This is a genomic window from Nostoc sp. (genome assembly GCF_036917635.1).
GTDB lineage: Bacteria > Cyanobacteriota > Cyanobacteriia > Cyanobacteriales > Nostocaceae > Nostoc.
The window spans coordinates 1-57671 of the sequence record NZ_JBALCW010000088.1; the positions used below are offsets into that span (position 1 = coordinate 1).

General features: G+C 41.8%; 47 protein-coding genes, 1 tRNA gene and 1 pseudogene. 23 read left to right on the forward strand and 26 right to left on the reverse strand.

The annotated features are described in order from the left end of the window. Positions 1 to 30 precede the first annotated feature (30 nt). A complete protein-coding gene (locus V7K32_RS19735; protein WP_334995496.1) occupies positions 31 to 267 on the reverse strand; it encodes a hypothetical protein in 237 nt (78 codons plus the stop codon). 15 nt (positions 268 to 282) lie between these two features. On the opposite strand from V7K32_RS19735, the gene V7K32_RS19740 reads away from it, so the two are divergent. The 4 genes from V7K32_RS19740 to V7K32_RS19755 all read left to right on the forward strand — a co-directional run bounded on the left by V7K32_RS19740 (position 283) and on the right by V7K32_RS19755 (position 3736). Further along, a complete protein-coding gene (locus V7K32_RS19740) occupies positions 283 to 516 on the forward strand; it encodes a hypothetical protein (RefSeq protein ID WP_442938773.1) in 234 nt (77 codons plus the stop codon). Then, complete coding sequence (locus V7K32_RS19745; protein ID WP_334995498.1) at positions 507 to 881, forward strand: type II toxin-antitoxin system VapC family toxin; 375 nt, start codon at positions 507 to 509, stop codon at positions 879 to 881. Before V7K32_RS19740 ends, V7K32_RS19745 begins: the two co-directional genes overlap by 10 nt. 203 nt (positions 882 to 1084) lie before the next feature. Continuing rightward, positions 1085 to 2233, forward strand: a complete 1149-nt coding sequence (locus V7K32_RS19750) for a hybrid sensor histidine kinase/response regulator (RefSeq protein ID WP_334995499.1) — start codon at positions 1085 to 1087, stop codon at positions 2231 to 2233. Positions 2234 to 2353: 120 nt separating this feature from the next. Next, the gene (locus V7K32_RS19755; RefSeq protein WP_334995500.1) at positions 2354 to 3736 is read left to right on the forward strand and encodes an aldehyde dehydrogenase; all 1383 of its coding nucleotides are present in this window, start codon (positions 2354 to 2356) and stop codon (positions 3734 to 3736) included. A gap of 145 nt (positions 3737 to 3881) precedes the next feature. Here V7K32_RS19755 and V7K32_RS19760 read toward each other — a convergent pair whose 3' ends face one another. The 3 genes from V7K32_RS19760 to V7K32_RS19770 form a co-directional block, all read right to left on the reverse strand. Continuing rightward, positions 3882 to 4487: a sulfite oxidase-like oxidoreductase gene (locus V7K32_RS19760; protein ID WP_334995501.1), complete on the reverse strand. Its 606-nt coding sequence runs from the start codon at positions 4485 to 4487 to the stop codon at positions 3882 to 3884. Positions 4488 to 4726: 239 nt separating this feature from the next. Continuing rightward, positions 4727 to 4900 carry a 50S ribosomal protein L32 gene (gene rpmF, locus V7K32_RS19765; RefSeq protein ID WP_094328804.1) on the reverse strand — a complete coding sequence of 58 codons (174 nt, stop codon included), beginning with the start codon at positions 4898 to 4900 and terminating at the stop codon, positions 4727 to 4729. A gap of 113 nt (positions 4901 to 5013) precedes the next feature. Then, complete coding sequence (locus V7K32_RS19770) at positions 5014 to 5481, reverse strand: hypothetical protein (RefSeq protein ID WP_334995502.1); 468 nt, start codon at positions 5479 to 5481, stop codon at positions 5014 to 5016. A 201-nt stretch (positions 5482 to 5682) separates the two neighbouring features. Here V7K32_RS19770 and V7K32_RS19775 point away from each other — a divergent pair, with 201 nt between their 5' ends. Further along, positions 5683 to 7581 carry a caspase family protein gene (locus V7K32_RS19775; protein ID WP_334995503.1) on the forward strand — a complete coding sequence of 633 codons (1899 nt, stop codon included), beginning with the start codon at positions 5683 to 5685 and terminating at the stop codon, positions 7579 to 7581. A 117-nt stretch (positions 7582 to 7698) separates the two neighbouring features. Here the strand turns inward: V7K32_RS19775 and V7K32_RS19780 are convergent, their stop codons facing one another. Next, positions 7699 to 8076, reverse strand: a complete 378-nt coding sequence (locus V7K32_RS19780) for a Mo-dependent nitrogenase C-terminal domain-containing protein (protein WP_334995504.1) — start codon at positions 8074 to 8076, stop codon at positions 7699 to 7701. A 531-nt stretch (positions 8077 to 8607) separates the two neighbouring features. Between V7K32_RS19780 and V7K32_RS19785 the strand changes: the two genes are divergently transcribed. Continuing rightward, positions 8608 to 9801 carry an anion transporter gene (locus V7K32_RS19785; RefSeq protein ID WP_334995505.1) on the forward strand — a complete coding sequence of 398 codons (1194 nt, stop codon included), beginning with the start codon at positions 8608 to 8610 and terminating at the stop codon, positions 9799 to 9801. 192 nt (positions 9802 to 9993) lie between these two features. On the opposite strand, the gene yhdJ is transcribed toward V7K32_RS19785, so the two are convergent. Beyond that, positions 9994 to 10881 carry an adenine-specific DNA-methyltransferase gene (gene yhdJ, locus V7K32_RS19790; protein WP_334995506.1) on the reverse strand — a complete coding sequence of 296 codons (888 nt, stop codon included), beginning with the start codon at positions 10879 to 10881 and terminating at the stop codon, positions 9994 to 9996. Between the two features lie 101 nt (positions 10882 to 10982). Between yhdJ and V7K32_RS19795 the strand changes: the two genes are divergently transcribed. After that, the gene (locus V7K32_RS19795) at positions 10983 to 11141 is read left to right on the forward strand and encodes a hypothetical protein (RefSeq protein WP_334995507.1); all 159 of its coding nucleotides are present in this window, start codon (positions 10983 to 10985) and stop codon (positions 11139 to 11141) included. A gap of 147 nt (positions 11142 to 11288) precedes the next feature. On the opposite strand, the gene V7K32_RS19800 is transcribed toward V7K32_RS19795, so the two are convergent. The 3 genes from V7K32_RS19800 to V7K32_RS19810 form a co-directional block, all read right to left on the reverse strand. Next, the gene (locus V7K32_RS19800) at positions 11289 to 13061 is read right to left on the reverse strand and encodes a ribonuclease J (protein ID WP_334995508.1); all 1773 of its coding nucleotides are present in this window, start codon (positions 13059 to 13061) and stop codon (positions 11289 to 11291) included. A gap of 279 nt (positions 13062 to 13340) precedes the next feature. Continuing rightward, a complete protein-coding gene (gene dapA / locus V7K32_RS19805; protein ID WP_334995509.1) occupies positions 13341 to 14225 on the reverse strand; it encodes a 4-hydroxy-tetrahydrodipicolinate synthase in 885 nt (294 codons plus the stop codon). A 133-nt stretch (positions 14226 to 14358) separates the two neighbouring features. After that, the gene (locus V7K32_RS19810) at positions 14359 to 15402 is read right to left on the reverse strand and encodes an aspartate-semialdehyde dehydrogenase (RefSeq protein ID WP_334995510.1); all 1044 of its coding nucleotides are present in this window, start codon (positions 15400 to 15402) and stop codon (positions 14359 to 14361) included. Between the two features lie 941 nt (positions 15403 to 16343). Between V7K32_RS19810 and tig the strand changes: the two genes are divergently transcribed. From tig to V7K32_RS19830, 4 genes are all read left to right on the forward strand, one after another. Beyond that, positions 16344 to 17795 carry a trigger factor gene (gene tig, locus V7K32_RS19815; protein WP_334995511.1) on the forward strand — a complete coding sequence of 484 codons (1452 nt, stop codon included), beginning with the start codon at positions 16344 to 16346 and terminating at the stop codon, positions 17793 to 17795. 363 nt (positions 17796 to 18158) lie between these two features. Further along, positions 18159 to 18857, forward strand: coding sequence for an ATP-dependent Clp endopeptidase proteolytic subunit ClpP (clpP, locus tag V7K32_RS19820; protein ID WP_334995512.1), 699 nt, complete (start codon positions 18159 to 18161; stop codon positions 18855 to 18857). Between the two features lie 9 nt (positions 18858 to 18866). After that, on the forward strand, positions 18867 to 20207 hold the full coding sequence (gene clpX, locus V7K32_RS19825) for an ATP-dependent protease ATP-binding subunit ClpX (protein WP_334995513.1): 1341 nt from the start codon (positions 18867 to 18869) through the stop codon (positions 20205 to 20207). A 104-nt stretch (positions 20208 to 20311) separates the two neighbouring features. Further along, positions 20312 to 21229, forward strand: coding sequence for an alpha/beta fold hydrolase (locus V7K32_RS19830; RefSeq protein WP_334995514.1), 918 nt, complete (start codon positions 20312 to 20314; stop codon positions 21227 to 21229). Positions 21230 to 21328: 99 nt separating this feature from the next. Here V7K32_RS19830 and V7K32_RS19835 read toward each other — a convergent pair whose 3' ends face one another. Beyond that, the gene (locus V7K32_RS19835) at positions 21329 to 21916 is read right to left on the reverse strand and encodes a Uma2 family endonuclease (RefSeq protein ID WP_334995515.1); all 588 of its coding nucleotides are present in this window, start codon (positions 21914 to 21916) and stop codon (positions 21329 to 21331) included. 81 nt (positions 21917 to 21997) lie between these two features. Further along, entirely contained in the window at positions 21998 to 22981 is a 984-nt protein-coding gene (locus V7K32_RS19840) for a GntR family transcriptional regulator (protein ID WP_334995516.1), read from the reverse strand. A 282-nt stretch (positions 22982 to 23263) separates the two neighbouring features. Here V7K32_RS19840 and V7K32_RS19845 point away from each other — a divergent pair, with 282 nt between their 5' ends. Continuing rightward, positions 23264 to 24004: a dienelactone hydrolase family protein gene (locus V7K32_RS19845; protein ID WP_334995517.1), complete on the forward strand. Its 741-nt coding sequence runs from the start codon at positions 23264 to 23266 to the stop codon at positions 24002 to 24004. Between the two features lie 131 nt (positions 24005 to 24135). Further along, positions 24136 to 25038 (forward strand): S1 RNA-binding domain-containing protein, encoded by a 903-nt coding sequence (locus tag V7K32_RS19850; RefSeq protein ID WP_334995518.1) that lies wholly within the window; start codon positions 24136 to 24138, stop codon positions 25036 to 25038. A 510-nt stretch (positions 25039 to 25548) separates the two neighbouring features. On the opposite strand, the gene V7K32_RS19855 is transcribed toward V7K32_RS19850, so the two are convergent. From V7K32_RS19855 to V7K32_RS19875, 5 genes are all read right to left on the reverse strand, one after another. Then, positions 25549 to 27819, reverse strand: coding sequence for a transglycosylase domain-containing protein (locus V7K32_RS19855; protein WP_334995519.1), 2271 nt, complete (start codon positions 27817 to 27819; stop codon positions 25549 to 25551). A 420-nt stretch (positions 27820 to 28239) separates the two neighbouring features. Beyond that, positions 28240 to 28893, reverse strand: coding sequence for a hypothetical protein (locus V7K32_RS19860; protein ID WP_334995520.1), 654 nt, complete (start codon positions 28891 to 28893; stop codon positions 28240 to 28242). A gap of 220 nt (positions 28894 to 29113) precedes the next feature. After that, positions 29114 to 29590 (reverse strand): signal peptidase II, encoded by a 477-nt coding sequence (lspA, locus tag V7K32_RS19865; protein ID WP_334995521.1) that lies wholly within the window; start codon positions 29588 to 29590, stop codon positions 29114 to 29116. A 93-nt stretch (positions 29591 to 29683) separates the two neighbouring features. Continuing rightward, positions 29684 to 30271 carry a biotin transporter BioY gene (locus tag V7K32_RS19870; RefSeq protein WP_334995522.1) on the reverse strand — a complete coding sequence of 196 codons (588 nt, stop codon included), beginning with the start codon at positions 30269 to 30271 and terminating at the stop codon, positions 29684 to 29686. 365 nt (positions 30272 to 30636) lie between these two features. Continuing rightward, entirely contained in the window at positions 30637 to 31860 is a 1224-nt protein-coding gene (locus V7K32_RS19875) for an RNA-guided endonuclease InsQ/TnpB family protein (RefSeq protein ID WP_334995523.1), read from the reverse strand. Between the two features lie 844 nt (positions 31861 to 32704). Here V7K32_RS19875 and pstS point away from each other — a divergent pair. The 4 genes from pstS (at position 32705) to pstB (ending at position 36784) form a co-directional block, all read left to right on the forward strand. Continuing rightward, on the forward strand, positions 32705 to 33883 hold the full coding sequence (gene pstS / locus V7K32_RS19880; RefSeq protein ID WP_334995524.1) for a phosphate ABC transporter substrate-binding protein PstS: 1179 nt from the start codon (positions 32705 to 32707) through the stop codon (positions 33881 to 33883). Between the two features lie 185 nt (positions 33884 to 34068). Then, positions 34069 to 35019 (forward strand): phosphate ABC transporter permease subunit PstC, encoded by a 951-nt coding sequence (gene pstC, locus V7K32_RS19885; RefSeq protein WP_334995525.1) that lies wholly within the window; start codon positions 34069 to 34071, stop codon positions 35017 to 35019. Positions 35020 to 35038: 19 nt separating this feature from the next. Beyond that, entirely contained in the window at positions 35039 to 35920 is an 882-nt protein-coding gene (pstA, locus tag V7K32_RS19890; protein WP_334995526.1) for a phosphate ABC transporter permease PstA, read from the forward strand. 57 nt (positions 35921 to 35977) lie between these two features. Further along, positions 35978 to 36784, forward strand: coding sequence for a phosphate ABC transporter ATP-binding protein PstB (gene pstB / locus V7K32_RS19895; RefSeq protein WP_334995527.1), 807 nt, complete (start codon positions 35978 to 35980; stop codon positions 36782 to 36784). Positions 36785 to 37388: 604 nt separating this feature from the next. Here pstB and V7K32_RS19900 read toward each other — a convergent pair. The 4 genes from V7K32_RS19900 to V7K32_RS19915 all read right to left on the reverse strand — a co-directional run bounded on the left by V7K32_RS19900 (position 37389) and on the right by V7K32_RS19915 (position 42642). Then, positions 37389 to 37459: transfer RNA gene (locus V7K32_RS19900), tRNA-Gly, on the reverse strand. A gap of 50 nt (positions 37460 to 37509) precedes the next feature. Continuing rightward, entirely contained in the window at positions 37510 to 38667 is a 1158-nt protein-coding gene (locus V7K32_RS19905) for a hypothetical protein (protein ID WP_334995528.1), read from the reverse strand. Positions 38668 to 38736: 69 nt separating this feature from the next. Then, positions 38737 to 42267 (reverse strand): response regulator, encoded by a 3531-nt coding sequence (locus V7K32_RS19910; protein ID WP_334995529.1) that lies wholly within the window; start codon positions 42265 to 42267, stop codon positions 38737 to 38739. 135 nt (positions 42268 to 42402) lie between these two features. Then, positions 42403 to 42642 carry a hypothetical protein gene (locus V7K32_RS19915; protein ID WP_334995530.1) on the reverse strand — a complete coding sequence of 80 codons (240 nt, stop codon included), beginning with the start codon at positions 42640 to 42642 and terminating at the stop codon, positions 42403 to 42405. Positions 42643 to 43441: 799 nt separating this feature from the next. Between V7K32_RS19915 and V7K32_RS19920 the strand changes: the two genes are divergently transcribed. Both V7K32_RS19920 and V7K32_RS19925 read left to right on the forward strand, forming a co-directional pair. Beyond that, a complete protein-coding gene (locus V7K32_RS19920) occupies positions 43442 to 44074 on the forward strand; it encodes a GNAT family N-acetyltransferase (RefSeq protein WP_334995531.1) in 633 nt (210 codons plus the stop codon). An 844-nt stretch (positions 44075 to 44918) separates the two neighbouring features. Then, positions 44919 to 45473 carry a hypothetical protein gene (locus V7K32_RS19925; protein WP_334995532.1) on the forward strand — a complete coding sequence of 185 codons (555 nt, stop codon included), beginning with the start codon at positions 44919 to 44921 and terminating at the stop codon, positions 45471 to 45473. An 8-nt stretch (positions 45474 to 45481) separates the two neighbouring features. On the opposite strand, the gene V7K32_RS19930 is transcribed toward V7K32_RS19925, so the two are convergent. The 5 genes from V7K32_RS19930 to V7K32_RS19950 all read right to left on the reverse strand — a co-directional run bounded on the left by V7K32_RS19930 (position 45482) and on the right by V7K32_RS19950 (position 50739). Continuing rightward, positions 45482 to 46627: a histidinol-phosphate transaminase gene (locus V7K32_RS19930; protein WP_334995533.1), complete on the reverse strand. Its 1146-nt coding sequence runs from the start codon at positions 46625 to 46627 to the stop codon at positions 45482 to 45484. Between the two features lie 169 nt (positions 46628 to 46796). Beyond that, the gene (locus V7K32_RS19935) at positions 46797 to 47453 is read right to left on the reverse strand and encodes a YqiA/YcfP family alpha/beta fold hydrolase (RefSeq protein WP_334995534.1); all 657 of its coding nucleotides are present in this window, start codon (positions 47451 to 47453) and stop codon (positions 46797 to 46799) included. Positions 47454 to 47547: 94 nt separating this feature from the next. Next, complete coding sequence (gor, locus tag V7K32_RS19940) at positions 47548 to 48924, reverse strand: glutathione-disulfide reductase (protein ID WP_334995535.1); 1377 nt, start codon at positions 48922 to 48924, stop codon at positions 47548 to 47550. Between the two features lie 41 nt (positions 48925 to 48965). Further along, positions 48966 to 49106 (reverse strand): hypothetical protein, encoded by a 141-nt coding sequence (locus tag V7K32_RS19945; protein WP_334995536.1) that lies wholly within the window; start codon positions 49104 to 49106, stop codon positions 48966 to 48968. Between the two features lie 250 nt (positions 49107 to 49356). Beyond that, on the reverse strand, positions 49357 to 50739 hold the full coding sequence (locus V7K32_RS19950; protein WP_334995537.1) for a FecR family protein: 1383 nt from the start codon (positions 50737 to 50739) through the stop codon (positions 49357 to 49359). Positions 50740 to 51580: 841 nt separating this feature from the next. Here V7K32_RS19950 and V7K32_RS19955 point away from each other — a divergent pair. Continuing rightward, a complete protein-coding gene (locus V7K32_RS19955; RefSeq protein WP_334995538.1) occupies positions 51581 to 52801 on the forward strand; it encodes a hypothetical protein in 1221 nt (406 codons plus the stop codon). Positions 52802 to 52953: 152 nt separating this feature from the next. Here V7K32_RS19955 and V7K32_RS19960 read toward each other — a convergent pair whose 3' ends face one another. Continuing rightward, positions 52954 to 53772 (reverse strand): sulfurtransferase, encoded by an 819-nt coding sequence (locus V7K32_RS19960; RefSeq protein ID WP_334995539.1) that lies wholly within the window; start codon positions 53770 to 53772, stop codon positions 52954 to 52956. 26 nt (positions 53773 to 53798) lie between these two features. Here V7K32_RS19960 and V7K32_RS19965 point away from each other — a divergent pair. From V7K32_RS19965 to glmU, 3 genes and pseudogenes are all read left to right on the forward strand, one after another. Then, positions 53799 to 54139, forward strand: a pseudogene (locus tag V7K32_RS19965) (hypothetical protein); the annotation flags it as partial. A 758-nt stretch (positions 54140 to 54897) separates the two neighbouring features. After that, positions 54898 to 56133: a two-component system response regulator gene (locus V7K32_RS19970; RefSeq protein WP_334995540.1), complete on the forward strand. Its 1236-nt coding sequence runs from the start codon at positions 54898 to 54900 to the stop codon at positions 56131 to 56133. A gap of 159 nt (positions 56134 to 56292) precedes the next feature. Then, entirely contained in the window at positions 56293 to 57645 is a 1353-nt protein-coding gene (gene glmU, locus V7K32_RS19975; RefSeq protein WP_334995541.1) for a bifunctional UDP-N-acetylglucosamine diphosphorylase/glucosamine-1-phosphate N-acetyltransferase GlmU, read from the forward strand. Positions 57646 to 57671: the final 26 nt, after the last annotated feature.

The window sequence follows — 57671 nt, forward strand, 5'->3', positions numbered from 1 at the left end:
TCTCATAATACCTTTGCTTGAAAAATCGTCTTAACCCTTACCGATAAAGCAATTAATTCCTTTTACTGCCTCAAAATCAGCGAACGCACAGTTATGAATTTCTGGACACGGAACTACAACAGCTAGAACCGGATGCATAAACTGGGCGGCGTTTGGTTGATAAAGTTGCAAAAGTTTGGCTACTGGATGGAGAAGAAGCTTGGGTATTGGTTCATCTGGAAGTTGAAGGGCAATATGACAGCCAATTCGCCGAACGGATGTACACATATAATTACCGCTTGTTTGACCGCCATAAAAAGCGAGTTTAGCTTTAAGAAAAAAATTGTGACTGATGAAGCCATGCGTCCGGTAGCAGTGTTGATTGATTATCAGGACTGGCAGCAAATTGAGAAGATATTAGAAGCTCATCAATTACAACAAAAACAAGACTTTAATTTAAACCAGTACGCAGGTGTAATTCAACTAACTCAAGACCCTTTGGAATATCAGCAGCAAATTAGGGATGAATGGTGTTGACACAACCTTTATTTTTGTTAGAGACAAATATAGTCTTGTATTTTTTGGGTGGTCGTTTGGTAAACCCACTACCATCAGAACAATATTTTATTTCAGTGATTACTGAAATTGAATTGCTCTCTTATCCGAGTATAAGTCTAGAAGAAGAAACACAAATTATTTATTTTTTAAATAAAATTACGGTTGTTGGTATTGATAATAATATTAATAATTTAACAATTGCACTTCGCAAACAATATAGACTTAAGCTTGCTGACGCAATAATTGTAGCAACTGCAAAATCTTTAAATACAATGTTATTTACAAATGATGTAAGATTGGCTAATTTAACAAAAATTAACACTCAGTCAATGCAAATTGTGTAATTGGAGCGATCGCTTGTTTTGAGGCTAGATAAAAAAGTCCGTGCCTTGGATGTAACCTTCTGGGGTAGCGATCGCCACAGTACAAGCTCTAACTAATTCCCAACACTTCTAGTCAGCCAGCGAGTAATAAATTAGATTTTTCAAACAACCTTTTAGAGAAAGTATATCTAACGTTAATATCTAAGAAAACTATATGCATCTATATGACTTCACAATCTTCTGGCTCTGACAAAATTCTGGTTGTTGATGACTCTCCTGATAACGTGTTTTTGATCAAAACTATTTTGGAGGAACAAGGTTACACCATTAGCACCGCAGAAAATGGGATTTCGGCCTTGCAAGAATTGAAAGCTTCTCCTTGTGACTTGGTTCTGCTGGATTTAATGATGCCAGATATGGATGGGTACGAAGTCACCAAGCACATTCGAGGTGATATGAAATTGCCACAATATATCCCCATATTGCTGATAACTGCCCACGATACGCCCAATGTTGCCCACGGATTAGACTTGGGTGCTGATGATTTTATCCGCAAACCTGTAACAGTAGATGAATTGCTGGCAAGAGTGCGATCGCTCCTGCGTTTGAAGCATAGTATGGATGAACGTGATGAAATTGCCCGCCAGCGAGAAGATTTTGTCTCCCGCCTCACCCACGATTTACGCACTCCCTTGGTAGCCGCGGATCGCATGTTAATGCTATTTCAGCAAGGTGCATTGGGAACATTATCAGCGCAAATGCAGGAAGTAATCGCCATCATGGCACGTAGCAACATCAACCTGCTTTCTATGGTCAATACCTTATTAGAAGTTTATCGCTTTGAAGCAGGTCGCAAAACTTTGGCACTTCAACCAGTTAATCTGGGCCAATTGCTAGAGGACGTTACTGGAGAATTAGCACCTCTAGCTCAAGAGAAAACACTGTCCCTAAATTTAGATTTTACTGAGGAGTCAAGCACAAACACAGTCATGGGCGATCGCTTAGAATTACATCGTCTATTCACTAATCTGATCGGGAATGCGATCAAATTTACCGACTCTGGATCTATTACTATTAGTTTTACTTTTCAAAGCCAGTTCAACAAAAGTAGTCAATCTGATTTCTCGGAAATATCCAATTCCGTTGACTATATTAGAATTGAAATAGCCGATACAGGCTCAGGTATTGCTCCTGAAGAACAAGCGACCATTTTTGAACGATTTCGCCAAGGTAGTCACAAAAGTTCTGGTAGTGGCTTAGGACTCTACCTTACTCGCCGAATTGTCGAGGCACATAAAGGCATTATTCTGCTTAATTCTGAGTTGGGCAAAGGTAGTGTGTTTATTGTCCTTCTACCCACCAAAATACCATAAAAATAGCAATTATAAATTATGAATTATGGAGTTTTTTACTCTGATAGTTCATAATTTATAAGCTTACTACTATCTACCAATAATTTAAATTAAATCAATAGTTTTTGCTCGGACAAAATAATGATTACCACTGAATTATCTAACATTGGCGATATTATCCAGAGTCAGCGAGAGTTTTTTCAAACAGGTAAAACTAAAGATGTCAGTTTTCGTATTAAACAACTTAAAAATCTCAAGCAAGCAATTATTGAGTATAAACAGTCAATAATCGAGGCATTACAAGCAGATTTACATAAATCCGAAGTGGAGAGTTACATTACAGAAATCAGCGTAATTAAGGAAATTAATTATGCTATAAAACATCTCAATACCTGGGCTAAACCAAAAAAATCAGGCGTTTCCTTTGAGTTTTTTTCCTACTCAGCTAAAATTTATCCAGAACCGTTAGGGGTTGTCTTAATTATCGGGCCTTGGAACTATCCATTTAACTTAATTATCTCACCTTTAATAGGTGCGATCGCAGCCGGTAATTGTACAATTATCAAACCTTCAGAAATTGCCTCTCATACGTCTGATGTAATTGCTAAGATTATTAACAAAAATTTTGAGCCTGCTTATATTGCAGTAATTGAAGGAGGAGTGGAAGCAAGTCAAAAACTACTAGCAGAAAAGTTTGACCATATCTTTTTTACTGGTGGCACAGCCATAGGCAAAATCGTTATGGCAGCAGCAGCAAAATATCTTACACCAGTTACTTTAGAATTGGGTGGTAAAAGCCCTTGTATTGTAGATACTGACATTAATCTTGAACACACTGTCAGACGAATTACTTGGGGGAAATTTATTAATGCTGGACAAACTTGTATCGCTCCTGACTATCTTTTAGTTAACAGAAAAATAAAAAAAGATTTAATAAATTGTCTGGCAAAATGCTTAAAAGAATTTTATGGTGAGAATCCTGTAAATAGTCCTGATTATGCTAGAATTATCAGTCAAAAACACTTTGAGCGGTTAGTTAACTTTCTCAAAGATGGTGAAGTTATCATCGGTGGAGAAAATCAACCTTCAGAGCGTTATATCGCCCCCACACTGATTGATAATGTCTCTTTAGAAGATTCTGTAATGCAGGAAGAAATTTTTGGCCCGATTCTACCCATTATTGAATATACTGATATTGCACAAGCGATCGCCTTGATTAACTCTAGACCGAAACCCTTAGCGTTATACTTATTTTCTCAAAACAAAAACCTACAAAATCGAGTTTTGCAGGAAACTTCCTCTGGCGGAGTTTGTATCAACGATACGATGATGCAGTTTGGTGTCTCTTCTTTACCATTTGGTGGGGTTGGAGATAGCGGTATTGGCAATTATCACGGCAAAGCTAGTTTTGACACGTTTTCCCATAACAAAAGTGTATTGCAAAACTCTTTCTGGCTGGATTTAAAATGGCGATATGCTCCATATCAGAGCAAATTGTCGCTAATCAAGAAACTTCTGGGTTAAAAGTAAAATTTAGGAGGTATGAGTTATAAATTATGAGTTATGAATTTTTAACTCTAAACTCCTAACTTTAAACTACTAACTCCAAACTCCCAACTCCAAACTCCAAACTCCCAACTCCAAACTCCTAACTCCAAACTCCTAACTATTAAAACCCAAAACTATTGCTATAACGTTCCTCAGCCCAAGGTTCACCACGGCGATGGTAGCCATTGCGCTCCCAAAAACCAAGTTCTTCAGCAGCTAAAAATTCTAAACCATTAATCCACTTAGCACTTTTCCAAGCGTAGAGGTGCGGAACAACTAGCCGCATCGGGCCACCGTGTTCAGATGGAAGGTCTTCACCAAAGACTTTAAAAGCAAAGAAGTTTTCTTCGCGCATAAAATCTTCTAGAGAAATATTGGTAGTGTAGCCGCCATAGCAGTGTTCCATAATATGGGCTACTTTAGGGTCTAGCTCAATCAGACCCATGAAATCTGTTACTTTAATGCCAGTCCATTTGACATCCAGTTTAGACCAGCGCGTTACACAGTGAAAGTCTGCTGTGAATTCGTGTTGAGGTAGCGCTATAAAGTCTGACCAACTAAAGGTAGCAGGTTTTGCCAAACCCCAAACTCGAAACTCCCATTCTTCAATGATGACTTGGGGAGTTGCACCGTAAGTTAATACGGGGAAACCTTTAGCTAAGTGTTGACCAGGAGGGACGCGATCGCTCTCTTCCTTCCCTGATTTGTGAAAATATTTTCCTAGCATAGTTAGAGAAAAATAAGTTTTCTCAAGATGTGTACAAGCTTTTTTGCTGAGTTGCCAACAGCACCAGATGTTTTACTATTTATCTGATTATTCGATCGTTACTCGTGAATTATACGTAATAGGTAATGGCTATTCGCAATTACTCACTACGCAATTTTTTCGATCTAAATGAGCTTGTGAGTTTCAGTCGGGGTTTAAATCCCCGTCTGAAAATGTCTTTCATTTTGAATTTTGAATTGTTAAGATTCTTCTTCCTCTTCTTCAGCAGCTGGATAGACAAATGTAGAACGTCCAGTCAAAATTGATTTGCCCAAAGACAGGGCTTTCTGAGCTTCGACGACGGCTTTGTGCCTCCAGGTAGCTCGACGTTTATCTCGTTTTGATTTTGAAGTTTTCTTCTTAGGAACAGCCATGTCAGCAGATATCGCAATTCTTGACAACCTTACTATTCTAGGCCATCCACTGACGCCAAGGACAACAGTAAAGCCAATTAATGAATTGCCCCTACTGAAAATAAGGGTTTCGGCTATTTTTTGGGTAAGTCCTGGCTATTTTCCAAGAAAAGTAGCGATCGCGCAGTTTTAAAGTAAGTCGCCCAATTTTGAGCATCGGGACGCGATCGCCATTGGGGACGACTGACATCTAATGCCAGAACTGGTGCGATCGTTCCCTGATTTTGTACGGACACAATTATTGAAACATCTGTCACCAAGATATCTTGGTCAAAACTCCGTTGAGCAGATGCTCTCACGGCTGCTTCCGCCCTTCTGAGAACGGTTTCATAGTTTTCATCTGGCAAGCGGTCAATAGCTAGATCGACTCTAGCGGTGTAAGCTCGCACAGCCTGAGGTACGATCGCTTCCATCAATAACCACGCAGGAACAGTAGATATGAGCAAAACTACTAAAGGAATTATCCGGATTCTTCTGGCAATTTGGCTAATAACTGAAAAGGGAGTGATCGATGATGGTAGGTGAGCAGAAATCTTGCTCATAACCTTCTATCTCCTTAGTGATAATCTTTTATTGAATTTAGGTAAAAGGTATTTTCCGGTCTATAAACGTAATAAAATTTACATTCTAACTTAAGATTCGATCAGAATTCACCTAGACTATAAAACATCGGTTAGCTTTGTTTTTTGGGCAAAGCCAACCGCAATTTTAAGACCAGCAAACAATAACTGACAAATAGCGGGATGGCAAATTACTGGGCGATCGCGATTGGCATCAATCAATATCAGTTATTTCAACCTTTAAGTTGTGCTCAAGAAGATGCTGAGGCACTAGAGGATTTTTTGGTGACAGAGGCAGGTTTTCTCCCCAAACACTGTCTTTTAATGACGGATACCTCGCCGCCGATTGGGGATAGATCAACTTATCCGACTAAAGAGAATATTTTGCTGCTGCTTGAGGATTTGGCAGCGACAAGTTGGCAACCAGAAGATTATCTGTGGTTATTTTTTAGCGGTTATGGGGTCAACTACAAGGGCAAAGATTACTTAATGCCAGCAGAAGGTAACCCCGAAGTGCAAGAGACTGGCATAGAATTGCGATCGCTAATGCAAAGTCTGCAACTTGCTGAACTAAATGTATTGTTACTACTCGATATCAACCGCGCTTTTGGCACTCAAGCGGATGCTCCCGTTGGTGAAGAAACAATAGAATTAGCCCAAGAACTACAACTGGCAACAATTCTTTCTTGTCAACCAGAGCAATTTTCCCATGAAAGTAGCGAATTAGGTCATGGATTCTTTACAGCAGCTTTGTTAGAAGCTTTGCGTTCTGGTAACGGTAGCAATTTGGCAGATTTAGAAAGCTACTTAAGCCTGATCGTGCCAAAATTATGTCACCACCACTGGCGTCCTGTCCAAAACCCTGCCACTATTATCCCATCAAGGGCGCAGGTAATTTTGCCAAAATTGGCAATGGAAAGTGACTTGCAATCAGAACCGATGATTTATCCTGAAGAATCCTTTGCTGTTGCCCGTGCGGCTCCTCCCCTCGACGATTACCCTAAAACTTCAGCAGAACGGGGCAGATGGGGAGAAGCTAATGTGAACTCCTCCCAACAGGTGAAGGCTCCCAAGGTCGAAAAATCTCAAGGTCAACAAGTCAAGGAGTCAGCTACCGGCTTAGTTTCCCAGCCAATGGCGGAAACTTCTTTAGGAGTGAATCCCAAGGGAAGATTTATCCCCAATTCCTCTAAAGGTTACGTCTCTCGATTGCCATCCAATCAGCCAAGCATTCCTTTTTGGAAACAGTTTATTTTATGGGGCGGAGGCAGCCTGCTAGTAGCAGGTTTAATCGCCGTAGTTTTTCTCCGTAATCAAGAAACTTTTAAAATTAAGCAAATATCAAGCACATCACCCAATGCTGCGGCGAACGATCGCCAGGTTATCGAGAATTTACCAAGCGATGTCTACGACGGGCTACGCCGAAGCACTCCACCAGTTAGACTTAAAAACCAATCTAACGCCCAAATAACTTCTAGTTCCGAGTCAAAAAATCGCAATCAAGCAGTATTAGACCTGGCGAAAATGTCGCTCAGACAAACTCAGGCTAGCGATTTGGGCATGGCGATCGCAACAGCTCGAAAAATTCCACCTCGTGAACCACTCTACGAACAAGCTCAGGAGAATATTAAGATTTGGAGCCAAATGATTTTAGATTTAGCAGAAGGACGTGCTAAACAAAGACAGTATGCTAGCGCTATTGCCGCCGCACAATTAATCACCAAAGATGAAGCTCCTTATGCCAAAGCACAAGCAGCAATTAACCTGTGGCGGTTAGAGGGCAAGCAGTATGTAAGTAACAAAACTCTTTTAGATGCAGCTAATGCCTTAATTAAGTCTGGACAGGCATCTACCTACAATCGGGCGATCGAAGTTGCTAAAAAAGTACCAGCGGGTCAACCAGGCTTCGATAATGCCCAAAAATCAATTAATAAATGGAGTGAGAAAATTTTAGACCTGGCCAAGGGTCGCGCCACCGAAGGAGAACTTAATGCTGCAATTGCGACTGCTGCTTTAGTACCAGAGGAGACAGGCGCTTACGAAGATGCTCAGGATGCCATTCAAAAATGGCAAAAAAAATAGCCAATAATATATTTAGGAGTTAGGAGTTTGGAGTTAGGAGTTAGGAGTTAGGAGTTAGGAGTTAGGAGTTTGGAGTTTTAATTCTTCACTCATCACTCCTGACTCCTCACATTTGCCTCAGCAGTACTGCGATACATCTTCGCCGCATTCATCGGCTAGATAGCACATTGCTCGGAAACGTAAACCAACCACTTCTTCATATAAGGGGTTGAGCTTGCACATGGGCGGAATGTGAAACAAGGTTTTCCCAAATAATTTGACATCTCGCTCAAAGGGACACTGAGATGGAATCAGTTTGCACAAGCGGTGAGCTAGTTGGCGATCGCGGATTTGAATGTTTTCTAAACGCTGTCGTAGCGGCTGGAGAATATCCCAGTCAGACTTGGAAATAGAAGGGTTTAGCTGGGTTACTTGATGGTCACTAGTCTCTGCTTGATTGATTGATACCCAGGTTGCCAGAAAAATCTTTTTTGTGGTATTGTCGAATACCTTCATGGTTAATCCTCTGTGTTATTGAGGCTATTCATCTTTTTGATGAATATATACAATGTGGCAACGAAATTTCCCGGAAAAATCGCGTTCTGACTGCGATATAATTTAATACCTGATTAGCCACTTAAGTCAGAACCTAGTTGATTACTACGTCAAGTTAATCTCAATTTTCTGGGGATCGGTAGTGTAATATTACGATCTTGTTCATAACTTGATGCAGTTTAAATTTTAATAAAGACATCCATCATTAGATAGGTTTTAGTGTAGCATTTACACAACTTAATATCAGATATTTTTGAGAGCATTTTTGCTCAGTAAAAATATCAGTAATACCCTAGCAGGCGTCTTTAACCCCCGTATTCCCACTTCCCCAGCTAAGAGCATCCTTTTTATTAGCTAGCTAAATATCGTAGAAGTAGAGAGAAGTCTCTAGATGCTGCTGCGGTTTATAGCCAGGTGGGTTGGCTTTCTCAGTAGATGCAGAGCGGCTAGAGATGAAATATCGGTCGTAGCAAAGTCTGGGTAAAGAAAGTGATGCTTCTCCAATTTGCAATCTACAGCGTCTTAGGGCTAACTTATCTGGGGTTAGCATTGGGCTACATTCCTGGTTTACGCATGAACCGCGCCACCATTGCTTTAGTCGGTTCTGCCTTTTTAATTGCTTTAGGTGTTCTGAATTTACAGGAAGCATGGCAGGCTATTGATGCCAATACCATCGTATTTCTGTTGAGCATGATGGTAGTTAATGCCAACCTATCCTATGCAGGGTTTTTTAGGCGATCAATCTCAGCGATATTGAGTATCACTCGCAGCCCTGTAGGTTTGTTGATTGCTTTAACTTTTGGTAGTGGTATTCTCTCCGCCTTTTTTCTCAATGACACTATAGCGTTGATTTTCACACCCTTAACTTTGAGCCTGACTCAAGCTTTGGGCTTAAATCCGATTCCTTATTTACTAGCGATCGCAGGTGCAACTAATATAGGTTCGGTAGCAACTTTGAGCGGTAATCCCCAAAATATCCTGATTGGCTCCTTTTCAGGTATCTCCTATCTAGATTTTCTACGTGTATTAACCCCAGTTGCCCTTGTCGGCTTGGTAATTCAGGTAATATTACTGTGGCTACTTTACCCAGATGTGCGCTCAGTCAAACCTTGCCAACAGGTAACAGTTGGCAATCAACGGATTTTTAAACCCTTATTTAAAAAAACATTAGTTATCACAATTGGGTTACTAATTGCATTTACTATCGGTTTACCGTTAGGGGAGTCTGCTTTAGTTGCTGCTAGCTTGTTGCTAATCACTCGCCGCATTAAACCGCAACGCATTTTGCAAAAGGTTGATTGGAATCTGCTGGTAATGTTTTCTGGATTGTTTATCCTGACGCGAGTCACGCAAAAGTTGAATTTGCTCCAGCCATTTACCCATGCAATCAACTCTGCTGCGAGTTTTTTGGGTGTAACTGTTGTTTTATCTAACTTAATTTCTAATGTGCCTGCTGTACTTTTATTGCATCCCCTGGTTCCTCCAGGTGACACTAAGTATTGGCTATTGTTGGCAGCCGGATCAACTTTGGCTGGTAATTTGACTTTATTTGGTTCAGTCGCCAACTTGATAGTTGTAGAAGCTGCTACTGATTTAGGTTACAAGCTCACTTTTTGGGAACATCTGCGTTTTGGAGCGCCATTAACGGTGTGTACTCTACTTTTAGTGTACTTATGGGTTCATTGAGGATGTGTGGCTTGATAAAAAATAAAACATAAATTGCATAATTATTTGCTAACCCCGCGCGTGATTTAGAACCACGATTTGCCGCTTTTGTCTTAATGTTGAGATATTTTAATAACTCACTATAATTTAGAATTTTAGTTGCTTGATCCGCTAAAATATCGATTTATAATATCAATTATTTTTGTTGTAAATTCATGCTGTACTGTCTGCATTGAAAAGATTCTCTTGTATAATATCAGGCTTTTGCCCAGTTCTATTTATTTTGATATTTTTCTTTTGCGGACATAACAGCTTTTCCCCTTTATATTCTTGCCATCCTAGAACTCGTCTAAGACCTATTTTGATGTATTCTTCTTGAGACTCTATGCTGATAGAATTTCGCCTTAATCGTTTTGCTACAGCACCAGATGTAAAAGTACCAGCGAATGGATCAAGTAAAAGGCTACCTTCATTACTACTTGCAAGAATAATTCTTTCTAACAATGCTTCAGGCTTTTGGGATGGATGATTTTCATATTCTTTCATTTGAAATCTTACACGAGGGAAATACCATACATTACCAGGGACTTTCTCTGTATTATATAAACTTGGTACGGATTTCCTATAATCAATTAATTTCCTCTGTGCGCCTGTTTTTGCTTCTATTTTGATCTCATTTGAGTTAAAAATGTAATTACTTTTGTCTTTTACACAATGGAGTATTGGCTCATACATTGAGCCGAAGTATTTTGTCGCTTGAACTCCAGAACTATCATAATGCCAAACAATTCGGCTAAGAATTACGATTTTTTTTCTTAAGTAAAGGTCAAAAGATGGCATTGCTTGAGTACTTGTCATAACATATAGAGTTCCATTCGGCTTTAATATCCGAATGCACTCATCAAGCAACTTATATGCCCAGTTTACATATTCCTCATCCGATTCCCATTTGTCATGAAAATTTGAAAACTTTTTCCCTATGTTATAAGGAGGATCAATGAAAACAATATCTACAGATCCAGAAGCAATCTCATTGGATAAAATATTGAGAGCATCACCATGAAATATAGTATGCCCTGTATTTCCATATCGTTCAAACATTACGAACCGGCTTGGTTTACAAGTAAAATAATTAGCTTTTCACGTTGAAAATTAACTTCAGTTGCAAATAATAAGAGATTTTCAAAACTTAGGTACAGCTAATGCAAAATCGTAGACGCAAACGCGAAAGCGTCTCCAAGAGTTGCGGTTTGCCGCAAGCTACCACAGAGGACGCAGATAACACCGAGATAAGTCTGAAGGAGAGACCCGAAGGGCAGCTTACCGCAGGCATCATAACTTCGGTGGAAACAGGAATTTGAAAGGTTCGTTGCGTATGTTCTAATTTTCATCAAAAACCTTAACCGAACCTTATTTGATAGCGTCAAATACTTTCTCTCAATCTCATACCAAAGCGCAAAGACCCTGAGAAAAACTCTGCGTCTTTGCGGCTTTGCATAAGCTTTTTATTACGATGCAACCTGAGCAGCAGTACGAGTGCGCCGTCTTCTACCATCGGCAACTTTTACAGGTGGTTCATCAGGAATTTGCATCAACAAAGTCACAGATGGCTGACATTGCAATTCTCGACGGATGGAACGTTGCAATTCTCGTTCTAAAGTACCTTGCAATCCACCCCAGTCTATATCTGCTGGTTGACCTTCCCCAGGAGCAAATTCTGACCAGCGCACAGTGAGGATTTCTTCAATTCGTTGTTTGACCCAGGTTTGTAGGAGCGATCGCTCTACACTTGTAACTACACCCCGCAGGTGAGTTTCTGGTTTAGCCAACAGTTTACCATTCCAATCAATAGCAGCTGCGATCGTAATAATGCCTTCTGAAGCCATGCGTTGCCGTTCTTGCAGCACTTTGGCGCTTACCATACCCGAACTAGTAGTATCCACCAATTCGATACCAGATGGCACTTTACCAGCGACGTGAATGGCATCTTCAGTCAGTTCGACAATATCACCATTCTGAATAATGATCATGTTTTCTGCGGGAATGCCCATACTCTGAGCCGTTTCTGCGTGCTTCACTAGCATCCGATGTTCGCCGTGAAATGGCACAAAGAATTTGGGTCGAGTTAAGGCAATCATCAGTTTTTGTTCTTCCTGACAGCCGTGACCGGAGACGTGAATCCCTTTATCCCGACCATAGACCACTTTCGCACCTTGAATCATTAATTTATCAATGGTGTTGACTACTGCGATCGTATTTCCGGGAATTGGGTTAGCAGAGAATACTACTGTATCTCCTTCACGGATTTTGATGTGAGGATGTTCTTTGTTGGCAATGCGGGTCATTGCTGCCATCGTTTCACCCTGAGAACCTGTAGTTAAAATCAGTACTTTTTCATCAGGTAGATTGCGGACTGCGTGCAATGGTTGCAGCAGATTATCTTCACACTTGATGTAACCTAAATTGCGGGCATGAGCAATCAAGTTCAGCATTGAACGCCCGACAATCGTCACTACACGGTTTTGCTTCTTGGCGATATCCAAAATCATGTTGATGCGATGGACGCTAGAAGCAAAGGTAGTGACAAATAATCGCCCAGTGGCTTGACTAAATACTCTTTCCAGATTGGGATAAACTGAACGTTCCGAAGGTGTAAACCCTGGTATCTCAGCGTTAGTAGAATCACTTAGGAGGCAAAGAACGCCTTTTTCTCCATGTTCTGCTAACCGTTGCAAATCAAACTTTTCACCATCCACTGGGGTATGGTCAATTTTAAAATCCCCTGTGTGAATTACTACACCAAGGGGAGTATGAATGGCAACTGTAAAACTATCAGCAATGGAGTGCGTGTTACGGATATATTCTACCAGAAAGTTTTTGCCAATTCGCACTACATCACGGGGTAGAACTGTTCTGATTTCTGTGCGATCGCGGACTCCTGCTTCTTCTAATTTACCCTCTAGCATTGCCATTGCTAGTCTTGGCCCATAAATCACCGGGATATCAAATTGCTTGAGATGGAAAGCAATCCCGCCAATATGGTCTTCATGACCGTGAGTAACGATCATCCCTTTAATTTTGTGGCGATTTTCCCGCAGATAGGTCGTATCTGGCAAAACAATATTTACTCCATGCATCGCCTCTGTGGGAAAAGCCAATCCTGCATCTAAGAGAATAATTTCATCGTCATACTCAAAAAGACAGGTATTTTTCCCAATTTCGTGCAAACCGCCCAAAGGAATAATTTTCAAGGCGGAATTATTAGCTTCGTTTTTAGCCATTTTCTTCTTAGATTCTTACTTGTGGTTAATTTAGTTGATAGTTAACGAACTTGTATTTAAGACAACATCATTTGTCTGTTAATTCAGTCCTAAAGCAATCAAGTTTTAATTGAAGATTTCAATTTTTTATTCAATAAAATCGACTGTACACTGAAGAATTTATAGTATGTCTATCAGTCCTAGCACAGATTTTTAAATTGCGACTTATGAACAATTATGAACATTGTTTATATCTATCTTTAGAAAGCAGCAGATTAACAGCGTTTAACCGAGTGATGGCTAGATTAAACTAAGTTCTTTCAGAACCGCTTCTAACTTTTGAGTTACTTCTAAATCGGCTTCACATAAGGGTGGACGAGTTGAACCAACCTCCCAACCTTGAAGTTTCAGTGCTTTTTTCACTGGAATGGGATTTGAAGTGAGAAATAAAGCTTTAAACAACGGGAAAAGTTGCAGATGAATGTCGCTGGCTACCTCAATTTTACCCGCACTAAAAGCTTGTATCATCTGCTGTAGTTGGTTTCCTACCAGATGAGAAGCCACACTTACCACGCCCTTTGCCCCGATCGCTAACAAGGGCAAAGTCATGTAATCATCACCAGAGTAGATGTCAAATTCTTTTGCTGTCAAGCGGCGAATTTCGCTTGCCTGATCTATACTACCAGTGGATTCTTTAATTCCGACAATATTGCTAACCTCAGCTAACCGGGCAACTGTTTCTGGCTGAAGGTTTTGCCCGGTACGACCGGGGACATTGTATAACAACAACGGTAAGTCGGGACAGGCTTGTGCTATGGCCTGAAAGTGCGCTTCCAATCCCGCTTGTGGCGGTTTGTTGTAATAAGGGACAACTTGTAAGGAACCATGTACTCCTATTTTAGACGCTTTTTGGGTGGCTGCGATCGCTTCTTTGGTGGAATTTGAACCACAACCTGCAATCACCTTGGCTTTTCCTGCCACAGACTGCAATACCTCAACAAACAACTGGTATTCCTCATCCCAACTCAGGGTAGGGGATTCTCCGGTTGTGCCGCACACCACCAATGTATCTGTTCCGTTGTTAGCTAGATGTGCTGCTAGTTCTGCCGCTACATCATAATCTACACTACCGTCTGCTTTAAACGGCGTAATCATAGCGGTTAAAACATTGCCAAAATCTCCCACCCTTTTTTCACTCCTGATTACCCATGTTTTTGTATCTTGGTGGTTTTCTCTTGTAATAACCTATCTGCAAATTTCTTTCAACAGTAATTTGCACATTTGCTCTTTTTCATTAGTTGTTTATTTTTACTAATGATTAGCTTGAAACGTAAGCTTTCGCCGGTTTTAGTAGATTTTTTTCTACCAGCAATTCGGCGATTTGTATTGCATTTAATGCTGCGCCTTTGCGGATTTGGTCACCACACAACCATAATTCCAAGCCACAGGGATGAGAAATATCTTGACGAATCCTTCCTACTAAAACTTCGTCTTTACCAGTTGCTTCAATTGGCATCGGAAAATAGTTAGTTTTCCAATCTTCTACCAACTTAACTCCAGGGGAGGAATTTAGAATTTCTCTGGCTTCCTCTGCACTAAAGGGAGTCTCAAATTCTAAATTAATGGCTTCTGAATGGGCCCGAAGTACGGGAACCCGTATACAGGTTGCAGTGATTCTGATTTGCTCCGTACCAAATATTTTTCGGGTTTCGTTGACCATTTTCATTTCTTCCTCACAATAACCCAAATCGTTTAATGGTGAGTTATGGGGGAATAAATTAAATGCCAGTGGGTAAGGCAATACCTCAGCTACTGGCGGCTGTCCTTGTAGTATAGCGCTTGTTTGCCTTTTGACTTCTGCCATTGCTCTAGCACCAGCACCACTAGCAGATTGGTAGGTTGCAGCTACGATGCGTTGCACTGGTTTAACTTTATGCAATGGCCAGACTGCCACAGCCATTAAAATTGTTGTGCAGTTGGGGTTGGCAATAATGCCTTGATGATTAGCTGCGGCTTGTGGATTCACCTCTGGCACTACTAAGGGAACTTCCGGGTTCATCCGAAAGGCACTGGAGTTGTCAATTACCACTGCGCCCTTTTGGACGGCAATTGCTGCCCAAGCTTTGGATGTGGAACCACCCGCACTAGCTAGTACTATATCCACATTTTCAAAGGCGCGATCGCTCACTGCCTCTATTGGGATATTTTCTCCTTTAAAGCGTAGCGATCGCCCTACACTCCGCTCTGATGCCAATAGCTTCAAGTCAGCAATCGGAAAATTACGAGTTTCTAATAATTCCAGCAACTCTGTACCAACGGCACCAGTCGCCCCCAAAATAGCCACACGATAGGATTTAGACAAACTCACTTCCTCCTTTAAGAGGTTTTTTTGCAATTTGGAACAGTTGAAGATTTACTTATATTTATATAGTGATCGCAGCCTGGAAATACATTTTCAATTAGGTTTATATTTCTCTCTAATCTAGTCTATTTTTGTCAATCTCTAAATATTTATACATTTATTTTCTTGGTTATTTAATAATTTAAGTTATGTTGCACTCTACAGCAATGGCTATCCAATTTTCCCATCGATTTAAACTATATATCGATTTAAACTATATATTATTATACAACAAACAGCCATTTATCAGAAAAATGGAGATATCTGCACTTAAGCGTTTTACAGGCATCACACTTATAAGGCAACGAACGTCTTCCCTTCAAAGTTGCTTACCAAAATGATGAATATACTAAGATAAAGTGGATAAAATCACCACAGCATAGAACTGAGCTATACGGTTAGGTGATAGATGGGGTCTTGTACCAGAACTTAAGTAAATAGCTAGACTCAATACTATAACTTTAACTTCGGAGTACTAACCAGTCGCTGAGAACCAGGATATCACGGCGTTAGCCCACTGGATAATTAATTCCTAAGTTTCAGAGGGAGTGGGGAGTGGGGAATGGGGGATGAGGGAGCAGGGGGAGATAAGGGAGTGAGGGACAAGAATTAATAACCAATGCCCAATGCCCACTTGCCCTGAGCGAAGCCGTTCGCGTAGCGTCTCCAAGAGTTGGGATGCCCCATGCCCCCATTAACTAAATTGTTATGAAGGTAAAATGTCAAGTCCTTGGTGATTGGCAGTAAACTGGATCTTTGCCCCAGGACAAACATCCAACCTTGGATGTCATAAAGCCTTTTGGCATCCCATTCCCTTAAGACACATCAAGCTATAAACGCAAACAATTATTGCATCTTGTGTGTACTTGGAGTATAAAATACCAGAAAACTAGAGACGAAGCATGAAAGTTACCCAGGAAAAACTTCCCGCCAGCCAAATTGGCCTGGAAATAGAGATTACGCCGGAAATTACCAAGCAAACTTACGAACAGGTCATTAAAAACTTAGCGAGTACTGCCAATATTCCTGGGTTTCGTAAAGGCAAGGTGCCTCGGCCAATATTGCTACAACGGCTGGGTACAACTCGGATCAAGGCAGCAGCGCTGGAAGAACTAATTCAAGACGGCATTGAGCAAGCGGTTAAACAAGAAGCTATCCCGGCAATAGGTCAGCCACAATTGCGCTCCTCCTTTGAGGATTTAATTAAGAATTATGAACCTGGAAAACCTCTGACAATTTCGGCTGCTGTCGATGTAGAACCAGAAGTGAATCTAATTCAGTACACTGATTTGCTTTTCCAAGCTGAAGAAGTCAAGTTCGATCCAGAACGAGTAGACGCTAACCTTGACAAAGAACGTCAAGAATTGGCGACATTGATTCCTGTGGAAGGACGTGCAGCCCAAATCGGTGATATTGCCGTAGTCGATTTTAAAGGTTCATTCGCCAGAGGTGAAGGCGAAGACGAAACAGCTGAACTAGAACCGATTCCCGGAGCCGAAGCAACTGATTTTCAAGTTGAGTTGCAGGAAGATAAGTTTATTCCAGGCTTTATTTCGGGAATAGTGGGGATGAATCCGGAAGAAACCAGAGAAATTGCGGCACAGTTCCCAGATCCTTATGCTAACGAAGATTTAGCTGGAAAAGCGGCAAGTTTCACAGTGACGCTTAAAGAACTCAAGGAAAAGGAACTACCAGAAGTAAATGACGATTTCGCCCAAGAAATCAGCGATTTTGAAACCTTAGAGGAGTTACGCGCTTCTTTGGTAGAGCGATATCAAAAAGAGGCGGATGACAAAACAAAAGCAAATAAACAGGAAGCTTTGTTAACGGAACTGCTCAAGCACGTAGAAGTTGACTTACCAGCAACCATGATTGAGCAAGAAGTGGATGCAATGCTAACGCAAACAGCAATGCGGCTGTCTCAGCAGGGATTGGATGTAAGGAAGTTGTTTACTACAGATATTATTCCTCAATTGCGGGAGCGATCGCGCACTGAGGCAATTGAACGGATCAAACGCTCCTTGTCGTTGCGCGAAGTCGGTAAACGCGAATCTATTCAGGTAACACCAGAAGAAATTGCAGTCAGAGTCACCGAACTTTTGGAACAGTACCCGGAGGAACAAGACGTTGATGAAGATAAACTGCGCTCAATCGTAGAAAACGAACTATTAACCGAAAAAACCGTCGATTGGCTCTTAGAACACTCCTCAGTTGAACTTGTACCCGAAGGCTCCTTGAATCCCATAGAGGAAACGGAAGCCGTAGAATCAGATGCTGATGCTGATGCTGATGCTGATGCACCTCAGACAGAGGAAGAAATCAGCGAAGCTTCAACAGAAGTCACAGAAGGATAATTAGAAATCCTACAGCCATGAGTTCACCAGTTCTGAGTTAAAGTACTGGTGAAATGGGTAAGGTAAGGGAGCAGGGAGCTATTAGCTGCGGGAGAAGAACTATTTATTGTCCAATGCCCAATGCCCAATGCCCCATAACTCTTAACTCCTGAACAGTCAGGGATGAAGACAGAATAATTAAAGAATTAATGAATTTTAAGCAAATTGTGACACATGTTATTGCCTGAGCTTGATACTGTGTTACACGAGAGGAAATTATATGAGGCATAATGGTTAACACGTACCTATAAAAATTTCATTCGCTGAAAAGGCAGCATCTGCTGCTGAAACATTTGTCCTAAATTATCGTCAAAGAAAGCTTGTATGCTTGTATCGCAGTCGGGAAATAACCCCATCAGCAACCAAAGTCGAATCAACATTAACTCCCAGTTGAACAGCCCTAGCAACATCGTGCCGATGGTGGTGGAACAGTCTGGCATGGGAGAAAGGGCTTTCGACATCTACTCCCGCCTGCTGCGAGAGCGGATTATCTTTTTGGGAACGCCAATAGATGATACTGTAGCTAACTCAATTGTGGCTCAGTTGTTATTTCTAGACGCTGAAGACTCAGAAAAAGACATCCAACTGTATGTTAATTCTCCCGGTGGCTCGGTCTACGCAGGGATGGCAATCTATGATACAATACAACAAATTCGCCCTGATGTAGTTACCATCTGTTTTGGATTAGCCGCGAGCATGGGGGCATTTTTGTTGACAGCAGGGGCTGCCGGTAAGCGAATGTCTCTGCCCGACTCCCGGATTATGATTCACCAACCACTTGGTGGCGCTCAAGGTCAAGCCATTGACATTGAAATTCAAGCCAGAGAAATTCTTTACATTAAGGCTAAGTTGAATGAGTTAATGGCTCATCATACTGGTCAACCCATAGAAAGAATTGAAGCAGATACTGAGCGCGACTTTTTCATGTCGGCAGAAGAAGCCAAGAACTACGGTTTGATTGATCAGGTCATTTCCAGGCAAAATCTTCCCACAGTAGGGGAAAACGTCACCATTCTGAAATAAGAGGCTGGTATGTCTAAGTACGACTCCCATTTAAAATGTTCATTTTGCGGCAAGTCTCAAGAGCAGGTGCGTAAATTAATCGCGGGGCCGGGAGTCTACATCTGCGATGAATGCGTTGACTTGTGTAATGAAATACTAGACGAGGAGTTACTCGATACCAATGGTGCGGCAGCACAACCGGCACCAAGAGCAGAACCACCTCAAAAACGGCGGACTCAATCTTCGAGTATTTCGTTTAATCAAATACCCAAGCCAAGAGAGATTAAAAAGTATCTAGACGAACACGTTATTGGTCAAGACGAAGCCAAAAAAGTGCTGTCAGTAGCCGTTTACAATCATTACAAGCGGTTGGCGGTGATTCAGTCTAAAGCCAGTGGCAAAGGTGGCGCGGATGATGCTGTAGAACTGCAAAAGTCTAATATTTTGTTAATTGGCCCGACTGGTTGCGGTAAAACTCTCTTAGCGCAAACCCTAGCGAAAATCCTGGATGTACCCTTTGCCGTCGCTGATGCAACGACGCTGACAGAAGCAGGGTATGTGGGAGAAGATGTGGAAAATATCTTGCTGCGACTGTTGCAGGTGGCAGATTTGGATATAGAGGAAGCGCAACGAGGAATTATTTACATTGATGAAATTGACAAAATAGCTCGCAAGAGTGAGAATCCGTCAATTACCCGCGATGTTTCTGGCGAAGGCGTGCAGCAAGCCTTGCTGAAAATGTTAGAGGGAACGATCGCCAATGTACCACCCCAAGGAGGGCGTAAGCATCCTTATCAAGACTGCATCCAGATTGATACAAGTAATATATTGTTCGTCTGTGGTGGTGCTTTCGTAGGCTTAGAAAAGGTTGTGGATCAGAGAATTGGCAAAAAAGCAATAGGCTTTGTGCAACCTGGAGAAGGCCAAACGAAGGAAAAACGGGCAGCAGATACTCTCCGCCATCTAGCACCAGATGATCTAGTAAAATTTGGCATGATTCCCGAATTTATTGGGCGCGTGCCAATGGTAGCAGTAGTAGATCCGCTAGATGAAGAAGCGTTGATGGCGATTCTCACCCAACCACGCAGCGCCTTAGTCAAGCAGTACCAAAAACTGCTGAAGATGGATAATGTGCAGTTAGATTTTAAACCAGATGCTTTACGAGCGATCGCTCAAGAAGCCTACCGTCGGAAAACTGGTGCTAGAGCGCTGCGGGGCATTGTCGAAGAACTGATGCTGGATGTAATGTATGAGTTACCATCCCGTAAAGATGTGACACGTTGTACAGTAACACGGGAAATGGTCGAGAAGCGATCGACTGCCGAACTGATAATACATCCATCTTCACTACCGAAACCAGAATCAGCCTAATAGTCATTAGTCATTGGTCATTAGTCATTGGGCAAAAACTAAGGAATAATAATTATGTACCAAGGACAAATGACTAATGACAACTGACAAAGGACAAATGACTAATGCCTTATATTAATGTTCGTGGCGTTGAGCATTACTACGAATGGGTGAAAAAACCATCTGGTTCTTTGGTAAAACCAGTGATGATTTTCATGCACGGTTGGGCTGGTTCGGCTAGATATTGGCAAAATACCGCAAATGCTTTATCTGAGCAATTTGATTGTTTACTTTACGATATGCGGGGATTTGGCCGTTCTGGTGGGAAGCCAACCATAACCGAAGCAAGTGAAGCTGTTGCCGAATCTGAGTCCCCCCAGGAAGAATCACAGGCAATCAGAGAGTTAACTTATGAATTAGAGGAATACGCTGATGATTTGGCAGCTTTGTTAGATGGGTTGCATCTTCAGCGTGTCTATATCAATGCTCATTCGATGGGCGCGTCTGTTGCTACTTTATTTTTTAACCGCTACCCCCAACGAGTAGAACGAGGAATTTTAACCTGTAGCGGCGTTTTTGAGTACGACGAAAAATCCTTTAGTGCTTTTCATAAATTTGGTGGCTATGTCGTAAAATTCCGTCCCAAGTGGTTAAGCAAAATTCCATTTGTTGACCAGATGTTTATGGCCAGATTTCTGCATAGTTCCATACCACATTCTGAGCGGCAAGCTTTTTTGGAAGATTTTCTCGAAGCAGATTACGATGCGGCTATAGGGACAATTTTTACTTCCGTTAGTAAGGCTCAATCTGAAGTGATGCCGCTTGAGTTTGCCAAACTGACAGTGCCGACTCTGCTCGTCGCTGGGGAGTATGACAAAATTATTCCAGCTGAGATGGGGCGTCAAGCAGCTGCACTGAGTGACAAAGTGGAATTTGTGATGATTCCTAATACAGCACATTTTCCGATGTTGGAAGATGCTCCAACTTATATGCAAGTGGTGCAAGAGTTTTTGCAAGTTTCCATACCAGAACCCCAGGTGTGATAAATTGTGGGATTTCCAAGAAATATAGTTGCTAGATGTACACTACAACTGAGCGCTACAGAAAAACTTTCGGAGTGCATACGACTTACAAACTAGAAGTTATTTTCGGATAGCTTGCACAAATTCGGCAACAGCGTCGTACTGGTCAGGATGCGCGATATATTTTAGCAACAAAGCTGGATCTAAATTCGGTAAGAAACCACTACGGTTTACTTCTTCATATTCGCCAGCCGCGTTTAACCGGAATATCTTTATTTGGTCAGATTTCCAAAACCAAACTTCAGGCACTTTCTTGGGTTTGAATAACTCCTTACGGTTAATCGTGCCACTAGTAATAATAACTTCAATAACAATATCTGGCGTTTCTTTATTGCTGCCAATGTAGTAAGATTCATCTGGGGTGCCAGAAGCATACCCAGGTTCTTCGAGAGTAAAACCACCGCGGCCATAGAACCTGATGCCCAACTCTCTCATGTAAACTTCTAGCAAATAGCCAAGAGTTGTTTTCACGTACTCATGTTTTTCACCAATGGGTGACATAATTTCTAATATTCCTGACAAATAAGAGAGTCGCACATTGTGGTTATCCTTTAGCTGTGCCTCTATACCTTTGAATTCTTCCCAAGAAACATCAGCGACGGTTACAAGTTTCTCTTGTATGGGATGGTCTAGAAGTGGAATACTCATATCGCCTCTCAACAGTTGCTTTGATTGATAAGTAGGTGAATCAATATAGATGTTTTTACCCCTATCTTAATTATGTTTGATTTAACCCAAACCCAGTTCCCGTTTTAGCAAGTTAATTGAGTTAGTACCTATATAATTTTCAACCTTAATCAGCTTCGGTGGACGAATAATATCTTCATCACATGCTTGTACGGCTGCTTGTACTGCCGCAAAACTGGCTTGATCAGTTATGATTACCTCAGCCCGTTTAACCATTGCTTGAAGTTTATAAGCATCTTTTGGTTGTGCAGTCATCACTAATAGTTCATCTCCTCGCAAACCGTGGAGGATGACTTCTGCTGCTCGGGCAATCCCGGAACTGAGGCTAACTATACCTACACAGTTTTCTTTTGGTAGGGTTTTCAATAGGCTGAGTTCTTTGCTGTAATCGTAGATATCCAGAGGAATTACCCGTGCAGCTTTAGGGGCTGCGATCGCTTCCACATTACTGATAAAATACCGACTTGTGACTACTGTCGCAGAGGTAGTTTTATCTAACACAGCAGTTAATTCTTCCATTGCTACCAACTGGACTGGTATTTTTAGCGATCGCTCTAATTCATAGACCATCAACTCACCAGCACCCATATCATAAGATGGAACTGCAACCAGTACTCGCGCACTACAACGCAAGCGCCAGTCAATTTCCGCTAAAAATAACTCTCTGGCTTGATTGAGTGAACATCCTTGGGTGAGCAGATCGTCTAGTGCTTTTTGGACAACTTGATATGCATCAGGATTTTGTTTGAGTATTGGTGATTGCAGCCTACTACCGCCCTCATGACCTTGGGGACGAACATAAATTCCTGAACCAGCCATACTTTCAACAAATCCGTCTTCTTCTAGTTGACGGTAAACTTTGCTTATGGTATTACGGTGTAACCCAGTTTGCATTGCTAATGCCCTTGTGCTTGGCAATTTGTAAGCAGGGGGATATTGCCGAGAAGCGATCGCAAACCGGATTTGATTAAACAGCTGGGTTGATGCGGGAATTTCGCTGTCTGGCTGAATACGGAATTGAATCATCAGCAAACCTCCTGAATACTGAGTGGGGAGTGGGGAGTCGGGAGTGGGGAGTATTTAAGTGTTGCTTTCCTACTCAGCACTTTTAAGTCAGCCCTCTTTTACTGACCTGCTGCATTTGCTACATGTCAAATATTTTATTTACATATAAAGTTTTTCTGGTACAAATTTCTAATGCACTCCTAATTGGTAATTGATAATTTAATTGGAAATAACCTGGACATACTGGCATAGTTATATCAAATAAACTACACGGCTAATCATACAGCACTGGTAGAAATTATTATGACAGAGCAAGCAATAAATACCACAACAGTTAATCTTTTGCAAGATAATATTCAAGTGTCTGCTTATTTGGCAGAACCAAAAGAAGCTGGATCTTACCCAGGAGTCGTGGTATTACAAGAGATTTTTGGTGTCAACGTTCACATTCGGGATGTTACAGAACGGATTGCCAAACTTGGGTATGTAGCGATGGCACCTGCACTTTTTCAACGGACTGCTCCTGGTTTTGAAACCGGATACACACCCGAAGATATTCAAAGGGGCAGAGGCTATGCTATGCAAACTCAAGCCTCAGAGTTATTGAGCGATATTCAACTAGCAATTGACTACCTCAAAAATCTGCCCCAAGTCAAAAAAGATGGTTTTGGCTGTATTGGTTTCTGCTTTGGGGGTCATGTTGCATATCTTGCAGCTACTTTACCAGATATCAAAGCTACAGCTTCCTTCTATGGTGCTGGAATTACCACCCGCACACCAGGAGGTGTAGCTCCCACTGTTACTCGCACCAGAGAAATTCCAGGTACTCTCTATGCCTTCTTTGGCACAGCAGATGCTAGCATACCACCCAAACAAGTAGATGAGATTGAAGCAGAATTAGAAAAATATAAAATTCCTCATCGTGTGTTTCGCTACGATGGAGCTGATCACGGATTTTTCTGTGACCTTCGTGCCAGTTATAATCCTAAAGCTGCTGCTGATGCTTGGGAGCAAGTCAAACAACTCTTTAGTCAACTGAACTGAAGCATACACAGCCAAGTTCGTTTTTTGTTATTTGTCATTTGTCATCAAAAAGCAGAGATAAAAGACAAAGGACAAATGACAATCTAAACTCCAGTTGCACCATATCAAATAACAATTAATCTTCAAAAGTCATGAATTCCGAATCGAAACTTTCTCAAACAGCCAATTCGTCATTTACGATGGACGATTTTGCCAAAGCACTAGAAAAACACGACTATCAGTTTCAAAAGGGACAGGTTGTACATGGCAAAGTGTTCCAACTTGACCATGATGGAGCTTATGTCGATATTGGTGGTAAGTCGTCAGCTTTTCTGCCGCGCGATGAGGCTTCTTTGAGAGCAGTTACCGATTTATCGGAGGTGCTGCCATTGCAAGAGGAAATGCAATTTTTGATTATCCGAGATCAGGATGCAGAAGGTCAAGTCACCCTTTCTCGAAAGCAGTTGGAAATTCAGCACATCTGGGAACGACTGGCCGAAATGCAGGAAAATGCTCAGACTGTGCAAGTTAGGGTTATGGGGGTAAATAAAGGTGGTGTCACCGTTGATATTCTCTCCTTGCGGGGATTTATTCCGCGATCGCACCTGGCGGAGCGTGATAATTTAGAAGCACTCAAAGGTCAAAATCTGACTGTGGGCTTTTTGGAAATTAATAAAAACACCAACAAACTCATCCTTTCGCAGCGTTTAGCAACTCGTTCTAGCAACTTCAGCTTATTAGAACTAGGTCAACTGGTGGAAGGCAAAGTTACTGGCATCAAACCTTTTGGTGTGTTTGTTGATTTAAATGGTATGGGGGCTTTGCTTCATATCAAGCAGGTAAGCCAAAAATTCATCGACTCATTAGAAAAGGTATTTCAAGTTGGTCAGCCAATTAAAGCTGTAATTATTGACTTGGATGAAGGTAAAGGGCGGGTTGCTCTTTCTACCAGAGTTTTAGAAAACTTCCCTGGCGAAGTGCTAGAGAATTTTGATGAGGTGATGGCTTCGGCTGAGGCGCGGGCTAATAGGGCTAATAACAAAGCTTCTGAATAGTTTTGAGGTGGGCTGCTTGCACAAAGCGTTTAAATGACCATCTGAAACAATTTTGAATGCGTGAATTTTGAATTGTTATCACTCCCCCTGCATCTACAAAGATGTGGGGGGATTTTTAATTGGGAAAACTTTTCCCAAACTCCTTTTTAGCTCAATACAATTCAGTTAAGCATTTCTTTCTTCTCTCGATGTCGCGCCAGTTGCTACCCTGCGCGAACGCTAAAAGCGAACAAGTCTCTTAACCGCAAGGGCGCACTGGCTTCTCTGCGCCTAATAAGGTTTGTTAAAAAAATTGAATTTAACAAAGGATTTTAGCCTTAACCCAAGTGTATTGCTTTTTAGCTTCTGGCTGGAAATGCGGGTAAAACAAGAATTTCAGTCAGCTTTAGATGACTTTCGCTATGAGCCGCAGAATTTATTCTGAGGCGGACGTGTGGGCAATGCCAATATTCTGCAATGATGCAAATACCTTAATGCAGAATCTGTTTTGCCCCATACTCAATGCCCAAATTACCTCGTAACCCGCCGCATATAATTTCCCCATAACTGAGCTGCTTGAGCGCTACTACCAGATGTGGGGGAATTATTATCGTTTCCCAGCCAGACACCGGTTACAAGCCGCCGACTGGGGATAAAACCTATGAACCATAAGTCAACGTTTTTATCAGTTGTGCCTGTTTTCCCAGCTTCCCCCAGTCCAATGGCAGCACTACGACCAGTACCTCTGGTGACTACGCCACGCATCAAACTAGTCATCTCATCGGCTACACCACTTGACAGAACTCGTTTGTTAGCATCTGGATTTTGGTCGAAAGAGTAGATTACACGGCAGGTTTTGATATCATTGCGATCGCGGCAATCACCACTGTCTAAAATTCGGTTGATCGCATGGGGAGGATTCCGTACACCACCATTACCAATAGCGCCAAAAGCACCAGTCATTTCCAAAACATTAACTACACTTTGACCTAGTACCAAGCCCGGAACTGGATCGAGGCTTGACTTTATTCCCAAATTCTGTGCCATTGCCACGACTTTATTCAGCCCGATTTCTTTGGCAACTCGTAGGGCAATGGGATTTTCTGAAAGAGCCAGCCCCGTGGCAATATCTAAACTAGTGTCAGCACCAGCACGACAGGGTTTATAAGTAAAGCCTTGCCAAGTTAAAGGAGCGCAAGAATAACTTTTTGATTCGGAAATTCCCTGTTGAATAGCAGCAGTGTAAGTAAAGATTTTGAAGGTTGAACCTGGTTGTCTTTTGGCTTGAACAGCACGATTGAACTGACTTTTTTTGTAATCAGTCCCGCCCACCATTGCCAGGATACTGCCTGTACTAGAGTCCAGAGTGACTACCGCCCCTTGAGAAAAATTAAAATTTCTACCAGCGTTGTTGACTGAATTATTCAATGTTGCTTCAGCTTGGCTCTGTATGGCTGGATCAAGCTTGGTTTCAATGATATAATTTCCTTCTCTTGCAGCTCCTTCTCCCAAGATTGATTCAAGCTCGGAGAAGACGTAACTGTAAAAATAAGGAGCGATCGTCTTAGCTTGCTGTTCACAAACTTTAGGACTAACTTGAACAGTGGAACGTCTAGCTCGGTTCGCATCCTCAGGTTTAATTTTGCCCATCTCTAGCAACCGCTTAATTACACGATTCCGGTATTCAGCTGCTTCTAGCTTATTTGGACTATCCCCACAAAAATCGAAAGCGTTGGGAGCAGGTAAAATTCCTACCAATGTTGCTGCTTGTGCCAAAGTTAATTCTTTAGCGGGCTTCTCAAAATAATACCGGGATGCATCCTCAAAGCCAGAGGTATCTCCCCCCAAAAAAACCCGATTTAAGTACATCAGCAAAATATCATCTTTGCTGTAAAAGGTTTCGAGCTTCAGGGCGACAACTGCTTCCCGCAATTTGCGTCCAAGGGTATCCTGTCTGCCTACATACTCGCGGAACAAACTGCGGGCAACTTGCTGGGTAACAGTGCTGGCTCCTTGCTGCACATCTCCACTGCGGCTATTGATCAACACGGCTCGTAAAATTCCTACAGGGTCTACTCCAAAGTGCCAGTAATAACGACTATCCTCTGAAGCGACCACCGCAGCAGGCAAATAAGGGCCAAATTCCTCTAATCGCTTCATGTCTACATGCGAGGTAGTCCGAGGCTCTCTCAAGGGAGTCGCTCCATCACGGGCGTAAACAATTACTGGGGCGCGTGTAGCTGTAGGTAGGGGTTTAACATGAAATTTTAGCCATTCAACGCCAATCACTAACGCTAACAAAGCACTGACACCGCCGACACCATAACCTGTCCAACTTGCAGCTTTCACATACCAAGCTGGTGGATCGACGTATTGCAACCGCACAGAAGCGGCGAGTTCTGGGGGGCCCAGAGTCAGAATATCGCCATGACGCAGTTCTAGGGAATTAACACGACGCTTACCCCGATAGATGCCATTGGTAGAGTTTTCATCTTTGATGACAAAAACTGGTGTGCGTTGAGTAGAATTGCGCGATAGCGACAGGTGAATTTGGCTGACAACAGGGTTACGGATGACGATATCGCTGGATTTGGAGCTACGACCTAGAATATAGCGATCGCCCAACAGTGGATATACCTCTGCTTTATCCGCCCCCGCATCCTGCACCCAGAGTTCCGGTACTTTGGCATTAGGCTTGAGCGCCAATTTAGAAAAATCGACTCTAGCTTGAATAGTATGTACCGCTTGAGTCAGTTGACCTAGTAACGTTTGTGGCTTGTGAGGGGGTTGGGGAGAACTCATCGGCTATTCACATCACACTTTTTAGTGAAGAATCGGGCAAATTACAATTTAGATGTTAGTCTTTCATCATTTTACTCATAAGCCAAAGCATAAATTATCTATACGGATTTTTTTGAGCTAATTTATACTCAATTTTAGTTTATAACCAAATGTACTTATTATTTTTGTTACCTATTTATATACAATTTTTTCCTTTTTAAATTTTAAAATCCTTATAAAATAGACTTTTTATCGAAAATTACTAGATCATACTTTAGAAGTTTTGTATTTAATAATACAAAAATTTAATAGATAATAGATTTAATTTTTACCAATTTACATATCCACTATATTCTGAAACAAACCTAAATATCTTCATTTAGGAAGATTTTCTAAATGTTATTGTCTGTTTTAATAGACCGAGTGTTCCGTTGAGGTTAATTACAGAATGATGGGAAAATCTCTGACTTTGATTGGTACAGCTTTATCTTTAGCATTCACCGCTAACATTGCTGTAGCCGAATCTAGTAAATCCTTCATAGCCCAATCCAGTAGCAACTCAACTAGTACACCAACGGAAATTAAGATGTCGCCACAAGGAATGAAAATTCTGTGCGAGTATTTTCCGCTTAACTCCCGTTGTCCCGGCGGCACAGCAGCCACCCCTACTAGCGCTCCTGGTAGCACTACGACACCAGCAGAAACCACACCCAATAGCAGCACCACCACTCCAGATAGTACAACTGCACCAGGTAGCACAACTGCGCCTGGCTCTGGATCTTCCACTCCCGAAAGCACTCCAGGACCAGGAAGCATTACCCCATCTGCACCTGGCGCTCCTAGCAACTTAACTCCAGGACCAGGAAGCATTACCCCATCTGCACCTGGCGCTCCTAGCAACTTAACTCCAGGACCAGGAGGCTCAACTTCACCTGATTCTGGCGCTCCTAGCAAATTAACTCCAGCACCAAGAGGCTCAACTTCACCTGGCTCTGACATTCCTGGCAGCACTACCCAACCAGGAAACCCAACTACACCTGAGTCTGGTACTACTGACAGCAATCCCGAACCAAGTACCAGTTCTCCCAATAACACTCCAGGCTCTAGTTCGCCAACTCCTAGCCGGTAATTAGTCTGAATAATAGTTTGCCATTAGCGATCGCCAGTGCATCTTGACCTCTTGCACCAGTTATGACAACTGGTGTAAGATAACAACTCAAAATCCCTCAAACCAACGATCAAATCTTCCCATATATGACTGAGCAAGGGTTTTAGTAATTAATAGCCTGGGATGAATCATCCCAGGCTTAATAATTTAATGTGACCTGTCAGTTGAAGTCGGTGTTTTTTGCAAGGAAGCAATTAATAGGCAAACAATACCGATACTAATAAATGAATCTGCCACATTAAATACAGCAAAGTTAATCAGGCGAAAATCAATAAAATCAACGACGTAACCTAAAACAAAGCGATCGATACCGTTGCCCATAGCTCCACCTAAAATCAAGCCATAACCCAATTGATCCCATAAATTTAACGTTGGGCCAAACAAGGCCAACGCTATCAATACTAAACTTACTCCTAAAGATAACCAGCGTAACCACTCTACTTTTCCACTTAACAGACTAAAAGCCGCACCGGTATTAGTAACATATGTAAAGTGAAATATTCCAGGTAAGAGTGGTAGTGTTTGCCCCAAGCTAAAGGTTTGCACTACCCAGTATTTTGTTATTTGATCTAAGAAAAAAGCTATGAAGGCAGCGATCCAGAAAAGGCGATTTTTTAAACGCATGAAACTAGGGGCTAGGATTAAGGACTAGGGGCTAAGGACTAAGGATTAGAAGAATTTTAAATTTCTACCCCCTAACCTCTAGCCCCTTCATGACTAATAAAACATTAAGTGACGCAATACATATGCTATTACAGTAATGGCACAGACCACATTTAGTTGCCCTGGTAATGCAAACCACGAGTATCTAAGGACTGCTTGCATTAAGGGAAGATTTTCTGTGCCTTTCCACTGAAAAATATAGCTAATAATCAAATAAGTAATACCGCATAGGTGGATACTTAACAAGCCACAAATGCAACTAAAGGCGAGAGTTTCTAGTCGAGGTCTAGCTTTAAAAGCGAACAAGCCACAAATCCATGCTCCAGGAATAAAGCCTAGTAGATAGCCAAATTTAGATAACTTAAAATAATCAATACCGCCGCCATCGGCAAATACGGGTAATAAGGTTAACCCCATGACTAAATAGGCAATTTGTGAGAGCGCACCAGCGTTTTTGCCCCCTAAACAACCCACCAACAATACTGCGCCAACTTGAAAAGTGACACCTAATGAAATTGTCTGAATTCCGTGCTTACTCCAACTCCAAGGTAAGGTGATGCCATAAGCGTCTAGGAAAGTGCCACCCATTGTCAAGAGTAAGCCAATCATTGACCATAGTAATTGATTGGAAACAGCAAACATTTATCAGTCAACCAGGAAAAGGCAAAAGGGAAAACCAACAGTAACTAGTAGCGCAAGGCAGAAGTCAGGCATTGACGCATTCAAAAGTATTATGGAATGCGTTTTTTAGGGATTTTAAATGGTTGCTCTATTTCCGCCGTAACGGACTAGTATATTCATTAGTATCAAAATGAGATTTGTGCTGACACCTCTAAGAATTAGCATATTTTTTTTGCCTTTTTGGTATGTAACTTTTCAGTTCTGCAAATTATCGCTTAGGTGTCTATAGCTGTAATTTTATTGACTAAAGCGTAGTCTGATTTATATTATGGTATTTGACCTAATACATGTTAATAATAGTAAAAAAATATAGTATTTAAAGTGAACTACCCAACACCCATCTGAGTACAGATAGGGTGTGGGCTTCCGGTTTCATTGACAAGAGCCTTTCCACTTTGCAGTTTATTGGTCTTACGTCGCCTCGACTCGGCAAGAACGGGGTTCCCTCCGTCCACGGATAATAATATCCGAAGTCCTTCTGTTCTTATATTCAACGCTGCATTGCCATCACGCGAATGATGAGTATTGCAGATTGGACAATCCCACTCTCTGATATCTAGTGGCAACATATCTACGACATGGCCACAACAGGAACAGGTTTTAGAACTGGGGAAGAATCGCCCTATTTCCACAAGTTGACCATCTTTGTGTTTCAACTTGTAACTTAGGAAATTAACAAACATCCCCCAACCTACATCGGATATTGATTTTGATAGCTTCCGGTTCCGCACCATTCCCTTGACGTTGAGATTTTCAACCACAATAATTTGGCTATCATTTACCAGTTTTCTGCTTAATTTATGCAAAAAATCTTGGCGGGAATTTGATACTCTTTCGTGAACCTTCGCTACTATTTTTTTGTGCTTATGTCTAGAATTACTCCCTTTAACTTTTCGGGCAAATTTTTTCTGTTTCCGGGCTAGATTTCTCGAATGGTGTTTGAGGTGTTTCGGGTTGCAATACTTGGTAACTTCCTCTCCATCATGGACAATTGCAAAGTCTTTCAGCCCTAAGTCAATGCCGAGTATTTTGTCTTTACCCAATTTATAGAGAGTGGATTCTACTTTAACTAGGATTGAGGCAAAGTACTTGTCAGTAGGGGTTTTGCTAATCGTAACAGTTTTAATTATTCCCTCAACTAGTCTGTGAAATACTGCCTTTACCTCACCAATCTTAGGAATCTTTAAATTATCACCTACAACAGTGACGCTTTGCGGATACTGAATAGACTGCTTATCAAATTTTGATTTAAACTTGGGAAACTTAGCCCGTCCATCAAAAAAGTTTTTGTAAGCTTTATCTACATTAATAGCTACGCACTGCAAAACCGACGAATAGCAATCTTGCTTTAACCAAGGATATTCTACTTTTAATTGAGGTAGTAAACCCTTATATATACTCTTGTTTAATGACTTCCCTGTTTGTTCATAATGTTGAATGCAAGCATTTAAAGCATGATTCCAATACCATCTAGCGCATCCAAATGATTTAGATAATGCTGTTTGCTGTTCGGTTGTTGGATATAGTCTTACTTTGATTGCTTTCAACACTTTTAGTCACCTCCAAGCTATAGTTAGCATATCATAACGTAACGACAATATAACGACATGAAAAAGAGATATTTTAACTTGCGCCTATCTGAGCGCAGATTAAACAAACTTCGTAGCTACGCTGTAGCAGTTGACAAGACCATGACACAAATTATTGAAGAATTTATTGACTCGCTTACGTTAACAGAAAGCGGCGATTCCTCCTTGACCCCAAGCCCTCTCAAACAAAAGGATTGATTTGGTTAGAGGTCAACTTGTCACCGCCCAAAAATTCATCCCACACTCCCCTTCGGGTGAGATGTGGAGCTTCTTTTCGTTTGAGCTAAATGTTTAGGCTCAATGCCAACTTCTGCTACAAAGTGCTAAAGATAGTTCTTGAATTCACTATTTTTTAGCGATCGCCCCGCCTAATCTCCAGAAAATAGGCAATTTATGGTTTTTCTTCTGCTTTTTCTAAATAATTTCACTCGCTAAACTGATATTGTTTAGTTATGGCTTGAAGTTTGCTAAGACCAATAAGCAGAAACAAGTTTCATCTAATCCCAAATTTATGAGGGTTAGAATTATACCATACTGCACCATTTTTTTTCGGAATCGAACAATAAAGTTACACTATTTAAATAGTTTTGTAAATATCTGTAACCACATTCGTATACTAATATTTGTAAAGTCTGACTAAAAAGCAGTATAAATTTTGTCAAGCAAAAATAGAAACAAGTGTTTGTTCTTCATCAAAAAAAACAAGCATTTTTTGCTTTGTTAACCTATCCTTTACCTTAACCTTCATCCTTTAGGAGTATCCTGAGAAGCGCTCACCTGAAAAGTTACCCAAAAATTGATAGCGATGCCCTCACCTCTTAGTGTAATAAAAATCCATCGCCTCACAGCTTCAGTTTCAGTGTTAGCACTGACAATCAGCCTAGCTGCATGTGGCGGACAGCAAAACCAAGATAATACAGCCACTAAGGAGACTCCTTCTAGCACTGCTACAGATACCACTGCCTCCAGCACAAGCAAATTAGATTTGGGTGGAAATCTCAAGTTAAGCGGGGCTGGTGCGTCTTTCCCAGCACCACTGTATGATACATGGTTTACGGATCTAAATAAAAAATATCCAAATCTGCAAGTTGACTATGCCTCCGTTGGTAGCGGTGCTGGAGTTGAGCAATTTATCAAAGGGACTGTAGACTTTGGTGCCAGCGATGTTGCCATGAAGGATGAAGAAATCCAGAAGGTGCCAGCCGATAGAGGCGTTATTTTACTGCCTGTAACTGCTGGTAGCATCGTGCTAGCTTATAACTTGCCAGATGTTGCAGAACTAAAGTTACCACGAACTCTTTACGCCGATATTCTACTAGGCAAAATCACGTCTTGGGATGATCCCCAAATTGCCAAGGCTAACCCAGGTGCAAAGCTTCCTAAACAGGCAATCACAGTTGTTTATCGTTCAGATGGTAGCGGAACAACAGGTGTGTTTACAAAACACCTCAGCGCTATTAGCCCGGAGTGGAAGACTAAAGTTGGTGAAGGCAAAACTGTCAACTGGCCTAAGGGAGTTGGTGCAAAGGGGAATGAAGGTATTACGGCTCAAATTCAACAAACCCTAGGTTCTATTGGTTATGTCGAGTACGGCTATGCCAAACAAAATAATCTCAAGTTTGCTGCTTTACAAAACAAAAGCGGTAAGTTTATTGTACCTAGTGAAGAGTCAGCCTCTAAAACTCTGGCATCAGCAACTCTACCGCCCGATCTCCGCGTCTTCATTTCCGATCCAGAAGGGGCTGATTCTTATCCCATCGTCACTTACACCTGGATTTTGGCTTACAAGAAATATGCCAATGCGGCAAAAGCTAAGGCAGTTGAAGCTACGATCGAATACGCCTTAACTGATGGTCAAAAGCAGGCTGTTGCACTAGGGTATGTTCCTCTACCCCAAAACGTCATTGCAAAGGTGGCTGCTGCTGCCGATCAAATCAGTCCAGATTATAAAATCGCTGTAACAGGTAATAGCGCTAGTAAGTAACTACAGTCAAGACATGAGGCATTCCTAGACAATAATTTTTAGGCTGCTTACTAGACTATAGGCATTTGTAATTTGGAACTCAGTGTTACCAATATCTCGGTTTCAAAAGACGACGAGGCAACAAATTTGTTGATATAGGTTGCCTCCCATATATTCCTCTGATTTAATTGTGAAAGTCGGTAGTCATGACTACAAATTCTCAAAACCTTTCATCAGCAACAAAAAACCGCTCTGATGTAGAAAAATCCCTAGATCGGGGTTTTATTTGGCTTACTAAAATTTTCGCCTTTGGGGTTGCTGGAGCTTTATTATGGATCGGCTTACAAGTTGCAATTGCTTCTGGGCCGGCCATCCAAAAGTTTGGTGCTAGCTTTTTAGCTAATACCACTTGGAACCCAGTTAATGATACCTACGGGGTGCTACCTCAAATTTATGGAACTCTCTTGAGTTCTTTTATCGGTTTACTGATAGCTGTACCGATTGGAGTTGGTACAGCTATTATCCTCAGCGAGGATTTTTTACCCGCAAAAGTGAAGTTGGTACTGGTTTTTGCAGTAGAACTGCTTGCAGCTATTCCCAGCGTTGTTTACGGCGTTTGGGGTATTTTTGTTTTAGTGCCTATATTAACTAACTTGGGAAAATGGCTCAATAGTTATTTTGGCTGGATACCATTTTTTAGCACCCCCCCTACAGGGCCAGGAATGTTACCGGCGGGAGTCATATTAGCAATTATGACTTTACCTATCATCACAGCCCTATCGCGCGATGCCTTAATTTCTATACCCCCCAGTTTGCGCCAAGCCGCCGTAGGATTAGGAGCAACCCGTTGGGAAACGATCTTACAAATTCTGATTCCAGCAGCCTTTTCGGGGATAGTTAGCGCTGTGATGTTAGCACTCGGTCGGGCAATGGGAGAAACAATGGCTGTAACAATGTTGATTGGTAATTCCAACAACATTAGTATCTCACTGTTAGCACCAGGCAATACGATTTCTTCTCTACTAGCAAATCAATTTTCAGAAGCTAGTGGTTTGCAAGTTTCGGCTTTAATGTACGCTGCTTTAGTTCTATTTTTCTTGACCTTGGTAGTCAATATCATGGCCGAATTTATCGTTTTGAGAGTCAAGCGACTGTAGCTTAGTTTTGGGTTGAATTATGACTTCTAGTTTTCCAGAGCGCAGTTTAACTCGCGCTCCTATGTCTCAAAGGACACTGTTTAATACAATAATGACTGTAGTCGCATTTATCTGTGGGGTATTGGCACTTGTGCCTTTGCTAGCAGTGCTTTCTTATGTCATTATTAAAGGTTTTGGCAGTTTGAGTCCCAGCCTCTTTTTTGAACTCCCACCTAAAGCTTTACAACACGGAGGAGGCTTTGGTAATGCAATATTGGGTACACTATTAATGGTAGGAATTGCTGCCCTGATTAGTATCCCATTTGGTGTTTTAGCGGCAATTTACATTACAGAATTTAGCTCTGCCCAAGTAGCGAGATGGGTACGTTTTGCGGCTAACGTCCTGAGTGGAGTCCCGTCAATTATTGCTGGAGTATTTGCCTATGGCATTGTAGTTTTGACACTGGTAAAGTTAAACTTAGGATCATACTCTGCTCTAGGTGGAGGGTTTGCACTGGCAATTTTGATGTTGCCAATTATTGTCCGCACCACTGATGAAGCCTTGCAGTTAGTATCGCCAGATTTGCGACAAGCATCAGTAGGGTTAGGAGCAACTAACTTTCAAACAGTAAGTCAAGTAGTGTTGCCAGCAGCCTTACCTGCAATTGTAACAGGGGCAACGCTAGCGATCGCCAGAGCATCTGGAGAAACCGCACCTTTACTATTTACCGCGCTATTTTCCAATTTTTGGCCTGGTAGCTTATTTGAACCCACAGCTTCCCTTGCTGTTTTGGTTTACAAATATGCCATTTCTCCGTTTAAAAATTGGCAATCACTAGCTTGGGCAGCATCTTTGATTTTGGTATTGATGGTTCTAATCACAAGTATTATCGCTCGCTGGGCAACTCGCCAGAAAGCTTAGTGAAATAGCATCTACATAGCGGATTTGTATCGCTAAAACTAATACTACATTTAATTTATGGCTAACAACATTAGCACTCTCAACGATACTCAAACCGTTTTACGCACCGAAAATCTCAACGTTTACTACGGCAAATTTTTAGCCTTGCAAAATATCTGGCTAGATATACCCAAAAATCAGGTTACAGCCTTTATTGGCCCTTCTGGTTGTGGTAAAAGTACGTTATTGCGATGCTATAACCGCCTCAATGACTTAATTGAGTCATTTCGGGCAGAAGGTAAAATACTTTTTTACGATAAAAACTTGTATGCATCCGACATTGATCCTGTAGAGGTGCGTCGGAGAATTGGGATGGTGTTTCAAAGACCAAACCCGTTTCCCAAATCAATTTATGACAATATTGCTTTTGGAGCCAAAATCAACGGCTACAAAGGTAATATGGATGAATTAGTAGAACGGAGTTTGCGACAAGCAGCTTTGTGGGACGAAGTAAAAGATAAATTACGACAAAGTGGTTCGTCTTTATCTGGTGGACAACAACAGAGGTTATGTATTGCGCGTGCGATCGCAGTCCAACCTGAAATTATATTAATGGATGAACCTTGCTCTGCCCTTGACCCAATTTCCACGTTGCGGGTTGAAGAACTAATTCACCAACTTAAAGAGCAATATACCATCGTTATCGTCACCCATAATATGCAGCAAGCAGCGCGGGTTTCTGATAAGACAGCCTTTTTTAACGTTAAAACTACAGAGAATGGAGGTCGTAACGGCTACATGGTAGAGTACGACGCCACAGAACTAATTTTCAACAATCCTCAGCAGCAAGATACCAGAGATTACGTTAGCGGCAGATTTGGATAAGTAGATAAATACACAATTGTTAATGTTAGAACAATGAGGGATACTCGGAAAATTAAAGCTGGGCAATATTCCTCTAGTTTTTTAATTTGTTTGCCAAGGTTAGCGTAGACCTAGCTCGCCCCAGGCATCGGTTGATCAATTATGGTTCTATGGTTGTTCTTGGTCAAGAAAAGCAATAATTAAGCTGTTTAATATTTAAGACTTACATTAGACCTCTTGCATAAATCAAAAATCAAGAACCCCACCCCGCATTTGCTGCTCGCAAACGCTCCCCTCCCCAAAGCATCGGGGAGGGGAGACAAAGCATAGCTTTGGCGGGGTGGGGAACTCCTGGTTTAATAAGCAATCAAGCGGACATGATATTATTTATTGCACTAGTAACACTCTAGCGGAAGTTTACCCAATACTGCTCGGATAAGACCAAAAACCTTGTGTAGAGACGCGAAATTTCGCGTCTCTACAGGTCTAAAACACTATCGAAAAATCCTAAACACGAGCAGTATTGGAAGTTTACCTACCTTGAACGACGGTATCTTGCCCCTTATCTTTAAAATATCAGGTGCATTTACAACCTACTGCACTAGTGAATTTGAAAGTTTTTCTAAGCGGGCGGCGGGAATCGAACCCGCATTAATAGCTTGGAAGGCTATAGTTTTACCACTAAACTACGCCCGCGAATTTCCAACTAGCTAAGTATAACATAGGTTTTGGAAAATTTCAAGCATCTAGTTGGAATTGGCAGGTTGGATTTTAAACCTTACAAATAGGTAGCTTGCTTGTTTTTTTGTCTGATCAGCGAGTTCGTAGGCAGGGTTAAATTTATTTTTTTGGCAAACTTCCTCAAAGGCTAATTGCTCATATATGCCCCTTTCGTCCGGTGATATATTCTGATCGGGCAATAATACAGCTTTTGAACATACGCCATTTGCCTCAATGATTAAGCTAAATAAAAAATTCCCCCCCTTAAGTCCAAGGTCTTGTTGGATTGGTATTGTAGAATCTTGTTTTGTGCTTTGTGCAAGTTCAGGTAGTTTGATATCCTTCGGTAAATCAGTTTTCATTAATATCGTCTGTTGAGATGGAGTTAAAGGAATCCAGCTAACTATTACTCCTCCTCCTGTGTGAGTTTGTGCAGTAGTTCCCTCATTTTCAGTTCGCGGAGCATGTCCTGTTTTAGTGCGTGGTTCCTGTAGGGGTGAACCATTTTGTTGAGCAAGTTCTTGTTGACGTTGTTGAGCGAGTTCTTGTTGACGTTGACGTTGTTGAGCGAGTTCTTGTTGACGTTGACGTTGTTGAGCAAGTTCTTGTTGACGTTGACGTTGTTGAGCAAGTTCTTGTTGACGTTGATCTTGTTGAGCAAGTTCTTGTTGACGTTGACGTTGTTGAGCAAGTTCTTGTTGACGTTGATGTTGTTGAGCAAGTGCTTGTTGACGTTGATGTTGTTGAGCAAGTGCTTGTTGACGTTGATGTTGTTGAGCGATCGCATTTTTATGATTTGTTAATGCGATTGCACTTCTATCTTGACCGCTAGGGGCAGGTTTTGCTGTTAAATTATCTTTTTCAACTACTTGCTTTGGTAACTTTACTGCTTGTACCTTTTGAATTGTGGATGTTTGCTTGGGCGAGACTGGTTTTGGTTCAGACGCAACTTTTCTTGTTCTTAGTTTTGTCTCAGAATAAATCTCCACAACTTCAACTGGAATAGTGGCTTGATTTGCCTGGTGCCACAAGGGGCTAAACTGAGATGAGCGCATCAGCCAGAATGCTAGTAAGTGCAGAGAGACTGAACCTATAATGACAAAAATCCACAAAGCTGGTGGATCGGTGTGTCGCCTCCAGACTTTGCTTGGAATTGGAGTTTTGTCTGCAACTGATGGTGTCATATTAATATAAACTGGATATGATTAGGCACTCTTACTCATTACTAATGCTTTAAAATACCAGTCTAAATTTTAGCGATTAATCATTACCTCTGGTTTAACAGCAAAAGTCAAAACTGTTTCATCTACTCCTTTAAGTTCTAGCGGACTACCTTTAGTAATTTCTTCTTCCTGCAAATAATCTGCGACGGCAGCAGAAACCAAGATAGTACCGGGAACAGCAGCAGCTTGTAACCTTGCAGCAATATTCACACTTGGGCCAATGGCAGTATAATCAGCGCGTTCAGCACTACCAAACATCCCCACAACAGCAGTACCTTGGTGGATACCGCACCGAAACTGGACGCTAGTAAGTCTGTCACCATCGAATACACCTTGGTTTCGCCAGCGTTGGTTCAACTCAGCCAGTGAGCGGTGCATTGCTCTTGCTGTATTGATGGCACGACGCACTTGTTCATTGGGGGTTAACTCTTCCGGCGCTCCATATAAAGCTAAGATCGCATCTCCCATAAATTTATCTACAGTGCCGCCATTGCCAAATACAACTTTGGTCATGGCTTCTAAATATTCATTTAGCAACTCTGCGACTCGTCGGGATCGGAGAGTATTTGATAGCTGTGTAAAACCCACGATATCACTAAACAAAACTGTAATTAAGCGTGGTTCTGGACGCAAATCTAAGGTTAAATCTCCGGTTGCGGCTTTTTGTACCAATACAGCCGGTAAAAAGCGCTTTAATACGGATTCTGTTAAATAAGTATTTAACTCCACGATTCGCCGTTCATTTTCCTTCAATGCCAAAAGATTCCGAACTTCGGCCAAAAGTTCCCGATCGTTGAATGGTTTTGCTAAATAAGCATCCGCACCATTTTCTGTACCTTCGATGCGGGTTTCCTCGTCAGCTTTTGCTGTCAGCAAAATGATTGGTATTCCTTTCAACTTCTGTTCTTGGCGGATCATTTGAATCATTTCAAGTCCGCTCACCAAGGGCATCATTAAGTCAGTCACAATCAAGCTGGGTATAATTTCCTTAGCTATAGCGTGTCCTTCAGAACCGTTACGAGCTGTGCGTACATGATAGCCGTTGCGGCGGAAAATTTCAGATACATAGGTTCGTAAATCCGGGTTGTCATCTACAACTAAAATTGAGTGCTGAGTCTTAAGTGCTGAGTCTTGAATATCAATACTGGGGGAGGAGTTTATTGTAATATCTTCAATATTGTCTGTTGTTGATACCAGTTCTAAATCAGCCAATTCTACGCTAGCGCGGCTTGTATTCAGTTCGGTAGTCGTTTCTTGCACTTGCTGTGCGGGTAAATGAGCATTTCCAGTCACGAGCCATAAACTAAAGGTAGTCCCTTGTCCATAAACTGATTCCACAGTGACTTGACCACCATGTAATTCGACCAATTCTTTAACTAAAGCTAAACCCAAACCACTACCTTCATAGGAGCGGTTTGCTGAACCTTCAGCTTGGCGAAAGCGCTCAAAGAGGTAGGGAATTTGTTCTTTAACAATGCCAATTCCAGTATCTTGTACTTGTAAGATGCAGCGATCGCGCTCAGATTTTAGTCTGACACCGATCGTCCCACCTTCGGGAGTAAACTTCATAGCATTTGACAGCAGATTATAAACCACCTTGTCAAATTTTTCCGTATCCAAGTACACCGGAGAACATTCATCTAACTGGGTGACCAGATGCAGTCTCTTTTTCTCACAGTAGGGACGAAAAGATTCCACTATTTGGCTAACAAAGTCTGCTAAATCGCAGGGATGGAAGCTAGGCTGCATTCTCCCCGCATTCAGGCGTTGTAAATCCAGAAGTTGATTTACCAGTCGCAGCAGACGGCGGGAGTTACGCAAGGCGATCGCACTTTGGGAGTAAGATAATCCTTCACCAGCCGCCACCGCCGACTCTAAAGGCCCTTGAATCAAGGTGATGGGTGTACGAAACTCATGGGAAATATTTTGGAAAAATTCGGTTTTTTGTTTGTCTAATTCCAGTAAGCGTTCAGCTTGTTGGCGAGTTTTTTGATATAGGTATGACTGCTGCACAGCGATCGCTGCTTGAGCTGCTACTGCTTTCGCCAAATCAATATCAGATGACAGCCATCGGCGTACTTTTTTACCTTCATGCAACGTAATACTACCGATACATTTACCATCAGCCAATAATGGTACAAACATTAGCGATCGCGCTGGCATGTTTAAAGGCAAATCAAAACCCTGCACATCTGAGTGAGAATGGCTCACATTACCAATTACTACGGGTTCATGCGTCTGTAGCATTTGTTGGAGGATTGGATTCTCCTGTATAGATGCTTGAGAATAGGGTAATCTCGGAGGGACTAGATGATTTTTGCTACCTGGATTATTGTCTGGGGCTGGACTGTGCCTATGCAAATTTTCCGAATGTTGAAAACTGTCATACAAGCCTACACACTCGACAAACTCATCTTCCTCTGTCCACAAAGACAGGACGCAGCCATCGACTTGTAAGGCTTGTCCCAATTGCTGCGTGATCGCCGCAAAGATATCTTGGGGGTCTAAGCTAGAGCGAATCGCGCTAGTAATTGTATTAATTAGGGCTTCTCGCTTGGCAAGAGCACGTACTTGTTCGTAAGCATAAGCTTGAGACAAAGCTAAAGCTGCCTGATCTGCCACCATCAACACTAGCTGCACTTCATCATCCCCCCAAAAGCGAGGCACAGAACACTGATGCAGTGCCAGCACTGCCATCAGTTCTTGTTGGCAGATCAATGGCACAACTAAACTAGAGCAAATGTTAGCGGCAGTAAAAGCTTCTCCACGTTGGCGCAGTTCGGGAGTATTACCGTGAATCCGCTCATCATCAGTTACATCGTGAATCACCTGGACTTCACGGGTTTCCCACACCGTTTGAGCCAAAAGAGGTAAAGGGACAGTGGGTGAGAGGGACACAGCAGAAGAATTATTTGCTTGTACCTCGGCTTGTGTCTGTTCCCCTACTTCTTCAGAAAGAGGCTTCTGATAAATGAATCCTTTATCAGCTAACTGCTCATCTTGGAAGGGACGCAACAGGCAAACATCCACCTCCAACATGTGACCCACTGTATCTACAATTGCCTGTAAAATTTGGCGATAGTCTAAAGCACTGCGAATCGTATTTGTAACGGTATTCAGCAGCGATTCTTGGCGGAGTGTGCGGGTAAGCTCGCGGGTGCGGGCTTTGAGGACATTGTGAGTATCCAAAGCTTGGCGTACCACTGCTTTGAGTTCCTCAGCTTCCCACGGTTTAGTGACATATTTAAATACCTTACCAGCGTTGATAGCTTCCACCAAGTCTTCGACATCGGTGTAGCCAGTTAAAATAATCCTGATAATATCTGGATATTGAGTTGCTGTCAGGCTCAAAAATTCTGTACCGCTCATCATCGGCATCCGCTGATCGGAGATGATCACTGCGACCTCCCCCTCTTGAGCCAGCAGATCGAGTGCCGCAGGGCCAGAGTTCGCCCTTAGCACCTTATAGTCGCGATAGAAAGTGCGGTAAAGCAAGTCAAGGTTGTCTGGTTCATCATCGACAACCAAAATTTTAGGCTTACTGTTTGCTTGGGATTTCATGCACCGCTTTCCTGCTGCAACGGCAGTCGGATAAAGAATTTTTCTGAGTCAGGTAAGAGCAGAGCATTTCGACCAATAAGGCTGTTTGGCTACATGACTGCTGAGTGTAGGAGCGTTTACTCACAGTAATTCGTCTCAATGGCTTATACCGATTACCGTTTGCTTTGGTGCAGTGTATTTGCTTTCATAGTCAGTTTTAGGGTTACAGAGTCGCCGCTTGCTTGCCAAATCTTCTTTCACCTCCTGTAAGCAATGTTTGATACTACATACAGCGCTCATAGCTAGCTGACAAATCCAGATGAAGCTGCATATTAAGTTTTCCCTTTGCAGCAGTTGTACTAACACTTGCAGGTAAATTTTATTTATGGTAGTCATGGTAGAGTCAGTAATATTAAACCAAGAAGATTTAAAGCCAAAGTATACTATTAGACAAATACCTCTTTCTAATTTAGCAATCAGAACTATCATTAAGACAAGTGTAGGGTTAAGAAGTTAGGGATTAGGAATCTTGGAGATTCTCACCCACTAGCTGCACAGCCTGCTACTATTACCTAGTAACGCAAGGCAAAAGTCAATCTTGAGCCAGTGCGCCCTTGCGGCTCTAGTGACTTGTTCGCTCTTAGCGTTAAGGCAGGGTAGCAACTGGCTCTCAAAAGTCAAAAGCCTCTGATTTTGAGCTTTTTGGCTGTAATGAAATGGTAGGTTTATTTCTGCCGACCTGTACTAGTGGTAAAGTCCTGTTAGTGTAGCGGCAATTGCATAAGCAAGTTCAGTACTGCAACTAAAGCTGGTTTGCAACTAGAATTTGTCGGTAGTGTACTTACTTAACAATTTTGTAGGTAATGTTTACGGACAGGTTATGCTATTTATCTACCCATTCACCTAAACCTGTTTAACTTTACAGATGTTTTTGTGGTAAATAGACTGAGATCCTCCCTACCTAAAGCAAGGGATGCACCTGAACCTAGTGAATTTAAGATTGTAGATTAATGAAGCTGTAACTTCTAAGATTCTTCCAAAAATACAGGCTATAAAGCCCCAAACTAAAGTGTAGAACTTTGTCCGCTCCACAAGCAAAACCAAATTAGCAATCTTACGTCAGTTCAATATGCTGGGCAGATATAAATTTTTTCTCAGTTTAAATGGTGCTTGAGGATATTTGAGTAAATTTTCGTTGAATAAAATCAATACTAAACTAGCCTTGAAATATCGGTTTTTTCATCCATACCAGCAACAGCCAATCGATCCAGCTTGCTGGCAATTTCAAATTCGTACAGCTACACCTGCTGATCTGATCGGTGTTTCTCAAATTATTGCTGAAAGCTTTCACTCCCAACAGGGTATATGGGGATGGGCTTTTCCACTGCTACGTCTGGGTATTTACGAAGACTTAAGGCATCGCATGGCCTCACCGCCCTCGCGTCATATTTATCTAGTCGCTTTTGAAGCTACTACTGGTGTGGCTAATAACTTAGTGGGAAGCGTAGAACTGGGTGTACGTTACAGTGATTCGTGGAGTCAGCTTGGCATGGGTTTTCCTTACTTATCTAATTTAGCAGTTCACCCACAATACCGTAGACACGGTGTTGCTTCAGGCTTACTGACTAGCTGTGAAAAAGTTTCTCGTGACTGGGGATTTAAAGACTTATATCTCCACGTTTTGGAAAAGAATTATCAAGCAAGGCAACTTTATTTCAAGCTGGGATATCGGGTGCATAAAGTCGAATCTAATTGGAATACATTTTTTCTAAGACGCTCAAGCAAAATGTTATTGCACAAGCATCTAAGTCCTGATTCCACTATTTGATTTTATTTTGGCAATACTTAAGCAAGTTTTGATGTTGTAATTACTTTGGGGCAAATTTCTCACCAATATCGACAATCAAAGCACAAGCTAACTTAATTAAAAACTAACCTAATATGAGCTATGGAACAGCTTATTTGATTTGAGAAATACACGTAGGGTGTGTCAGACGACAATACAGCACCATCCGAAGATGGTGGGTTACGGACTCTCTCTTAACGCACCCTAAATATACTGAGATTTTTGAAATAATTATCGAACTGCACCGCCATCTCTACGAGAGGCTTCCGCGAAGGCGTAGCTTATCGTAGAGAAGAGAAAGAAAGAAGTTTACAAATCATTTAGGATTGCTATATAGCTTTAAATAATTCTTTTAAACAGATTTTATTTGGAATTTTTACTGATTTTATTATTGGTAATATTAATAAAAAGATAAGTTGGTAAAATTTATTTGAAACGCTCAACTTATTAAACTTTGTCTTTTATATTTGCTATTAAACAACAAGTATTTTAAAATATTTTATCTAGGTAAATAAATTAATTACAAGGAAAATAGCTGTATAATTTACTTGAGAAAACTAGCCATAGCTCATACTATCTTTTTAATTAAGATATTCATCTTTATAAAAACTTTAAGAAAACCCTCTTATAATTGGAAGACAAATCTAGTTATATCTCATAAAATATGATCACTCAATTACTAAAGAGTGGCTATTTCTTACTATCTTAGTAAAATTGGCCAAAAGACTCTTGATAATATAAAGAATTCCAAAACCTGATTTGACATAACAGCTAATTTTGTTTTGAAGTGCATACTACTACCAAATTCGTTGAAATTTTAAAAAACATGGATAGCGAACAGCATCGGCGCTATCAGACTTCTATGGTATCAACTTATTACCCTGAAGCTAGTTTCCTTGATTCTCTTGTCATGCCAGACGGAACTGAGCAATCGCAAGGTTCGGATATCCTTACACGTTTACACAGTGGGGAAGTTTTCATCGTCAATAGTCGTAGACGAAATGGATTAATTCTCTTTAAACGCTATCATGCAGAATTTGCTGGGCCTGGGGCTGCTGTAGGTGGGGATTACGATTGTGATTGCCAAAGGGCGCTGCCCATAGGTAATCTGTCTTTATTAACTCCCGAATCTAATGAAGAACGCCAGAAGGCTTACTTGATTAGGCGACAGTGGATTAGATTGATCAAACAAATTACAGAAAATCCAGTCCCAGGACAGCGAGTTCAGAAAATTCTCGATCAATTTGAACAATACTTTCCACCAGATATAGTGGCCCTTCTGCCGGATGTTACTTTTGCCCTTTTAGTAGGTGTGCTGCCACAAACAGTGGGAATAGTACGCCGTTTGGGCAGTGAGGTGAACAGCCGATTTAATTACTGACTGAATTGCTAAAATTGCAAATTTGCCAAAACAGCTTGTACTCGATTAACGGTGCGGGCGTTTTCCTCTATTGTCCCTACAGTAATTCGCAATCCTGGGCTAATGTGTCGTACAACGGTGCCAAGTGTTCTAAGTTTCTGGTGGAAAGCTTTTAACGCAGCATCTGGTGAATTAAAGCTATTTGGTTTAAGACGTAGGTAAATAAAGTTAGCAGCGCTTGCGCTAATTTGTAGTTCTGGTTGCTGGGATAAAATTTCGATGAGTTTAGCTCGTTCACTCAGGGTTTGAGAAATTGATTCCAGTAAGAGTGTGCGGTTTTGTAAAGCAACTAATGCTCCTGCTATGGAAAAGCTAGGGAGATTGTAAGGTAAGCGAACTTTTTCTAAGATGGCGATCGCTTCGGTATGAGCTACGCAATAGCCAACACGGAGAGCTGCCAACCGGAAGGCTTTAGAAAAAGTACGTAATATCACCCAATTGGGGCGCTGTGCTAATTCACCGACTAGGGTAGTTTGACTGAATTCAAAGTAAGCTTCATCAATTACTACCAAAATATGCTCATTCAAACTTCTTAACCATGCCAACTCTGCCGCAGTTAAGCTATTGGCTGTCGGTGAATTGGGATGCACTACAAAAACTACGCGAATCGGGGGATTTTGAGTATTTTCGATCGCAGCCTGTGCGGCTTTTAAATCAATTTCAAAATTTGTTTCATTTCTACCCACTGCGACTACAGAAATACCCAAAGTTTGTGCCAAAATCCCGTACATAGAGAAAGTGGGATTAGCAACTAGAATTGAACCTTCTCCTCCTAGACAGGTGGCGATTAATAAAGAACGGATTAGTTCATCTGAACCATTTCCAACAGAAATATTGGCAGCAGTAGTAGATGGCGAGATGGCGGCTGATTCATTGACGTATTCGGCGATCGCATCTTTAAGTGTCTCATGTCCGCCATCAGGATAACGATTTGTTTCAATTACTTGCTGATACGTCCAGGCTAGCTTCTCTTTTAACTCAGGTGGTAAATCATAAGGGCTTTCATTTGTATCTAGCCGATCAAATTGCACAGGGACAGATTCGGCTGTATCGCTGCTGGGGTGAGGTTTATAGGCGGTAAATTTGGCTAAATCTGACCGGATAAAGGGAAGCATATAAATTTTAGATTTTAGATTTTGGATTTTCAATCAATACTGTTGACAAAAAACTTATTTTCTCCTAACTATTTTTGATAGTGGGTGAATATAGCCTCTTTGGAGCTAGGAGTTAAGTAGTACTTACTGAAAAATATTAGATTAGGTCTGAGTTTAATATTTTACAGCTTCAAGGTAATTGGCAAAAGAGGCGAATTGCTTGCCAAATTTCTTGCATAACATTACTTAAGGCGTGATCGCTCTCAAGTTCGACTAAATCCACCCAAGGACGCGATACCTGCGGTGGGCTTCGCCAACGCCCAAAGTTACGACTGGCTTCGATGGGAATGACTTCATCGTTTTTGCCATGCAAAATCAGGGTGGGGATAGGACGTTGCAAAAACTTCTCTTGGTATTGTGCAGCATCTGTAACGAAATCGTAACTTAGGGGAAGCTTTCGCTTCTGGCCATAGTGGTAGACCATGATATATTTTTCTTGTTGCCACCGTTGTACTTCTTCATCGCCTAGCTTGGGTAACCAATGGGATAAAAACCCAAAAGCTGGTGCTAGCAGCACGAGACGTTGTACTTGTAAATATTGTTGTCCCAAGTAGGCAGAGGTCAAGCCGCCTAAACTTGAGCCAATGAGCGTTACTGGCGTAGAATTATTACTGAATTCTGCGGCAACTTGAGTAATTTGCCGAGTGATTGTCAACTGCGAAAAATCGCCAGCATTTAGATCGGGAATTTTGAGCTTTGTGTGAATTTGGGCAAAGCGATCGCCTATATCCCGCGCTTTGGTAGAGTTAGGGCTGGAAGCGAAACCGTGAAGATATATATATTGCAAAGCTGTAAATAGTTAAAAGTGAGAAGTTAAGAATTTTAAGTTAGGAATTTCTTTCTTCAACTCATAACTCATAACTCTTAACTCCTAACTCTTATCACCGCATTGTCACAAATTCTTCCGCTACTGAGGGATGGATACCAACGGTGGCGTCAAAGTCTTTTTTAGTTGCGCCCATCTTCAGTGCGATCGCTACACCTTGAATGATCTCACCGGCATGTTCACCCACCATGTGAGCGCCTAGCACTTTGTCAGTGTTGCTATCAACCACCAACTTCATCATTGTTTTTTCTTGCTTACCAGTCAAAGTATAGTACATGGGGCGGAAGCGAGTGTGAAAAATTTTGACGGCATCACCGAGTTTTTCCCGTGCTTCGGCTTCCGTCGAGCCAACTGTAGCGGCTTCTGGGGTAGAAAATATGGCTGTGGGAACAGTTTCGTGACTGAATTCGCGGCGGTTATTGCCGAATTCACTATCTGCAAAGGCTCGTCCCTCGCCAATGGCGACGGGAGTTAAATTGATTCGGTCTGTGACATCGCCAACGGCAAAGATATTCGGTTGATTAGTTTGACTATATTCATTGACTGCGATCGCATTTGTGGTGTTGTACCCTGGCCCTTCCATAGAAGTAGCAACAACATCAACCCCAGCGTTTTCTAAACCTAGTCCATCGACATTGGGAGTTCGACCAGTCGCCACTAAAAACACGTCGGCAATTAGTGGTTCCTGGTCTTCTTTTGATAAAGTCAGTTTAAAACCTTCTGACACGCGTTCAATTGTTTTTACCACATTATTCTTAATCAGCCGAATTCCGTGGTTCGTCATCCCCTCTTCAATTTCTGTACGGATGTCCTCATCAAACCCCTTCAAAATCTTTTCACCTCTAGTAATTTGTGTAACCTCAGAACCCAAACCACGCATGATACAGGCAAATTCTGTGCCAATATAACCAGCGCCAAGAATGACGATGTGTTTTGGTTGTTCTTTTAGATGAAAGATTTCGTTAGAGGTAATGCCATATTCCATCCCTGGTAAATCTGGTTTGATGGGACGCCCACCAACAGCAATTAAAATTTTATCTGCTGTAACTTTGCGTCCATCCACTTCTACTGTATGGGGGTCTAGCAATGTGGCGCGACCAGAAATTAGTTCTACTCCCGCTTTTTCTAAAAAGCTGATATGTAGTTGCGAGAGTCGCCGAACTTCCTTATCTATAGATGTAATGAAATATTCCCAGTCTAACTCGGCATTACCTACTTTCCAGCCATAGCCTGAAGCTTCACTGAACAGTGCAGGAAAGTGAGAGCCATAGACCATGAGTTTTTTGGGAATGCAACCGCGAATCACACAAGTTCCACCAACTAAATCATATTCTGCGATCGCCACTTTTGCCCCATAGCTAGCCGCCCGTTTGGAAGCCGCCAAACCTCCAGAACCCGCACCAATTACAAACAGGTCGTAATCAAAAGTCATAAATTTATGTTCTCTTTAGCAAAAAGTTAATTCCTGGGAACTTACACAGAAAAGGTCATTGAACTATATAAGGATATCCGGTAAACCCTGTGTAAGTCCTGTCCTTGATTTAATCTAGCGTTAGCAGATGTTCTCTGATCGTAGGGAATATCACTTTTTGCTTGGGTTGCTGTAGTAGACATCTCCGAAAAAGAATGTAGAGACGCGAAATTTCGCGTCTCTACAAGGGTTTCATTTTGCAGATATTTAATTTCCGGAGATGTCTAGTAGAGACAGTAACTAAAATTGTTTGTCATGGTTCTGCCTCTGGTGTCGGGCATAAGTATGTGCTACTGCGTTGCAGCAGCTAAGTCCCACACTACTTACACAAAATTATCACAAAATCAACCGCGTTCGGCATTCGCAGAGCATCTTGTACCCCCATTAGCAGTTTTATGTGCTTGGAAGCTGAGTTGGGGTTACGGGTGTTGGAGCAGTTGGGGTTACGGGTGTTGGAGCAGTTGGGGTTACGGGTGTTGGAGCAGTTGGGGTTACGGGTGTTGGAGCAGTTGGGGTTACGAATGTTGGAGCAGTTGGGGTTACGGGTGTTGGAGTCGTTGGGGTTACGGGTGTTGGAGTCGTTGGGGTTATGGGTGTTGGAGTCGTTGGGGTTACGGGTGTTGGAGTCGTTGGGGTTACGGGTGTTGGAGCAGTTGGGGTTACGGGTGTTGGAGTCGTTGGGGTTACGGGTGTTGGAGCAGTTGGGGTTACGGGTGTTGGAGTCGTTGGGGTTACGGGTGTTGGAGTCGTTGGGGTTACGGGTGTTGGAGTCGTTGAGGTTACGGGTGTTGGAGTCGTTGGGGTTACGGGTGTTGGAGTCGTTGGGGTTACGGGTGTTGGAGTCGTTGGGGTTACGGATGTTGGAGTAGTTGGGGTTACGGATGTTGTCTCAGTTGAGGTTACGGATGTTGGAGCAGTTGAGGTTACGGGTGTTGGAGCAGTTGAAGTGTTGGGTGATTTCTCAGTTGAGGTGTTGGGTGATTTCTCAGTTGGGGGTACAGGTGTTGGAGCAGTTGGGCTATTGGGACGAGTTAGCCGCATTTCAATTACTCCCTCGCCTCTTACCGATGGCTGTGCTTTCAAAGCCGCAGTAGTTTCGGCTTGAACACTGGTGATTGCTGGATCGTGATGTGTAGGCACAGAATTTTGCCTATTCAAATCAAGTTCCCGAACCAGTTGGCTCGTTTCATAAAAATTTCTCAGATCAAAATCATATAAGTTCTGAAATTCCCCTTTAACTAGAACTATCATCTGCCCTGCTTCCAGCACCTTAGTTTCAGAAGCTTCCTTGTTAGAAACTTCAATGCCGCTATTTGTCAGCGCACCCACAATTGTGGTGTCTGTTTCTTGGTCGTAGCGTACAAATAATGCTGAACCACGAATTGCTGCTGCTGCACTTGGCGTTTGTATACGTGTTTGCCCCCTTCCTGGTGGGATGAGCAGCAACACAGTCCCATTTGAGAGTTTAAAGTCACGAGTCTTTGGCAAAAATTGAAATAACGCCTGTTCTCCAACTCGTGCCAAAGAGCCATCATTGAAACGCAAATCTGCTAGGGAAGCTCGACCAGTTGACAGCCCGTCCCCAGGAGTCATTGCATCTAACTTGCGTGCAGGACGTTTCTTCAGTTTATCTTTGGGTATCAGTTGTACCATGTTGCGGAGGTCTTGAATCTCTGCTCGCGTCAAAGGGGTTATGGCACTTACCTTATTTGGCAAAGGCAGTACTATAACTCCCCATAAACCAATCACTAACAATGGAAACGATTTAAAAAACATAGTTTGATAAATTGTAATTTTAAACTAATACAAAAAAATTTAAAGTTTAAGCTATTGATAATTTTTATAGCGATTTTATTTAGTAAATTTATCTGTACTTTAGCCTAGATTGAATGGACACAAATAGACAACAAATAAATTATGTGTTTAGCTGATTTAAGTTTTTTTATAAAACTGGGATTAGATACAAGAAAGCCTGCGGCAGATTTCAAGGTTAGTACTTGCTTGATATTAACAATTAAATAGGAGTATTTTACAGATAATCCATTTTAATCAGGTCAACTACAGTGACAAAAAGTTGTTATGGATCTGTTGTAAAATGAATCACTGCCTTTATTTCACTAGATTTGAGCATAAACTGGAACTGTATCCGATCATCTCAGTTTTACAAAATAATTTGGGGAAAAATCCGAAAAGGAGTAATTTCAGTTTGTAGTTTCAGTATATAGTTACAAAGCTAAGATAGATGAACTCAATTGTATATTCTAAGTTGGAACCTCCGATACAGCTTGTGCGTATACATTTGCCAAAGGCGATCAACGCAATCTAACAGATGCAACTCAAAAACTGGAAGAATTTGTTTTTTTGTATTTTGTTAGTTTCCAGTGGTGGAAGCTGGTGTTGCATTAAAGTAGATGCGGCAGAATCTGCAAATACAGATATTTTGCATTCTAAAAATTTAGCAAGCACACAGGTAAGTTATCAGCTATGTCAGAATTTGGAGCAAGAGCTAATTAACTCTTTGTGCAAGCAGTCCAGTGAGTCGCATCTTTCAAAATCGCAGATGCCGTTGAAAAAGAGGCAAGGGAGCAGGGAGCTATTAGCTGGGGAGATAGTAAATATGGGGATTCGACCCCACCTGTTGCGCCAGCTTCCCGTAGAGTATGATAACCAGTTAATAGAAGTGGGGGATTCAGACTCATGTTCTTCCCTTCATTTCCACGACAGGAGGAAGGGGTCATTTCCCCAAGCTTTTAGCCCCCAACCAAGAGCCTCTTCGTTAAAGCTGGCGCAGCAAACATGCGAAACTACTCAAGCCCCAAACACAACCAAAGAATCTGGGGATACTCAAAACCAAAATAGCTCGCCACAGCTAGAATCGCAGCCAAGTAATTTGCCTACATCTCCTCCAGACTCAAAAGAGGAAGTGTTGAATGCACCAGAGATAAATCACTCCCAAAGGCTAGAGAGGCTAATGCATCTGCTACGATCGCCAAAACAGCCACCTGAATCTGATAGCGATCGGGAATTGGGGTTACGGGTGCGGTTACGACCCCTAGAACAGCCTACTTTTCCACTAATAGAACAACCTGTAGTTAAGTTTAAACCTATAGGCTATCTACAAGGACATGTAGCCTACTTCCAAACGAGTAATATTTTTTCGTCAAAGGATATTCCTATAGAAGATGGTTTAATTTTTTCTGGACTGACGTTAGACTCTGCATATTTCCCTTTGGGAGCTAAGACTTTTTTAAACGGTTCAATTGATGGGAATCTGATTCGTTATATCAATCAGTCACAATACGATTACAACCAGGTAAGATTTAATCTCGGTATTTACCAGCAGCTATCGCAGCGAATGTTTGGAGAAGTTAGTTGGAGCAATCAACAGTTATTTTATGCCAACAACAGCGATCGCCTGGATAGCTTCAAAGCAGGCGATCGCTTTTTAAATGAAAATTCCTTCCAAGTGTCTTTAGGGCGGCGAGATCCCCTAACTTCAAAATTAATACTAAATAGCTTTTACGAATTGAGTGTAAATTTTGCTGATCCCCAAAGTCGCGATCGGATAATCAATTCCTTTTGGGTGTCTCTAAATTACTACTTGCAAAAGCCTCTTCAGGTTGGTATTGACTACCAGGTGAACTTTTCGGACTTTACACAGCGCGATCGAGAAGACCAATTTCATCGACTATTCGGACACTTAAATTACCGAATATCTGATACCAACAATATAAATGTGCAGACTGGAGTGAGTTTAGGTAGTTCAACCGTCGAAAACATTGATTTTGATGGCTGGTTCTTCAGTATTAATTACAGTTTGCAATTAGGTCAGTTTTGATAAGAGTTAGGAGTTAGGAATTTGGAGTTAGGAGTTTGGAGTTAGGAGTTTGGAGTTAGGAGTTAGGAGTTTGGAGTTAGGAGTTAGGAGTTTGGAGTTAGGAGTTTGGAGTTTGGAGTTTGAATTTCTCACTCCTAACTTTTAACTCCTCACTACATATAACTAATCCAATCACTCCAACTGCCAGCATAAAGTTTACCCTTGCTAATGCCAGCTAATTCTAAAGAAAGTAAATTCACACAAGCAGTAACGCCAGAACCACAATATACCAAGATTTCCTCGGCTGTCTCTAGCTGTTCCCAGCGACGGCGTTGTTCTGGTTGAGGCAGTAGGTAACCGGAATCTGTAACTTCTTGCCAAGGATAGTTGACTGCACCGGGAATATGTCCGGCAATTTTATCAATTGGCTCTCGTTCACCTCGGTAGCGATCGCTTTCTCTTGAATCTACCAATACTACCTCATGACTATCTTTCCGGCTTTTCACCTGTGTAATATCTACCACCTTTTCTGTTTGTACTTGAGCTACAAACGTACCCATCTGGGGTTGAGGAACGACATCCGTAACAGGATACCCAGCTTTTTGCCATCCAGCAAAGCCTCCATCCAGTACTGCTACTTGTTCATGCCCTAGATAGCGCAAAAGCCACCATAAACGAGCCGCAAAGGCAAAGCGCGAATCATCATAAGCTACAACTAAACTTTTTTGGTAATTTATCCCAATCGCTGCCAATTTGTTAGCGATATCATTGGGGTTAGGTAAAGGATGTCTCCCACCATGTTTACCCACTGGAGAGGAAAGATCCTGATTCAAATCTAGGTAATACGATCCCTTTATATGACTTGTTTGGTACTGTTGTTGCCCTAATTGTGGATCGGCTAGAGAAAAGCGACAATCCACAATAACGACTTGCGGATCTTCTAGATGTTCAAAGAGCCAAGCTGACGAAACAACAAATTGGGGGTTGGGCATTGGTGATTATTTAGTTTTTTTATAATATGTCAGAGTTAGAAAATTTTACACCTAAGTTAACAGCAGATGTTCTTTCACCTTTGTCTCTCAAGAGTTTGGTGAATCCTTTCACAGCCATTATGGTGCAAAGCAGGAGAGTTTTTTCAAGTTTGTGGAACCTACTCAACTGACTACAGCCGCCCAAAAACCAGTTTTGCGACTATTAGATATTTGTTATGGTCTAGGATATAACACAGCTGCTGCTTTAGAGACAATTTGGGCAGTGAATCCTAACTGTTGTGTTGAAGTAATCGGTTTAGAAGTAAATCCAGCAGTGCCACAAGCTGCGATCGCTCATCACTTGTTCGACAATTGGAACTGTAACTACAATTGAAATTTTGTCCCAGATGGCTATTGGGAGCAGAAGGCAGAGATTTTATGGGTACGAGTGGTCTATCCCATTAGGGACTGACAAATAAAAAAATGTTCCAAAACTGACGCAAAAACTCTCTCTATTTCTTCTCTCTGCGTTCTCTGTGCGGCAGTCGCTCATGGGGGAAACCCCCAAGACCGCGCTGCCTTGTCTGAAGTGGTTCGTTTATTGGAATAATTTATTTCTTGTCAGTCCCTTAGTTACGATGGATGAAAAAGTTCGTAGTCAGGACTTTAGTCCTAGATTTTTAAACACGCTTTGTGCTTACTACAAACTAGGGGTTTGTAGTTCGGTTTGTGGTATTGATTCAATACTACACATTATTTGACGGTAATAAAATATTGCTCTAACTGAGAAAGTAAAAAAAGATACACAGAATGATGACGATAAAGACTTAACATTCAAAACTGGGTATCTCGATATAAAACAAGCAATTACAAGGCTTTTTAGCGCCGCTACTGAAAAAATATCCGTAGAAAAGCTGATTTAAGATTTGTCGCAATTGATGATACTGGAATAGAAGTAAAACAAAAAATTTGACAAAGAGATACCGCTTGCTTGTAACATAAAAGATACATACGAGGAAAAACTTAGATACGTAGCTTGACATAATGGATAATGCTTATTAAACCTCTGGCTCAGATATAGTTGAATATTAAATTTGTTTTTGAAATCTGACACTGTTAACTTGTGTAAAAAAGTGGAGTGCCTTTGTGATTCAATGGAAATCCAACCATACAGGCTTTACAGAACAAATTGTTAGTCACCCAAACCCCATTAGCAGAGTGAAGAGTATTGGTTCAAATCATGCCGTAAGATCGCAAAATAATGTAGAGGCTTATTCTTTAAGCTTATCTCAAGAAAACCTTATGCTTAAAAATAACCAAACAGGGTGTTCTTGGATAAAACCTGATGTTAACTGTAGTGATGATTCATTGGTATCTAGAACACTACAAATCAAAGGTTCTAAAGTGAATGAGTTTGATTTAGAACCGCCGAAAATTTTAGTAGTTGACGATCATGCCGCCAGTCGTATGACTGCTGTTGCCCTCTTGGGGATGGAAGGATACGAAGTGATTGAGGCGGATAGTGGTTCTATTGTTGTAGGGTTGGTAACTCAAAAACAACCAGATTTGATTTTGCTGGATGTGATGATGCCAGGAATGGATGGATTTGAAGTGTGCCAATTACTCAAGCAGGATGAGCAGACTAGGCTAATCCCAGTGATTTTTATTACGGCTTTAAATGACAGGCGATCGCGCATTCGGGGAATTGAAGTTGGGGCAGATGATTTTCTCACCAAACCCTTTGATCGTGTGGAACTGGCGGCGCGTGTAAAGTCCTTAGTGCGGCAGAAGCGTCTGAACGAAGATTTAGAACATGCCGAACAAGTATTATTTTCTATTGCCATGTCCATTGAAAGCCGCGATCCCAATACAGGCAATCATTGTGAACGCTTGGTAAGACTGGGACAAGCTTTTGGTGAATACCTCAATTTTTCACGCTACCAAATTCGAGATTTGATGTGGGGTGGTTATCTCCACGATATTGGTAAGGTAGGTATTTCCGATGCAGTGCTGCTGAAAAAAGGCAAACTTACCCCCGAAGATTGGCAGATCATGCGGCAGCATGTTTTGATTGGAGAAAAAATCTGCCAGCCACTACGCAGTATGCGGGGTGTAATTCCGATTATTCGTCATCACCACGAACGGTGGGATGGCTCAGGCTACCCTGATGGACTCAAGGAAGATGATATTCCCTACTTGGCGCAAGTATTTCAGTTGATTGATATTTATGATGCCCTAACCAGCGAACGACCTTACAAAAAAGCTTTTACTTCAGTAGAAGCACTTTCAGTGATGCAAAAAGAAACTGATTCTGGTTGGCGTAATCCCAAACTAATGCAGCAATTTGCCGAGTTTATTCTCTCCTGTTATGAAAACAAGTAGGGAGTAAGAAATTTTGTAGCTGCTGGGAGCGGCGAAAATTGGTATAATTCTGACTCATTCTATATTTTAGTCTTCTATGATTAGCTGGTATGATTTGAGCCGACATTTTAAAGTACCAACAGCATTAATCATAATTTCACTGATAGCTGATAGCTAATTATGGTAGTTGTAGCAATTTTAGCAGCGGGACGCGGCACACGGATGAAATCACGCTTACCCAAGGTTTTACATTCTTTGGGTGGGCGATCGCTAGTGGAGAGAGTTCTCGAAAGTGTAGAACCACTTTCACCCTCACGGCGAATCGTGATTGTAGGATATCAATCTGAGGAAGTGCAAGCCGCCATGCATTCAATTAAGAGCTTGGAGTTTGTCGAACAGACTGTGCAATTGGGTACAGGTCATGCCATCCAGCAATTACTTTCTCACTTGGAAGACTACACTGGTAATTTGCTAGTACTTAACGGCGATTTACCGTTGATACGTAGCGAAACCCTCAAGCAGATGTTACAAACTCACGCCCAAAATCAAAATGCCGCCACTATTCTCACATCGCACCTACCCGACCCCACGGGCTACGGACGAGTTTTTTGTAACGACGAAAATATTGTGCAGCAAATGGTCGAACACAAAGATTGTACTGCTGCTCAAAGAGAAAATCATCGGATTAACGCTGGAGTTTACTGCTTTTGCTGGCCAGATTTGGCAAAGGTGTTGCCCCACCTACAACCCAACAATGCTCAAAAAGAATACTATCTCACTGATGCCGTAACTCAAGTGGGAAAAGTGATGGCAGTGGATGTAGAAGATTACCAAGAAATTCTCGGCATTAACGATCGCCTGCAACTAGCAACAGCCTACGAGATTTTGCAAAGGCGAGTCAAGGAAAAATGGATGCTAGCGGGTGTCACTCTCATCGACCCTACAAGTATCACTATTGATGAAACAGTAGAATTACAGGCGGATGTAATTATAGAACCCCAAACTCACCTGCGGGGAAATACAGTCATTCAATCAAGTTGTCACATTGGCCCGGGAAGTTTAATTGAAAATAGCCAGTTGGCTGAAAATGTCACGGTGCAGTATTCGGTGGTGACAGATAGCACTGTGCAGGCGGGAAGTCGAATTGGGCCTTATGCTCATTTGCGCGGTCACGTAGAAGTGGGTGCTGGTTGCTGTGTGGGGAATTTTGTGGAATTGAAAAATACTCAATTAGGCGATCGCACGAATGCTAAACATTTGTCGTATATAGGTGATAGCGTTGTTGGCAATCAGGTGAATATTGGTGCCGGTACAATTACTGCCAATTATGACGGCGTGAAGAAACACCGTACTAAAATAGGCGATCGCACAAAAACGGGTTCTAATAGCGTTTTAGTTGCTCCAATTACCTTGGGAGATGATGTCTACATCGCAGCTGGTTCTACAGTCACAGAAGATGTGCCTGATGGTTCTCTGGTAATTGCCCGTAGTCGTCAGGTGGTAAAACCTGCTTGGCGCAAGAAAAGCCAATAAAGCGATAATTAAATTATCAGATTAGC

Excerpts from the sequence above, each read along its gene's own strand:
- V7K32_RS19735 (WP_334995496.1), bottom strand. The coding sequence starts at position 267 with ATGTGTACATCCGTTCGGCGAATTGGCTGTCATATTGCCCTTCAACTT.
- V7K32_RS19745 (WP_334995498.1), top strand. The coding sequence starts at position 507 with ATGGTGTTGACACAACCTTTATTTTTGTTAGAGACAAATATAGTCTTG.
- V7K32_RS19750 (WP_334995499.1), top strand. The coding sequence starts at position 1,085 with ATGACTTCACAATCTTCTGGCTCTGACAAAATTCTGGTTGTTGATGAC.
- V7K32_RS19755 (WP_334995500.1), top strand. The coding sequence starts at position 2,354 with ATGATTACCACTGAATTATCTAACATTGGCGATATTATCCAGAGTCAG.
- V7K32_RS19760 (WP_334995501.1), bottom strand. The coding sequence starts at position 4,487 with ATGCTAGGAAAATATTTTCACAAATCAGGGAAGGAAGAGAGCGATCGC.
- rpmF (WP_094328804.1), bottom strand. The coding sequence starts at position 4,900 with ATGGCTGTTCCTAAGAAGAAAACTTCAAAATCAAAACGAGATAAACGT.
- V7K32_RS19770 (WP_334995502.1), bottom strand. The coding sequence starts at position 5,481 with ATGAGCAAGATTTCTGCTCACCTACCATCATCGATCACTCCCTTTTCA.
- V7K32_RS19775 (WP_334995503.1), top strand. The coding sequence starts at position 5,683 with ATGGCAAATTACTGGGCGATCGCGATTGGCATCAATCAATATCAGTTA.
- V7K32_RS19780 (WP_334995504.1), bottom strand. The coding sequence starts at position 8,076 with ATGAAGGTATTCGACAATACCACAAAAAAGATTTTTCTGGCAACCTGG.
- V7K32_RS19785 (WP_334995505.1), top strand. The coding sequence starts at position 8,608 with ATGCTTCTCCAATTTGCAATCTACAGCGTCTTAGGGCTAACTTATCTG.
- yhdJ (WP_334995506.1), bottom strand. The coding sequence starts at position 10,881 with ATGTTTGAACGATATGGAAATACAGGGCATACTATATTTCATGGTGAT.
- V7K32_RS19795 (WP_334995507.1), top strand. The coding sequence starts at position 10,983 with ATGCAAAATCGTAGACGCAAACGCGAAAGCGTCTCCAAGAGTTGCGGT.
- V7K32_RS19800 (WP_334995508.1), bottom strand. The coding sequence starts at position 13,061 with ATGGCTAAAAACGAAGCTAATAATTCCGCCTTGAAAATTATTCCTTTG.
- tig (WP_334995511.1), top strand. The coding sequence starts at position 16,344 with ATGAAAGTTACCCAGGAAAAACTTCCCGCCAGCCAAATTGGCCTGGAA.
- clpP (WP_334995512.1), top strand. The coding sequence starts at position 18,159 with ATGCTTGTATCGCAGTCGGGAAATAACCCCATCAGCAACCAAAGTCGA.
- clpX (WP_334995513.1), top strand. The coding sequence starts at position 18,867 with ATGTCTAAGTACGACTCCCATTTAAAATGTTCATTTTGCGGCAAGTCT.
- V7K32_RS19830 (WP_334995514.1), top strand. The coding sequence starts at position 20,312 with ATGCCTTATATTAATGTTCGTGGCGTTGAGCATTACTACGAATGGGTG.
- V7K32_RS19835 (WP_334995515.1), bottom strand. The coding sequence starts at position 21,916 with ATGAGTATTCCACTTCTAGACCATCCCATACAAGAGAAACTTGTAACC.
- V7K32_RS19840 (WP_334995516.1), bottom strand. The coding sequence starts at position 22,981 with ATGATTCAATTCCGTATTCAGCCAGACAGCGAAATTCCCGCATCAACC.
- V7K32_RS19845 (WP_334995517.1), top strand. The coding sequence starts at position 23,264 with ATGACAGAGCAAGCAATAAATACCACAACAGTTAATCTTTTGCAAGAT.
- V7K32_RS19850 (WP_334995518.1), top strand. The coding sequence starts at position 24,136 with ATGAATTCCGAATCGAAACTTTCTCAAACAGCCAATTCGTCATTTACG.
- V7K32_RS19855 (WP_334995519.1), bottom strand. The coding sequence starts at position 27,819 with ATGAGTTCTCCCCAACCCCCTCACAAGCCACAAACGTTACTAGGTCAA.
- lspA (WP_334995521.1), bottom strand. The coding sequence starts at position 29,590 with ATGCGTTTAAAAAATCGCCTTTTCTGGATCGCTGCCTTCATAGCTTTT.
- V7K32_RS19870 (WP_334995522.1), bottom strand. The coding sequence starts at position 30,271 with ATGTTTGCTGTTTCCAATCAATTACTATGGTCAATGATTGGCTTACTC.
- pstS (WP_334995524.1), top strand. The coding sequence starts at position 32,705 with ATGCCCTCACCTCTTAGTGTAATAAAAATCCATCGCCTCACAGCTTCA.
- pstC (WP_334995525.1), top strand. The coding sequence starts at position 34,069 with ATGACTACAAATTCTCAAAACCTTTCATCAGCAACAAAAAACCGCTCT.
- pstA (WP_334995526.1), top strand. The coding sequence starts at position 35,039 with ATGACTTCTAGTTTTCCAGAGCGCAGTTTAACTCGCGCTCCTATGTCT.
- pstB (WP_334995527.1), top strand. The coding sequence starts at position 35,978 with ATGGCTAACAACATTAGCACTCTCAACGATACTCAAACCGTTTTACGC.
- V7K32_RS19905 (WP_334995528.1), bottom strand. The coding sequence starts at position 38,667 with ATGACACCATCAGTTGCAGACAAAACTCCAATTCCAAGCAAAGTCTGG.
- V7K32_RS19910 (WP_334995529.1), bottom strand. The coding sequence starts at position 42,267 with ATGAAATCCCAAGCAAACAGTAAGCCTAAAATTTTGGTTGTCGATGAT.
- V7K32_RS19915 (WP_334995530.1), bottom strand. The coding sequence starts at position 42,642 with ATGACTACCATAAATAAAATTTACCTGCAAGTGTTAGTACAACTGCTG.
- V7K32_RS19925 (WP_334995532.1), top strand. The coding sequence starts at position 44,919 with ATGGATAGCGAACAGCATCGGCGCTATCAGACTTCTATGGTATCAACT.
- V7K32_RS19930 (WP_334995533.1), bottom strand. The coding sequence starts at position 46,627 with ATGCTTCCCTTTATCCGGTCAGATTTAGCCAAATTTACCGCCTATAAA.
- gor (WP_334995535.1), bottom strand. The coding sequence starts at position 48,924 with ATGACTTTTGATTACGACCTGTTTGTAATTGGTGCGGGTTCTGGAGGT.
- V7K32_RS19945 (WP_334995536.1), bottom strand. The coding sequence starts at position 49,106 with ATGTCTACTACAGCAACCCAAGCAAAAAGTGATATTCCCTACGATCAG.
- V7K32_RS19950 (WP_334995537.1), bottom strand. The coding sequence starts at position 50,739 with ATGTTTTTTAAATCGTTTCCATTGTTAGTGATTGGTTTATGGGGAGTT.
- V7K32_RS19955 (WP_334995538.1), top strand. The coding sequence starts at position 51,581 with ATGGGGATTCGACCCCACCTGTTGCGCCAGCTTCCCGTAGAGTATGAT.
- V7K32_RS19960 (WP_334995539.1), bottom strand. The coding sequence starts at position 53,772 with ATGCCCAACCCCCAATTTGTTGTTTCGTCAGCTTGGCTCTTTGAACAT.
- glmU (WP_334995541.1), top strand. The coding sequence starts at position 56,293 with ATGGTAGTTGTAGCAATTTTAGCAGCGGGACGCGGCACACGGATGAAA.